44 protein-coding genes are annotated in these 49,476 nt (G+C 67.2%); 30 read left to right on the forward strand and 14 right to left on the reverse strand.

Annotated elements, in window-relative coordinates; genetic code table 11:
* Positions 1-62 precede the first annotated feature (62 nt).
* A complete protein-coding gene (locus ABE483_RS16055) occupies positions 63-500 on the reverse strand; it encodes a hypothetical protein (protein ID WP_346482022.1) in 438 nt (145 codons plus the stop codon).
* A gap of 219 nt (positions 501-719) precedes the next feature.
* Here ABE483_RS16055 and ABE483_RS16060 point away from each other — a divergent pair, with 219 nt between their 5' ends.
* Entirely contained in the window at positions 720-2,066 is a 1,347-nt protein-coding gene (locus tag ABE483_RS16060) for a diguanylate cyclase (RefSeq protein WP_313217783.1), read from the forward strand.
* 70 nt (positions 2,067-2,136) lie between these two features.
* Positions 2,137-2,598 (forward strand): bacteriohemerythrin, encoded by a 462-nt coding sequence (locus ABE483_RS16065; RefSeq protein ID WP_313211262.1) that lies wholly within the window; start codon positions 2,137-2,139, stop codon positions 2,596-2,598.
* Here ABE483_RS16065 and ABE483_RS16070 read toward each other — a convergent pair whose 3' ends face one another.
* Positions 2,599-3,876, reverse strand: a complete 1,278-nt coding sequence (locus ABE483_RS16070; protein WP_313217782.1) for an MFS transporter — start codon at positions 3,874-3,876, stop codon at positions 2,599-2,601.
* Between the two features lie 173 nt (positions 3,877-4,049).
* Here ABE483_RS16070 and ABE483_RS16075 point away from each other — a divergent pair, with 173 nt between their 5' ends.
* Positions 4,050-4,679, forward strand: coding sequence for a hypothetical protein (locus ABE483_RS16075; protein ID WP_346482023.1), 630 nt, complete (start codon positions 4,050-4,052; stop codon positions 4,677-4,679).
* 6 nt (positions 4,680-4,685) lie between these two features.
* Here the strand turns inward: ABE483_RS16075 and ABE483_RS16080 are convergent, their stop codons facing one another.
* On the reverse strand, positions 4,686-6,188 hold the full coding sequence (locus ABE483_RS16080) for an aldehyde dehydrogenase (RefSeq protein WP_346482024.1): 1,503 nt from the start codon (positions 6,186-6,188) through the stop codon (positions 4,686-4,688).
* A gap of 114 nt (positions 6,189-6,302) precedes the next feature.
* Between ABE483_RS16080 and ABE483_RS16085 the strand changes: the two genes are divergently transcribed.
* The 3 genes from ABE483_RS16085 (at position 6,303) to ABE483_RS16095 (ending at position 9,968) form a co-directional block, all read left to right on the forward strand.
* The gene (locus ABE483_RS16085) at positions 6,303-7,655 is read left to right on the forward strand and encodes an aspartate aminotransferase family protein (RefSeq protein WP_346482025.1); all 1,353 of its coding nucleotides are present in this window, start codon (positions 6,303-6,305) and stop codon (positions 7,653-7,655) included.
* 79 nt (positions 7,656-7,734) lie between these two features.
* Positions 7,735-8,610, forward strand: coding sequence for a plasmid replication/partition related protein (locus ABE483_RS16090; RefSeq protein WP_346482026.1), 876 nt, complete (start codon positions 7,735-7,737; stop codon positions 8,608-8,610).
* A gap of 65 nt (positions 8,611-8,675) precedes the next feature.
* Positions 8,676-9,968 (forward strand): DUF445 family protein, encoded by a 1,293-nt coding sequence (locus ABE483_RS16095; protein ID WP_346482027.1) that lies wholly within the window; start codon positions 8,676-8,678, stop codon positions 9,966-9,968.
* A 63-nt stretch (positions 9,969-10,031) separates the two neighbouring features.
* Here the strand turns inward: ABE483_RS16095 and ABE483_RS16100 are convergent, their stop codons facing one another.
* Positions 10,032-11,327, reverse strand: coding sequence for an aminotransferase class V-fold PLP-dependent enzyme (locus ABE483_RS16100; protein ID WP_313217777.1), 1,296 nt, complete (start codon positions 11,325-11,327; stop codon positions 10,032-10,034).
* Positions 11,327-13,687, reverse strand: coding sequence for a TonB-dependent receptor (locus tag ABE483_RS16105; RefSeq protein ID WP_083279878.1), 2,361 nt, complete (start codon positions 13,685-13,687; stop codon positions 11,327-11,329). Before ABE483_RS16105 ends, ABE483_RS16100 begins: the two co-directional genes overlap by 1 nt.
* Before the next feature lie 386 nt (positions 13,688-14,073).
* On the opposite strand from ABE483_RS16105, the gene ABE483_RS16110 reads away from it, so the two are divergent.
* From ABE483_RS16110 to ABE483_RS16125, 4 genes are all read left to right on the forward strand, one after another.
* A complete protein-coding gene (locus ABE483_RS16110; protein ID WP_346482028.1) occupies positions 14,074-16,305 on the forward strand; it encodes a TonB-dependent siderophore receptor in 2,232 nt (743 codons plus the stop codon).
* Between the two features lie 83 nt (positions 16,306-16,388).
* Positions 16,389-16,748: a DUF3649 domain-containing protein gene (locus ABE483_RS16115; protein WP_237393520.1), complete on the forward strand. Its 360-nt coding sequence runs from the start codon at positions 16,389-16,391 to the stop codon at positions 16,746-16,748.
* On the forward strand, positions 16,745-18,361 hold the full coding sequence (locus ABE483_RS16120; protein WP_313211710.1) for a PepSY-associated TM helix domain-containing protein: 1,617 nt from the start codon (positions 16,745-16,747) through the stop codon (positions 18,359-18,361). The genes ABE483_RS16115 and ABE483_RS16120 overlap by 4 nt, the downstream gene beginning before the upstream one ends.
* On the forward strand, positions 18,358-18,693 hold the full coding sequence (locus ABE483_RS16125) for a DUF3325 domain-containing protein (protein ID WP_346482029.1): 336 nt from the start codon (positions 18,358-18,360) through the stop codon (positions 18,691-18,693). The genes ABE483_RS16120 and ABE483_RS16125 overlap by 4 nt, the downstream gene beginning before the upstream one ends.
* 95 nt (positions 18,694-18,788) lie before the next feature.
* Here the strand turns inward: ABE483_RS16125 and ABE483_RS16130 are convergent, their stop codons facing one another.
* The 3 genes from ABE483_RS16130 to ABE483_RS16140 all read right to left on the reverse strand — a co-directional run bounded on the left by ABE483_RS16130 (position 18,789) and on the right by ABE483_RS16140 (position 22,121).
* Positions 18,789-19,325 carry a GNAT family N-acetyltransferase gene (locus ABE483_RS16130; RefSeq protein WP_346482030.1) on the reverse strand — a complete coding sequence of 179 codons (537 nt, stop codon included), beginning with the start codon at positions 19,323-19,325 and terminating at the stop codon, positions 18,789-18,791.
* 15 nt (positions 19,326-19,340) lie between these two features.
* Positions 19,341-21,485, reverse strand: a complete 2,145-nt coding sequence (gene rlmKL / locus ABE483_RS16135) for a bifunctional 23S rRNA (guanine(2069)-N(7))-methyltransferase RlmK/23S rRNA (guanine(2445)-N(2))-methyltransferase RlmL (RefSeq protein ID WP_346482031.1) — start codon at positions 21,483-21,485, stop codon at positions 19,341-19,343.
* A gap of 108 nt (positions 21,486-21,593) precedes the next feature.
* Positions 21,594-22,121, reverse strand: a complete 528-nt coding sequence (locus ABE483_RS16140) for a hypothetical protein (protein WP_346482032.1) — start codon at positions 22,119-22,121, stop codon at positions 21,594-21,596.
* Between the two features lie 57 nt (positions 22,122-22,178).
* Here ABE483_RS16140 and ABE483_RS16145 point away from each other — a divergent pair, with 57 nt between their 5' ends.
* A complete protein-coding gene (locus tag ABE483_RS16145) occupies positions 22,179-22,748 on the forward strand; it encodes an N-acetylmuramoyl-L-alanine amidase (RefSeq protein WP_070426972.1) in 570 nt (189 codons plus the stop codon).
* A 3-nt stretch (positions 22,749-22,751) separates the two neighbouring features.
* On the opposite strand, the gene ABE483_RS16150 is transcribed toward ABE483_RS16145, so the two are convergent.
* From ABE483_RS16150 to ABE483_RS16160, 3 genes are all read right to left on the reverse strand, one after another.
* Positions 22,752-23,642, reverse strand: coding sequence for a sulfurtransferase (locus ABE483_RS16150; RefSeq protein ID WP_346482033.1), 891 nt, complete (start codon positions 23,640-23,642; stop codon positions 22,752-22,754).
* Entirely contained in the window at positions 23,639-24,442 is an 804-nt protein-coding gene (locus ABE483_RS16155; protein ID WP_070426970.1) for a CoA pyrophosphatase, read from the reverse strand. Before ABE483_RS16155 ends, ABE483_RS16150 begins: the two co-directional genes overlap by 4 nt.
* Positions 24,443-24,529: 87 nt before the next feature.
* Positions 24,530-25,231: an FKBP-type peptidyl-prolyl cis-trans isomerase gene (locus ABE483_RS16160; protein WP_019185884.1), complete on the reverse strand. Its 702-nt coding sequence runs from the start codon at positions 25,229-25,231 to the stop codon at positions 24,530-24,532.
* Between the two features lie 167 nt (positions 25,232-25,398).
* On the opposite strand from ABE483_RS16160, the gene ABE483_RS16165 reads away from it, so the two are divergent.
* The 16 genes from ABE483_RS16165 (at position 25,399) to rnt (ending at position 39,110) form a co-directional block, all read left to right on the forward strand.
* Complete coding sequence (locus ABE483_RS16165) at positions 25,399-26,181, forward strand: enoyl-CoA hydratase-related protein (protein WP_346482034.1); 783 nt, start codon at positions 25,399-25,401, stop codon at positions 26,179-26,181.
* Between the two features lie 3 nt (positions 26,182-26,184).
* Positions 26,185-26,547, forward strand: coding sequence for a hypothetical protein (locus ABE483_RS16170; protein WP_313217762.1), 363 nt, complete (start codon positions 26,185-26,187; stop codon positions 26,545-26,547).
* Positions 26,547-27,221, forward strand: a complete 675-nt coding sequence (nth, locus tag ABE483_RS16175; protein ID WP_313217761.1) for an endonuclease III — start codon at positions 26,547-26,549, stop codon at positions 27,219-27,221. Before ABE483_RS16170 ends, nth begins: the two co-directional genes overlap by 1 nt.
* 180 nt (positions 27,222-27,401) lie before the next feature.
* Entirely contained in the window at positions 27,402-28,613 is a 1,212-nt protein-coding gene (locus ABE483_RS16180) for an OprO/OprP family phosphate-selective porin (protein WP_313211697.1), read from the forward strand.
* Positions 28,614-28,716: 103 nt separating this feature from the next.
* Complete coding sequence (locus tag ABE483_RS16185; RefSeq protein ID WP_346482035.1) at positions 28,717-29,496, forward strand: hypothetical protein; 780 nt, start codon at positions 28,717-28,719, stop codon at positions 29,494-29,496.
* A gap of 123 nt (positions 29,497-29,619) precedes the next feature.
* Positions 29,620-30,639 carry a phosphate ABC transporter substrate-binding protein PstS gene (gene pstS / locus ABE483_RS16190; RefSeq protein WP_070471808.1) on the forward strand — a complete coding sequence of 340 codons (1,020 nt, stop codon included), beginning with the start codon at positions 29,620-29,622 and terminating at the stop codon, positions 30,637-30,639.
* A 302-nt stretch (positions 30,640-30,941) separates the two neighbouring features.
* The gene (pstS, locus tag ABE483_RS16195) at positions 30,942-32,033 is read left to right on the forward strand and encodes a phosphate ABC transporter substrate-binding protein PstS (RefSeq protein ID WP_313211694.1); all 1,092 of its coding nucleotides are present in this window, start codon (positions 30,942-30,944) and stop codon (positions 32,031-32,033) included.
* 109 nt (positions 32,034-32,142) lie between these two features.
* Positions 32,143-33,111, forward strand: coding sequence for a phosphate ABC transporter permease subunit PstC (gene pstC / locus ABE483_RS16200; RefSeq protein ID WP_313211692.1), 969 nt, complete (start codon positions 32,143-32,145; stop codon positions 33,109-33,111).
* Positions 33,111-33,977 (forward strand): phosphate ABC transporter permease PstA, encoded by an 867-nt coding sequence (gene pstA, locus ABE483_RS16205; protein ID WP_313211691.1) that lies wholly within the window; start codon positions 33,111-33,113, stop codon positions 33,975-33,977. Before pstC ends, pstA begins: the two co-directional genes overlap by 1 nt.
* A gap of 19 nt (positions 33,978-33,996) precedes the next feature.
* The gene (pstB, locus tag ABE483_RS16210; protein WP_346482041.1) at positions 33,997-34,827 is read left to right on the forward strand and encodes a phosphate ABC transporter ATP-binding protein PstB; all 831 of its coding nucleotides are present in this window, start codon (positions 33,997-33,999) and stop codon (positions 34,825-34,827) included.
* 65 nt (positions 34,828-34,892) lie between these two features.
* Positions 34,893-35,600, forward strand: coding sequence for a phosphate signaling complex protein PhoU (phoU, locus tag ABE483_RS16215; RefSeq protein WP_152151802.1), 708 nt, complete (start codon positions 34,893-34,895; stop codon positions 35,598-35,600).
* A gap of 295 nt (positions 35,601-35,895) precedes the next feature.
* Entirely contained in the window at positions 35,896-36,270 is a 375-nt protein-coding gene (locus ABE483_RS16220; RefSeq protein ID WP_346482036.1) for a hypothetical protein, read from the forward strand.
* Entirely contained in the window at positions 36,257-37,129 is an 873-nt protein-coding gene (locus ABE483_RS16225) for a DUF692 domain-containing protein (protein ID WP_346482037.1), read from the forward strand. The genes ABE483_RS16220 and ABE483_RS16225 overlap by 14 nt, the downstream gene beginning before the upstream one ends.
* Positions 37,122-37,877, forward strand: coding sequence for a putative DNA-binding domain-containing protein (locus tag ABE483_RS16230; protein WP_313211688.1), 756 nt, complete (start codon positions 37,122-37,124; stop codon positions 37,875-37,877). The genes ABE483_RS16225 and ABE483_RS16230 overlap by 8 nt, the downstream gene beginning before the upstream one ends.
* 24 nt (positions 37,878-37,901) lie before the next feature.
* Positions 37,902-38,411: a DoxX family protein gene (locus tag ABE483_RS16235; protein ID WP_346482038.1), complete on the forward strand. Its 510-nt coding sequence runs from the start codon at positions 37,902-37,904 to the stop codon at positions 38,409-38,411.
* Between the two features lie 111 nt (positions 38,412-38,522).
* On the forward strand, positions 38,523-39,110 hold the full coding sequence (gene rnt, locus ABE483_RS16240; protein ID WP_088433103.1) for a ribonuclease T: 588 nt from the start codon (positions 38,523-38,525) through the stop codon (positions 39,108-39,110).
* Positions 39,111-39,116: 6 nt separating this feature from the next.
* Here the strand turns inward: rnt and ABE483_RS16245 are convergent, their stop codons facing one another.
* The 3 genes from ABE483_RS16245 to ABE483_RS16255 all read right to left on the reverse strand — a co-directional run bounded on the left by ABE483_RS16245 (position 39,117) and on the right by ABE483_RS16255 (position 44,441).
* Positions 39,117-42,089 (reverse strand): two-component regulator propeller domain-containing protein, encoded by a 2,973-nt coding sequence (locus ABE483_RS16245; RefSeq protein ID WP_313211686.1) that lies wholly within the window; start codon positions 42,087-42,089, stop codon positions 39,117-39,119.
* 208 nt (positions 42,090-42,297) lie between these two features.
* Complete coding sequence (locus ABE483_RS16250) at positions 42,298-43,716, reverse strand: ATP-binding protein (RefSeq protein ID WP_313211684.1); 1,419 nt, start codon at positions 43,714-43,716, stop codon at positions 42,298-42,300.
* Positions 43,713-44,441, reverse strand: a complete 729-nt coding sequence (locus ABE483_RS16255) for a response regulator transcription factor (RefSeq protein ID WP_121041545.1) — start codon at positions 44,439-44,441, stop codon at positions 43,713-43,715. The genes ABE483_RS16250 and ABE483_RS16255 overlap by 4 nt, the downstream gene beginning before the upstream one ends.
* 172 nt (positions 44,442-44,613) lie before the next feature.
* Here ABE483_RS16255 and ABE483_RS16260 point away from each other — a divergent pair, with 172 nt between their 5' ends.
* Genes ABE483_RS16260 through ABE483_RS16270 form a run of 3 tightly spaced genes read left to right on the forward strand, consistent with a single transcriptional unit; the run spans position 44,614 to position 49,282 of the window.
* Complete coding sequence (locus ABE483_RS16260; protein WP_346482039.1) at positions 44,614-45,879, forward strand: efflux RND transporter periplasmic adaptor subunit; 1,266 nt, start codon at positions 44,614-44,616, stop codon at positions 45,877-45,879.
* A complete protein-coding gene (locus tag ABE483_RS16265) occupies positions 45,876-47,846 on the forward strand; it encodes a MacB family efflux pump subunit (protein ID WP_313211681.1) in 1,971 nt (656 codons plus the stop codon). Before ABE483_RS16260 ends, ABE483_RS16265 begins: the two co-directional genes overlap by 4 nt.
* Positions 47,843-49,282 carry a TolC family protein gene (locus ABE483_RS16270; RefSeq protein WP_346482040.1) on the forward strand — a complete coding sequence of 480 codons (1,440 nt, stop codon included), beginning with the start codon at positions 47,843-47,845 and terminating at the stop codon, positions 49,280-49,282. The genes ABE483_RS16265 and ABE483_RS16270 overlap by 4 nt, the downstream gene beginning before the upstream one ends.
* Positions 49,283-49,476: the final 194 nt, after the last annotated feature.

Here is a 49,476-nt window from a genome sequence, read left to right on the forward strand (position 1 = left end):
TGGTGGGCGGGGCCCCCCACCCCTCGCCGGCAGCACGTCAACGCTGGCTATCTATCAGAATCCTAAGGCTGCTGACCTGCGACCTCAACGGACCACACAGCATCATTGCCATGTCCGTAGAGAACCAGCGAGAAGCGGGAACCTCTATAAATTTCGGCCCTCGCTGCGTTTGCCGGCGGCCGTACGCGCTGCCGTGGCAACGACACACTCGCCGAGCTTTCGCCAGCGGGCAGGGTCCAGAACGCATCATCTACATTTCCGATGATCACTTGAACGCGCCCCACGAAATCATTTACCTGGAAATAAGAGATTCCATCGCGCGTGAACCCATACACGTGCCACTGCGGATCCAAACTCAGATCGACCGCGATCGGCTGCGCCCTGCCCAGTCCACTTTTTGCCAGAGGAGTTCCGTGTCCATCTGACTGCGCCATTCCAACCATCGGAACCGACGCGAGAATAACGACACCCACAACACCAACAATCCTTGGAATGCGCACATTTACCTCCTGATTAAAACGTTGAGGGGAACTTCAGCGATAGTAACCGTAAGCGGACATCCATCGATAAGCCGGGGCCGCCTGAGCGGCCAGCACAGGACGACGACCCACCCGGCAACCAGACGGAGGCTGCGACATTTCGCGGCACCCCTCTCCCTAAAGTTACGCGTGAAACCGCCGCTACCAGTCCCGACCCACTCGGAACCGAGCGTACGCCTCATGCCGGCACTGTTGCAGGGCGCTGTTCTCAGCGACCCCGGTGATGCCCTGCCCCAGCGGATCCTGCTGGTGGAAAACTCGCGCACGTTCACCAGCATGCTGCGTGAGGCGATCGAGCAGCGGCTGGAGCTGCCGGTTTCGGTGGCGACCAGCCTGGCCGAGGCCGGGCGGCTGCTGGATGAGGAACAGGGTTGGTTCCTGGTCCTGACCGGGCTGGTGCTGGCCGACGGCGACCGCGATACCGTCGTGGACTACTTCCTGTCGCGCGGGCTGCCCACCGTGGTCGTCAGCGGCGTGTATGACGAGGATCTGCGCAAGCGCGTGCTGCAGCAGCAGATCATCGATTACGTGCTCAAGAACACCCCGGGCAGCATCGATTATCTGGTGTGGCTCGTGCAACGACTGGAGCGCAACCGGCGCATCGCCGCGCTGGTGGTGGATGACTCGATGTCGGCGCGGATGTACGCCGCCTCCTTGCTGCGTATGTATGGGCACGATGTCTACGAGGCCGCTGACGGCGCCGAGGGACTGAAGGCCATCGAGGCGCACCCGGCGATCCGGCTGGCGGTGGTCGATCAGGAGATGCCAGGCATGGAGGGCGTGGAATTCACCCGCCGCCTGCGCACGATGCGCTCGCGCGACAAGCTGGCCGTGATCGGGATTTCCGGCAATACCGATCCCTCGCTGATTCCGCGCTTCCTCAAGAACGGCGCCAACGATTTCCTGCGCAAGCCCTTCTCGCGCGAGGAGTTCTTCTGCCGCGTCTCGCAGAACGTGGACCAGCTCGAGCTGATCGGCACCCTGCAGGACCTGGCTACCCGCGATTTTCTGACCGGGCTGCCGAATCGTCGCTGCTTCCTGGAGCAGAGTCAGCGTCAGCTGCCGCAGCTGCACCTGGACGGCGAACAGGTGGCTGTCGCGATGATCGACATCGACCACTTCAAGCACATCAACGATACCCATGGCCACGAGGCCGGCGACGATGCGCTGCGCGCGGTGGCCGCAGCGGTCGCCCAGCATGCGCGCCAGGACGATCTGATCGCACGCTTCGGCGGCGAGGAGTTCTGCCTGCTGGTACCGGGCATGGATGAAGAGCAGGCCGTGCACTACTTCGACGAACTGCGCCAGCGCATCGCCGCGCTGGAGGTCGACCTGGGCCACACCACCCTGCGCATGACGGTCAGCATCGGGCTGTGCTGCCTGCGGCCACAGCGCGATTCACTGCACCGGCTGATTTCCGAGGCCGATCGGCAGCTGTACCTGGCCAAGGCCGGCGGCCGCAATCGCGTCCATTGCGCCACCGTGGCGACCGGCCCACGCCAGCGCGAGCCTGCCCTGGCGCCTTGATCGAGATCAACGCGGCCCCGGCCGCGACTGCCTAGAGTCGCCCCCAGTTGAACAGCGCGGGGAACGCACCATGGCACTTCTGGTCTGGCAGGACGATCTGAACATCGGTATCGATGTCATCGATCACCAGCACATGCGCATCGTGGAGATGCTCAACCACCTGCACGTCGCCCAGAAGAGCCTGGAGCGGCTGGCCGTGGCCGAGGTCATCGACGAACTGGTGGACTACACGATGTCCCACTTCGCCTTCGAAGAAGAGCTGATGGAGGAAGCCGGCTACCCGTTCTGCGCGGCGCACAAGCGCGTGCACGAAATCTTCGGCAAGCGCGTGGGCGAGTACCGGCTGCGTTTCCAGGCCGGTGAGGACATCACCGACGAGCTGCGCACGATGCTGTCGCGCTGGCTGTTCAACCATATCCGTGGCGATGACAAGGCGTACGCGCCGCAGGTCAAACAACACCTCAACCAGTTCGCGCGCGACCACCAGCAGGGCAGCTGGCTGGGCCGCACGCTCAAGCGCTTCTTCCGCTGATCAGCGCCCGCGCCGCCCCATCGCCAGCAAGGCGACGATGGTGATCAATGCGGTCACGCACAGGTAATAGCCCACCGCGACCAGGCCATAGCGCTCGGCCAGCCACGTCGCCACATACGGCGCCGGTGCGGCACCGAGAATGCCGGCCAGGTTGAACGACAAGGAGGCGCCGGTATAGCGCACCTGCACCGGGTAGATCTCGGCCAGGAAGGTGCCGCACGGGCCGTAGGTCAGGCCCATCAGGAACAGGCCCAGCGCCAGGAACCCCAGCACCAGCCACGGGCTGCCGGCCTGGAACAGCGGCGCGAACACCACGCCGAAGGCGAGGATCAGGCCGCTGGCCACGATCATCGTGCGGCGCGTGCCCCAGCGGTCGCCGTACAACGCGGAAATGGGAATGCCGGCGGCGAAGAACAGGATGCCGACCATCTGCAGCAGCAGGAACTGCTCACGCGAGTAGCCCAGCACGGTGGTGCCGTGGCCGAGGGTGAACACCGTCATCAGGTAGAACAGCACGAAGGTGGCGAACGCCCCCAGGGTGCCCAGCACCAGCGTCAGCGGATGTTCGCGCAGCACCGTCCACATCGGCAGCTTGACCCGCTCGTTGCGGTCCAGCGCGGCCTGGAATTGCGGGGTCTCGTGGATGTTCAGGCGTACCCACAGGCCGATGCCGACCAGCAGCGAACTGGCCAGGAACGGCACGCGCCAGCCCCATTGCAGGAAATCGGCCTCGCTCATCGCGCGGCCCAGCAGCAGGAAGATACCGGCCGAAAGCAGGAAGCCCAGCGGTGCGCCCAGCTGCGGGAACATGCCGTACCAGGCGCGTTTGCCGGGCGGCGCATTCTCGGTGGCCAGCAGCACGGCGCCACCCCACTCTCCCCCCAGCCCCAGGCCCTGCCCGAAGCGGCACAGCGCGAGCAGTGCCGGCGCGACCAGCCCGATGCTGGCATGCGTGGGCAGCAGGCCGATCGCCACGGTGGAGATGCCCATCGTGAGCAGCGCAGCGACCAGCGTCGCCTTGCGCCCGATGCGGTCACCGTAGTGACCGAACACCGCCGAGCCGACCGGCCGCGCGATGAAGGCCACCGCGAAGGTCGCCAGCGACTGCAGCATCGCCGCCCCATCGCTGCTTTCGGGGAAAAACAGGTGCGGGAACACCAGCACCGCGGCGGTGGCGTAGATGTAGAAATCGAAGAACTCGATGGTGGTGCCGATCAGGCTCGCCAGCAGAATGCGGCGGGGAGAGTTCACGACAGGGGCGACAGCAGGTGTGGACATCGGGCACGCAGAAAAAGGCAGCTGCCGGATTCTGCCACGGCCTTCCGCTGGCTGCCGCAATGGTTGCAGACGAGACTGTCAGCCTGTGACCGCCTCGGCGACCTGCGCATCCGGCAGGAACTTCCCCGGCACCGCAGGGTCTCAACGCGGTCACCCCGCCAGGACGGTCCCGGATGTCAGCCTCACGGAAGAGTGCCGCCCCCTTGCGCTGGGCGCAGCCGGTCGCCATCGCGGTGGTGATCGTTGTGCACGGGCTGATGCTGGGCGTGCTGCTGCGGTCTCCGGCCCCCAGTGGCGCTGCGGAGGAGGCCCGCCTGGCGGTGTACTGGCTGCCGCGGCCGTTGCCTGCACCAGTTCCCCTACCCTCGCCCGCCCCGCCGCCAGCACAGCAGCCGCCTGCGTCGCGGCGCCTGGCTGCACCTCTCGTGGCCACGTCCAGCACCGCATCGCCGGCTGCGGTGGTGGATCCGCCAGCACCACCGGCCGTACTGGAGCTGCGCGTGCCTGCCTCGCTGACGGGCAGCGGTATCGATGCCGCCTCGCTGGCGCCACGCGTGCTGGGGGATCGGGATGTGCACCTGGCATTCCAGCCCAAGCGCAAGCGCTTCCGTATGAAGGTCGGGATGACCCCGGAGCAGATCGTGCACGGCATCTTCCAGCTGATCGGCGCGTGGCCCCCGGGTTACACGGTGGACCCGTGCCGCCTGACGCGGCAGCAGATCGACTACCTGCGAAACGCCGTGGATGAAATGGATCGCGACCTGCTGCGCGAGTCGCTGATCCGCCACAGCCAGGACTGCTGAGCGGCGTCAGCCGCCCAGGTGGATCCAGGTCGCCTTGAGCTCGGTGTACTTGTCGAAGGCGTGCAGGGATTTGTCGCGGCCGATGCCGGACTGCTTGTAGCCACCGAATGGGGCGGTCATGTCGCCACCATCCCATTGATTGACCCACACACTGCCCGCACGCAGCCCGCGTGCCACCCGATGTGCGCGGCCCAGGTCGCGCGTCCATACGCCAGCGGCCAGCCCGTAGATTGAATCATTGGCCATGCGCAGCGCGTCCGCCTCGTGATCGAAGGTGAGCACCGCCAGCACCGGGCCGAAGATCTCCTCGCGGGCGATCGTGTGCTGCGGATCGACCTCGTCGAACACGGTCGGCTCGACATAGCTGCCACCCGGCACCACCTCCAGCCGCTTGCCCCCCAGCAGCAGGCGTGCGCCCTCGGCCTCGCCGCGTGCTACGTACTCCAGCACGTGGCCTGCATGCGCCTCATCGACCAGTGCGCCCATCGCGGCATCCGGCTCGAAGGGATGCTGCGGCTGCATATGCCGGCCATGCGCCAGTACGCGGGCCACGAAGGCATCCTTGATCGAGCGCTGGACAAGGAGGCGCGAGCCGGCGGTGCACACCTCGCCCTGGTTGTAGAAGATCGCGGTGGCAGCGGCCTGGGCGGCCTTGTCCAGATCGGGCGCATCAGCGAACACGAGGTTCGGGCTCTTGCCACCGCACTCCAGCCAGGTGCGCTTGAGATTCGATTTCCCGGCGCATTGCAGCAACCGCCGACCGACGGCGGTGGAGCCGGTGAACGCCAGCGCATCCACGTCCATGTGCAACGCCAACGGTTCGCCCGTCCGCTCGCCATGGCCGGGAAGCACATTGAACACGCCATCAGGCACCCCCGCCTCGGCCACCAGCGCGGCCAGGCGGATCGCGCTCAGCGGCGAGCGCTCGGAGGGCTTGAGCACCAAGGAATTGCCCGCCGCCAAGGCTGGCGCGATCTTCCACGTTGCCATCAGCAGCGGGAAGTTCCACGGCACGATCACCGCCACCACGCCCACCGGCTCACGGGTGATCAGGCCCAGCGTATCCAGCGCGGTCGGGGCAACCTCGCCGTACACCTTGTCCACCGCCTCGGCGGTCCAGCGCAGGCAGCGCACGACACCGGCCAGATCGCCCTCGCGTGCGTCGCGGACCGGCTTGCCCATGTCCAGGGTTTCCAGCAGCGCGAGCGCATCGGCGTGTTGTTCCACCAGGTCGGCCAGCCGCAGCAGCACCTGCTTGCGATGAGAGGGCGCCGCCCGCGACCAGTCGCCCGCATCGAAACTGCGCCGCGCCGCTGCGACCGCCCGATCGACGTCCGTCGTGTCGGCGTCGGCCACCTGCACCAGCACGCGGCCATCGATCGGGCTGACGCAGTCATAGCGCGCGCCACTGGCGGCGTCCACGTAGCGCCCATCGATGAAGGCCTGGCCCTGGAAGGTCAGTGCATCGGCCTGGCGTTGCCAGTCGTCACGGGTGCGTGCGGTGGTCATCAGCGTCCTCCTCGCTCACTCATTCGGGTAAGGCGGTTATACCCGTCGCCATCACGGGATGACGTGAGGCGAGTGCGATAAAGTCGTGACCATCGCGCCCTTGCGGAGTGCCGCATGCCTCGTCCCGATTCGTCGTTGTCGACCCTGGCCAGCCAGGCACCCGCAGACCTGGATGCCTACTGGATGCCATTCACCGCCAACCGCCAGTTCAAGGCGGCCCCGCGCCTGCTGGTGCGTGCGGAGGGCATGTATTACCACGACATCGACGACCGTCCGATCCTGGATGGCGCGGCCGGCCTGTGGTGCTGCAACGCAGGGCATGCGCGGCCGAGGATCGTGCAGGCGATCCAGCAGCAGGCGGCCACGCTGGATTTCGCGCCACCGTTCCAGATGGCCTCCCCCTTGCCCTTCGTGCTGGCCCAGCGGTTGGCCGCGCTGGCACCGGCCCGCTTGAACCATGTGTTCTTCACCAACTCCGGCTCCGAGGCGGTCGACACCGCGATGAAGATCGCGCTGGCCTACCATCGCCTGCGCGGCGAGGGTCACCGCACCCGCTTCATCGGCCGGGAGAAGGCCTATCACGGCGTCGGCTTCGGCGGCCTGTCGATCGGCGGCCTGCCCAACAACCGCAAGACGTTCGGGCCGTTGTTGCCCGGCAGCGATTTCCTGCGCCACACGCTCGATCTGGAGCGCAATGCCTTCAGCCCCGGCTTGCCGCGCCACGGTGCCGAACTCGCAGAAGACCTGGAACGCCTGATCGCGCTGCACGATGCATCCACGATCGCGGCGGTGTTCGTCGAGCCGATCGCCGGCTCGGCGGGGGTGATCCTGCCCGCACCGGGGTACCTGCAGCGCCTGCGCGAGATCTGCGACCAGCACGGCATCCTGCTGGTGTTCGATGAGGTGATCACCGGTTTCGGCCGGGTCGGCAACGCCTTCGCCGCGCAGCGCTTCGGGGTCACCCCGGACCTGATGACCTTGGCCAAGGGGCTGACCAACGGCGCGGTGCCGATGGGCGCGGTGCTGGCCAGCGAAGTGATCCACGACGCCTTCATGCAGGGCCCACCGGCCGCCATCGAGTTCTTCCACGGCTACACCTATTCCGGCCACCCGCTGGCCTGCGCAGCGGCCCTGGCGGCGCTGGATACCTACGCCGAAGAGCATCTGTTCGAGCGCGCCATCGAGCTGGGCGACTATTGGCAGGAGCGGCTGCACAGCCTGCGCGGGGTGCCGCATGTGGTGGACATCCGTAATTTCGGGCTCATCGGTGCTGTCGAGCTGATGCCCCGCAAGGGCGCCCCGGGCGCGCGTGGCTACGAGGTGTTCGAGCGCTGCTTCCGCGATGGCCAGTTGCTGGTGCGCTGCACCGGCGATGTGATTGCGCTGTCGCCCCCGCTGATCCTGGAGCGCAGCCACATCGACCGGATCGTGGACGTGCTGGGCGAGATGATCCGCGCCACCGGCTGAGCCTGAATCCAGCGGCGACGACGGCGACCGCCGCGATCCTTACAATGGTCGGTCACGTTTCGCTCGCGTACCGGATTGCATGGACATTGTCGTCAAAGAAGAACTCAAGGCCTACATCGACCCGCTGACGCAGGACGAGCACGACGCGCTGGAGCGCAGCATCCTCGCAGAGGGCTGCCGCGATGCGCTGGTGCTGTGGGGCGAGGTGCTGGTGGACGGCCACAACCGCTACGGCATCTGCCAGAAGCACGGCCTGCCGTTCCAGACGATCCAGAACACCCGCTTCCAGTCGATGGACGACGTCCACCTGTGGATGATCGAACAGCACCTGGGGCGCCGCAGCGTCTCCGATTTCCAGCGTGGCGTGCTGGCGCTGCGCAAGCGCGACATCCTGGCCGAGCGCCACCGCGCCGATCAGGCCCAGCTGCAGAAGGAAAGCGATGGCGAGATCAGCGGCCCGGCCGATGCTGGTGACGAGGACAGCCCGCCGTGGGCGGCCGCGCCGAAGGTCAGCCGCGCCGACATGGCCCGCGAAGCGCGCCTGAGCAGCAGCCAGGTGACGATGATCGAGCGCATCCACAAGCAGGCCGCACCGGAGCTGGTGGAAGCGGTCAAGACCGGGGTGATCTCGATCAGCGCCGCGGCCGCCGTGGCCGACCTGCCCGAAGACGAACAACGCGCCGCGGCCGCCGCCGGCAAGGACGAGCTCAAGCAGGCCGCCAAGCGCGTGCGCGAGTCCAAGCGCAAGCCGCGCAAGCCGGTCCAGGAGGTGCTGCACAGTGCCGACGGCGACGCCGAAGTCGACCCCAGCCGTGCCGCCGAGATCGCCGATGCGCTCAACGCACTGGGCGAAGGCCCTGCCGAGCTGCGCCAGCGCATCATCGCGCTGACCCTGGAAAACGACACCCTGCGCCAACAGCTGGCCGCGCTGCGCAAGCAGGTGGCGGACATCTGAGGCCTGGTTGCCGGCCAGCGGCCGGCACTACCTGTTGCTCATGCCGGGGTCGTTAAACTGCCGCCATGACGCCCACCTCCCCTCCCGACCCGCGCCGCGCCCAGCTGCGTCGGCTCAAACTGATCGCCCTGGCCATGCTGGTGGCGATGCTGGCCGGCTTCGCGGTCAGCCACTGGCACGGCGAACGCGGCATCTGGGCCTGGGTCTCGGCGTTCTGCGAGGCTGCCGCGGTCGGCGCGCTGGCCGACTGGTTCGCGGTGGTGGCGCTGTTCCGGCGCCCGCTCGGCCTGCCCATCCCGCATACCGCCATCATCCCGCGCAGCAAGGACCGGATCGCCGACAGCCTGGCGCTGTTCGTGCGCGACCAGTTCCTGGAACCGCAGGCCCTGCTGGCCCGGCTGCAGGTGTTCGATCCGGCCAGCCGCCTGGGCAGCTGGCTGGCCGAGCCGGCGCGGGCCCGCATGCTGGCCGACATGGCGCGCGGCTGGGCGCTGCAGGCGCTGGACTTCCTTGATGAGGCCGCCGTGCGGCGGAGCATCCAGGGCTTTGTGATCCAGCAGCTGCGGCAATGGAACGCGGCCGCCACCGCGGGAGAACTGCTCGGCCTGCTCACCGCCGACAACCGCCACCAGCGCGTGCTGGACGAAGGCCTGACCCGGATCAGCGACTGGCTGGGCAACGAGAAGGTCAGAGACCGCGCGTCCACATTGATCGTGGGCTACATCCAGCGCGAGTGGCCCAAGCTGGCCAGCACCGTCAACTGGGTCAAGCCGATCGACGAGATCGGTGACACCCTCGCCGAGCGCCTGGCGCATGCGGTGCTGGAGGAACTGCAGCAGATCCTGGCCCAGCCCGAGCATCCGCTGCGTCGCGATTACGAGACCTGGCTGAGCGACTACATCCAGCGGCTGCGCGAAGACCCGGCCCTGGCCGAGAAGGTGGAACAGCTCAAACAGCAGGTGATCGACCACCCGGCCGTGCAGGAGTACGTGCAGGGCCTGTGGGCGCGCATCCATGCCAGCCTGCGCGCCGACCTGGCCAGCGCGGATTCCGCACTGGCCGGCCATCTGCGCCGCAGCCTGGCCTCCGTAGGCGAGGCGCTGCAGGCCGACCCGTCACTGCGCGAAGCGTTGAACCAGCACCTGATGGACGGTGCCGAGCGCCTGACCACGCGGCTGCGCAGCGGCGTGACCGAGCACATCGCACAGACCGTCAAAAGCTGGGACGAACGCCATCTGGTCGAGCAGCTGGAACTGAGTGTCGGCCGCGACCTGCAGTTCATCCGCTTCAACGGCACCCTGGTGGGTGGCCTGATCGGCGTGATCCTGCATGCGCTGACGGTGTGGTTCCACTGGTAACGCGATGACCGCTGACGTCGGCTGGCGACGCTGGCGGAAACACCGCCCGCGTCGTTGGGTGCCTCAAGCAGCGACCGCGCGTACCGCCGCCACCAGTGCGTCCATCTGCGCCGGCGTGCTGAAGATGCCCGGCGTGACCCGCAGGCAGGCGCCCGAAGCCAGCCCTTCGCGCGGCACCACGAACACGCCGGACTGCTTCACCATCCGCTGCGAGGTGGCCGTGTTGTCGCGCATCGTGGTCTGCCCGCGCAGCCGGAACGAGGTGATCGCACTGGACAGGCGCGGATCGTCCGAGCCCAGCAGCTGGAGGCGTTCGTCGCCGCGCAACGCGTCCATCCACTGATTGCGCAGGCGCAGCAGCCGCGCCCGCTTGTTGGCCACACCGATGCGCTCGTGCAGATCCAGCGCGACCGGCAACGCCATGTAGGCGGCGAAGTTGACCGTCCCGGTGTGCACACGGGTACGGATGTCGTCGTGGTCCTGCTCGCCCATGTACGGATCCAGATCGCGCACCCGCCCGCGGCGGACATACACCGCGCCGACGCCGACCGGCGCGCCGATCCACTTGTGCAGGTTGATCCCGATGAAATCCACGCCCAGCGCGCGTAGCGGCGTATCCACCTGGCCGATGCCGTGCGCCGCATCGAGCACCACCTCCACGCCCGCCGCCCTGGCCAGCGCGGCGATCTCGGCCACCGGCAGCAGCATGCCGTTGCGGTGGTTGACGTGGGTCAGCAGGAGCAGGCGCACGCGCGGGTTGGCGGCCAGCGCGCGGCGGTACGTCTCCACGATGCTGTCATGGTCGAATGGCTCAGGCAGCGTGATCGCCACCGGCTGCACACCGCGCCGCGCCTGCAGCCACTGCATCGCGCTGATCATGCTGTCGTAGTCGGTATCGGCATACATCACCGCATCACCCGGCGACAGCCCGCGGTAGCTGCCGATCAGCACCTGCATCGCTTCAGTGGCGCCCCGGGTGAGCACGATTTCGTCGGTCTCCACGCCCAGCACCTGCGCCAGACGCACGCGGGCCTGCTCAAACAGCGGTGGAAACGCCAAGCGCCCGAACCAGGCGTTGCCGGCATTCACCGTGGCGGTGGCCTGCTGGTAGGCCTGCAGCACCGGGCGCGCCATCGCGCCCCAGTAGCCGTTGTCCAGCATCACGACCTCGTCGGTGAGGTCGTACAGCGCGCGCACCTGGGCCCACCAGGTTTCGTCGGCGGCCAGCTCGGCCGGCGTGCGCGCGCCCACTGCCGGCAGCGCCAGCGGCTCAGCGTCCATGGCGTTCGCACCGGAGAGTGCCGCAGCGACTGGCAGGGCCAGTGCGCCACGCAGCAGAGCACGTCGTTGCCGGTCCATCAGTAGCGGATCCGGTATTCGGCATAGAGGTTGCGGCCGTCGGTGTCATACGGCGCGTTCCGCGAGTAGATCAAGCCACGGCTGGCCTGGAAGCTGGCCTCGTCCGGGTAGCGGTTGAACAGGTTGTCCGCGCCGATCCGCAGCGTCTGCTGCTCGGTGACATTCCAGCTCACGGCCAGATCGACGAAGCTCATCGCTCCGAAGCGCTGGAAGATGTCGCCGGTGGCATTGCCCGAAGAGTCCGTCCATGCCCCGTAGTATCGCAGCTTGCCGAGCACGCTGAAGCGGCCCCACGCATACGTGCTGCTGAGCGTGGCCTTCTGCCGCGGCAGGCGCTCTTCGAAAATGCGGCGCTGGCTTTCATTGGTGGCCACGCCGGTGGCACCGCTGTCCACCTGGGTCTGGTTGTAGTTGTAGCCCAGCGTGGTGCTCAGCCGGCCCGCCCCGAGTGCGGTGGTGTGGCTGGCCACCACATCGACACCGCGGGTGGTGGTGTCGAAATCGTTGGTGTAGAAGCTCACCGAGGTATACGCCAGCGGATTGGGCACGCCGGCGGGCACCGCGAACGAGGCCGACTGGCTGAAACGGTCGGTGACCTTGATGTCGTACAGGTCCACCGAGCCGGAGAAGCCCAGGTCGTTCTTCCAGGTCAGCCCGAGCGAGGCGGTGCGCGATTGTTCCGGCTTGAGCGGTTGGGCGCCGAGCTGGATCGCCAGCGGATCGCTGGGCGACAGGCGACCGGTGGTGAACACCTGCAAGGTCACGGTATCCAGTCCCTGCTGGGTGCTCTGCGTGTACAGCTGGCCCGGCGTGGGCGCGCGGAAGCCGGTGGAGACCGAACCGCGCACGGCCAGGTCCGGGGTGAACTCGAAGCGGCTGGAAAGCTTGCCGTCCACGCTCTCACCGAAGGCCGAGAAGTGCTCGTAGCGGGTGGCTGCGCCGACCGTCCAGCGCGCGGTCAACGGCGCTTCGACATCGATGTAGGCCGCGCGGCTGCGCTGGCTCCAGCGCCCGGCATTGGCCGCACTGAAACCCGGCGCACCGTTGGCGCCACCGGCCAGGCCGGTGACCGCCCCCGGCCCGATCGCATACGACGCCGGATCACCGGCATCCACCCCGTAGGTTTCCTCGCGCGTCTCCGCGCCGAAGGCGATGTTGATCGGTGCGGCCAGCGCGCTGACCGGCAGCGAATAGACGATATCGGCGTTGAGGTTCTTCTCCTCCTGCGAGAGGCGGCCGAGGTAGAACGAGGTGGGGCTGTCCGGGCCGAGCGAGGCATTGATCGAATGGCCCAGCGTGTAGTCGATGCGGTTGCGCCCGTAGGAGCCGCTCACATCCCAGCGCCAGCGCTCGCCCCAGTAACCGCGCAGACCGAGCACGCCCTGCAGGTCGTCCTGCTCGTTGCCGTACTTCGGGCTGAAGCCGGTCGGGTACAGGCTGCGCGCGTCCCAGCCGGGGAACACACGGCTGCGGTTATAGACCGAGGCGGTGCCATCGGGATTGCGCCAGTTGAAATCACTGACGCCTTCGCTGTGGCCGTACAGACCGAAACCGTAGAGGTCGACGCTGTCGTTCAAGGCGAGGTTGAGGTTGAAGCCGAAATGGCGGTTTTCCAGGTCCGGCTGGCCCCAGCGCTGCACCGGATCGGGCACGACCAGATCCGGGTGGGCGTTCTGGAAGGCGATCGCATCGGCGCGCTGGCGGCTGCGCGAGGTCGCGTCGGATTTGTCCCAGTCGGCGAACAGCGACAGGCTGCCCTTGTCACCCAGCGCGAAGCCGTGCCGGCCGCCGATCTTGCGACCGGTCCCATCGCCTTCGCTGTATTCGGACAGGCCCAGCGACAGTTCCCCGCCGACGCGGTCATCCAGGATGATGTTGATCACCCCGGCGATGGCGTCCGAGCCGTACTGCGCCGACGCGCCATCACGCAGCACTTCGATGCGCTGGATCGCATGCACCGGAATCTGCGCCAGGTCCGGCCCCTGCGCGCCGCGTGCGCCCAGCAGCGCCGAACGGTGGAAGCGGCGGCCGTTGACCAGCACCAGGGTCTGGTCCGGCGAGAGACCCCGCAGCGTGGCCGGCCGCACGAACACCAGGCCATCGTTCATCGGCATGCGCTGGACCACGAAGGAAGGCACCAGCTGGGCCAGCACGTCGTTGAGGTCGGACGACTCGATCGCCTGGATCTCTTCCTGCGAGAACACGTCCACCGGGGCCAGCGTGTCGAACTGGGTGCGGTTGCTGCCGCGCGTGCCGGTGACGATCATCGTGTCCAGGGTGGCGGGGGCCGCGGCAGTCCCTGCCGGGGCGGCCTCGGCACGCGCATCGGCGGCCGTGGCAAAGGTAAGGACGGACAACACCGCTACAGCAAGCACACAACGATTCACTGACGACTCCGCGGACGAACAGAGGGGGGATGCCGTAACGGCGTGTCACGACATCCTCACAGTCTGTTGACGCGATATTGCCCGGCAATGACACGCAGGCGACGTTCTTGCAGCCCGCCACACATACGCCAGCGCACGGCTTTCCCCGCTCTCGACACCGCCATGACGCTTGTCTAACGAAATGATAATGACTATCATTCACTGATCGGCTGTACGCCTAGCCAACCGGCGCCCGGAAGCATCACGCCCTCCCCGCGCAACGCCCCGTGTACACCCCCTGATCCGCTGCCCTGCCTGCCCTGCCGCCTCTGGCAGCGTCGCTGTGCGTGCTGCCGTTTTCTCACACTGGAAGTGTTGCCATGTCCCGTTCGTCCGCGTCACCGTTGTCCCGGCCATCGTTGTTGGCCATCGCGCTGGTTGCTGCCCTCGCCGGGCCTGCACTGCCCGCCTTCGCCGAGGCCGGGCCGAATGATGCGACCACGCTGGACACGATCAAGGTGACCGCCGACGGCGAGATTCCCAATTCCTACACAGTCAAGCAGGCCAGCACCGCCACCAAGTTGAACCTGTCGCTGCGCCACACCCCGCAGTCGGTCACCGTGCTGACCCGCCAGCGCCTGGACGACATGGGCCTGTACGCGCTGTCCGACGTGATGGGCCAGGTCACCGGCGTGCATGTATCGGTCACCGATTCGGAGCGCATCAACTACATCTCGCGTGGCTACAGCATCACCAATTTCCAGATCGACGGGATGCTCAACACGTTTGGTGGCTCGCTCAAGACCAACACCGACAGCGCGATCTACGAGCGCATCGAAGTGGTCCGCGGCGCGACCGGCCTCACCACCGGTGCCGGTGATCCGTCGGGCACCATCAACATGGTCCGCAAGCGCCCGACCCAGGAGATGGCGATGAGCGCCGGCCTGACCCTGGGCCGCTGGGGCAACCAGCGCCTGGAAGCGGACATCGGCGGCCCGGTCGCGCTGGACGGCCGCGTGCGTGCGCGTTTTGTCGCCGCCAAGCAGCAGAGCGATTCCTTCCGCGATGTGTACCGTCTCGACAAGGACGTGTTCTACGGCATCGTCCAGGCCGACCTGACCGACAGCACCCTGTTCGAAGTCGGCTATGACTACCAGTCGCCGGAAACCAAGGGCGTGACCTGGGGCGTGGTGCCGTACTGGGGCCCGGACGGAAAGCCGGCCAACCTGCCGCGCTCGACCAACCTGTCGGCAAGCTGGAGCAGCTGGCCGATCGTGGAAAAGACCACCTTCATGCGCCTGGAGCAGCAGCTCGGCAACGGCTGGTCGCTCAAGGCCAGCGCGACCCAGGCCAAGCGCAACACCGATGGCGACGTCTGGTACGGCGCGCAGGGCTATCCCGCGCCGGATGGTACCGGTGTGCGCGCCTACCTTTCGCATTTCGCCGAACGCAGCGAAATGAACGTGTTCGACCTCAACGCCAGCGGCCCGTTCCAGCTGTTCGGCCGCGAGCATGAACTGGTGTTCGGCGTCGGCCAGTCCGTTCGCAAGGGCGAATCGCCTGCCTCGGAGTTCGTGCAGCCGCCGGGCTACGACGTGGTACCGGACTGGCGCACCTGGACCGGCGACGTTGCCCCGTTGCCGCTCACCCGGCATGACTGGCTGGCCTCGGAGAACGAGCTGACGCAGAAGGCCGCCTACGTGGCCGCCCGCCTGCAGCTGGCCGATCCGTTGCTGGCCGTGCTCGGCGCGCGCTATGGCAGCTGGGAGACCCGCAGCTGGCGCTATACCAACGATGCGGCCGGCAACCGCACCGGTACCACCCGCGGCGGCTACAAGCCGGACGATTCGCTGACCCCTTATTTCGGCCTGGTCTACGATTTCAGCAGGCAGTTCAGCGCCTACGCCAGCTACACCGACATCTTCCAGCCGCAGGACTACCGCGACAAGAACAACGATTACCTGGAGCCGGTGGTCGGCGACATGTGGGAGGCCGGTCTGAAGGGTGAATTCTTCGGTGGCCGCCTGAACACCTCCGCCGCGGTGTTCAAGGGCGAGAAGGACAATGTCGCCGAGCTCGATGATTCGGTACCGGCCGCCTCGCTGCCCGATGGCAGCAGCGCCTACCGTTCCACCGGCAAGGGCAACAAGGTCAAGGGCTGGGAACTGGAAGCCCAGGGCAGCCTGACCGAGAACTGGAACGTCTCGGCCGGTTTCGCGCACACCACCATCCGCAACCAGGCGGGCGTGGCGCAGAACACCACCAACCCGGTGGACACCTTCCGGCTCAACACCAGCTGGCGCCCGAGTGGTGAGTGGAACCGCCTCTCGCTGGGGGGCGGCGTGACCTGGCAGAGTCGTATCTACCGCGCCAGCACCAAGCCGCGTGCCGATTACGCGACCAGTGGCCGCACCGAATCGGCGTTCATCACCCAGGATGCGTTCTACCTGGTGAATGTGTTCGCCGCCTACCGCTTCAATGACAATTTCTCCGCGCAGCTCAACGTCAACAACCTGCTCGACAAGAAGTACTACAGCAACGTCGGTTTCTACAACGGCGTGTACTGGGGCGAACCGCGCAACGTGATGTTGAACCTGCGCTGGAAGCTCTGACACCGGCTCCAAGGGACCACTGCGACGCGCAGTGAACACGGCCAGGGATGGCCACTATCATTCATCACCGGCTGCGGCCGGTGATGCCCGTTTCCCCGATCGATCAGCAGGTTTCCGTGGACAGCACGCCGCACGCCAGCGCCAGGTTCAACCGTCTTGGTTCCTTCTTCGCCCGCCCATGGCTGGGTGTCCTGTCACGTTCGCTCGCCGCGATCTTCGGCGGCTACGCGCTGGCCGCGACCTGCTCGATGTTCTTTGCGGTCGCGCTGCCGATCGCACGCGGGCAAGCGGTGCTGACCGGCATGCTGGTGGCGATCGTGCTGTGCGCCTGCGCGGCACTGTGGGCGTTCGCTACCCGTACCGCGCTGCGCGCGTGGGTCGGCATCCTGATCCCGACGGCGCTGTTCTGGCTCGGCACCCGCCTGCTGCAGGGGGCCGCATGAAGAACGGATTCCGCCAGTCGATGGCCTGGCTGCACACCTGGACCGGCCTGCTGGTCGGCTGGCTGCTGCTGCTGATTTTCATGGCCGGCACGGCCAGCTATTACCGCGAGGAAATCAGCCGCTGGATGCGCCCGGAGCTGCCGCGCAGCAGCGTGAGTGCCGATGTGGCCGCCGAGCGTGCTCTCACCTTCCTGCAGCACAAGGCGCCGCAGGCCGAGAGCTGGAATGTCACCCTGCCCGACCCGCGCAACCCGGCGATGCGCATGTTCTGGCGCAACCCCGAATCGATGGTCAAGCCGCCGGTGGAAGGCGAGCGCCGCCGGCGCGGCGGAGGCCGCTTCGGCGATGCCACCGTCGATCCGAACACCGGCGAAGAGATCGCCGCGCGCGAAACCCGCGGCGGTGACTTCTTCTACCGCCTGCATTTCGACCTGCACTACATCCCCGTTTACTGGGCCCGCTACCTGGTCGGCTTCTGTGCGATGTTCATGCTGGTGGCGATCATCACCGGCGTGATCACGCACAAGAAGATCTTCAAGGACTTCTTCACCTTCCGCCCGGAAAAGGGCCTGCGGTCGTGGCTGGATTTCCACAACGTCAGCGCGGTGATGGCGCTGCCGTACCACGCGATGATCACCTACACCGGCATCGTCACGTTGATGTTCATGTACCTGCCGTGGGGCGTGAGCGTGGCCTATCCCAAGGATGAGGAAGCGTTCTTCAGCGAGGCCTTCGCGCGTCTGGCCGAGATCGAGACCCCGGCCGAAGGACGCGCCACGCCACTGCCCATCCAGCAGTTGCTGGACAGCGCGCGCGCCGAATGGAAGGGCGCGGATGTGGCCGGCTTCACCCTCTACCACCCGGGCGCGGCGAATGCGATCGTGGATATCACCCAGCGCGATGGAAAGCGCCTGTCGGTGGATACCCCGTCGCTGCGCTTCAACGCGATCACCGGCCAGTTGCTCGAGGCCAGCCCGGCCTCGGGCGGTGCCACCCAGACCCGTGGCGTGATGTACGGCCTGCACCTGGCGCGCTTCGCCGACTGGGGCCTGCGTGCCCTGTTCTTCCTGTCCGGGCTGATCGGTTGCCTGATGGTCGCCAGCGGCGTGGTGCTATGGGCGGTGAAGGAACGACCCAAGCACGCCAAGTCCGGCAAGACCGGGTTCGGCCTGCGCCTGGTCGACGCGCTCAATATCGGTGCGGTGGCCGGCCTGCCGATCGCTTTCGCCACCTATTTCCTGGCCAATCGTCTGCTGCCGGTCCAGATGGCCGAGCGTGCCAACGCCGAGGTCAATGCGTTCTTCTATGCATGGGCCGCCGCATTGCTGGCCGGTTTCCTCTGGCCCAAGCGGAGGATGTGGACCTGGCAGCTGTACCTGGGTGGCGTGCTGTTCGCCCTGATTCCGGTGGTCAACGCATTCACCACGCATGCGCATCTGGGCGTCACCCTGCGCACCGGTGACTGGGTGCTCGCCGGGTTCGATCTGACCATGCTCGCCTTCGGCGCGATGCTGGCCTACTGCGGTCATCGCATGCAGCGCTGGCAGCCACCGCTGAGTGCGGCCGAGAAGAAACGCCGTCAGCAGGCCGCTGCTGCGGGGGCGACGGCATGATGCTGCTCGCAATCACGCTGAGCTTCTCGGCGTTCACGGCGTTGTCGCTGGCCATGGACAAGCACCAGCTGGACCTGCACGGCAAAGCCGGCGCCAGCGCATCGCGCATGCGGGTGTGGCGCTGGGTGGGCTGGACGTTGCTGACCGTCGCATTCGCACTGTGCGTGCTGGACCACGGCTGGGCGATCGGTCCGGTGCTGTGGCTGGGTGCGCTGACGATCAGCGGGGTGGTGATTGCGTTCGGGCTGTACCCGTACCGCCCCCGGTGGATCGCGCCGCTGGCCTGGGCGTTGCCGGTGGTGGGGCTGGCGGTGGCGCTGGTCGCGCGTTGAGGGAGCAGCCACGCATGGCGTGGCTCTACCTTCAGATCGATCCCTGCGGTGCACCCGCCGCACCCTCACGGGCGTCGCCGCATCGCGATCGCCGGTCAGGGCACCAGTGAAAACATGTGCGCCGCGACCGGACGGCCGTCGATGACCAGACGGTTGCGCGCCACGCCTTCGCGCAGGGCGCCGGCCTTCACCGACACCCGTTCGCTGGCGAGATTGTCTACCGCAACGACGATCTCCACCCGATGCAGGCCCAGCGGCCCGAACGCCTGGGCCGCCAGCGCCTGCACGACGCGGGGCGCCACGCCCTGGCCACGGCACGACTGCCGCACCCAGTAGCCCAGGTTGCAGAAACGGGGATCGTGCTGGATCTTGTTCAATCCCGCGCCGCCGACGAAGGCGGCCGTGTCCTGGTCGAAGATTCCGTATTCGCAGGCCGTCCCTGCCGCCCAGCCGTCCCGGCAGGCCTGGAACCATTGCAGCGCCTGCTCGACGCGGTAGTCGACCGAGCTCCACGGCATCCAGCGCCGCATGCCCTCGGCCGACTCACGCACCGCCGCTGCGAACGCAGCGGCGTCGGCATCCTCGAACGGTCGCAGCAGCAGCCCGTCGGCGTGGAGCTGACTGTCGTCCATGTCAGCCCGTTCCCGTCAGGCGCCGTAGCGGCGCAGTTCCCACGCGCGGTGGATGCGCGGGTTGCGCTCGAAGTCCGCCCCGATGGTCTCGGGCGAAATCTCCTTGCACTCCGCGAATTCCTTGATCGCTTCATCGTCCAGCTTGAAGCGGCGGAAGTTGTTGGAGAAATACAGCACGCCTTCCGGGCTCAAGCGCGCCACGGCCGCGCGCAGCAGGCGCACGTGTTCGCGCTGGATATCAAAGTCATCGGCGCGGGCGGAGTTGGAGAACGTCGGCGGATCGCAGAAGATCACGTCGAAGCGGTGACGTTCGGCTTCCAGCCACGCCAGCGCATCGGCCTGGATCAGCTGGTGCTGGCTGCCGCCCTTGCCGTTCAACGCGAGATTGTCGGCGCACCACTGCAGGTACGTACCGGACAGATCCACGCTGGTGGTGGTCGCGGCACCGGCCACGGCGGCCTGCACCGAGGCGACACCGGTGTAGCAGAACAGGTTGAGGAAGCGCTTGCCCTGGGCTTCCTGCGCCATGTGCCAGCGCAGTGGACGGTGGTCCAGGAACAGGCCGGTGTCCAGATAATCGAACAGGTTCACGCGCAGCAGCGCATCGTTCTCGCGCACCAGCACGAACTCGCCGCGCTGCTCGAAACGACCGTATTTGCTGCCGCCCTTGCCACGCTCGCGTGACTTCAGCGCGACCTGCTCGGCCGGCACCTGGAAGACCTCGCGCGCGGCCGAGAGCAGCTCGTTGCGGCGGCGACGCACATCCACATCCGGAATGGTCGCCGGGGCCGCGTATTCCTGCACATGCAGGAAGGTCCGGCGGGCACCACCGTCTTCTTCATAGACATCGATGGCGGCCGCGTACTCGGGCAGATCGGCATCGTAAACGCGGTAGCAGGTGATGCTCTCGCGCGTCCGCCACGTCTTGAACTTCTTGATGTTCTTGCGCAGGCGGTTGGCCACCATCTGCGCGCCTTCGCTGAGCTCGCGCGGCTGGCCGGTGTTCTCGCGCTGCGGTACCGCGATCGGGTCGCAGACGATCAGCGCGCACTCGATGGCGCCGTTGAACAGCTGGTACTTCTTGTTGGCGCGCAGGCCGGTGGCGAAGGCCAGGTCGGCGCTGCCGCACAACAGGCTGGCGCGCCACTGCGGCACCGCGCGCTTGAGCGCGTCGCCGAGTTGGCGGTACAGCACCGCGTCGGCGGCCAGGCGCTCGTCATAGGGCGGGTTGCAGACCACGCAGCCGGTCTCCTGCGGCGGAACCTGCACATCGGTGATGTCGCGCACGCCGAACCAGATGGCATGGCCCACACCGGCCGTTTCGGCGTTCTGCTTGGCCGCATAGATGGCGTGCGGATCCACGTCGCTGCCGTGGATCACCTGCTTGAGTGCGCTGCGGCCGGCGGTTTCGCGGGCGCGCGCTTCTTCCATCAGGCTGTTCCAGGCGTCGCGGTCGAAGCCCAGCCAGCGGCTCGGCGGAATGCTGCCGTGGCGCTGCAGGCCCGGGGCCACGTCGGCGGCCATCAAGGCGCCTTCGATCAGCAGCGTGCCGCTGCCGCACATCGGGTCGAGCAGGCCACCGCCTTCGCTGTGGATCTTCGGCCAGTTGGCGCGCAGCAGCACCGCGGCGGCCAGGTTTTCTTTCAGCGGCGCATCGTTCTGCGCCATGCGCCAGCCGCGGCGGTGCATCGGGCCACCGCCCAGGTCGATCGAGATCGTGGCCCGGCCCTTGCGCAGCGACAGGTTGATGCGCACGTCCGGGAAGTCGGTGTTGACCGACGGCCGCTCCAGGCCCTGCGACCGCAGGCTGTCGACCACACCGTCCTTGACCCGCTGCGCGGCGAAGCGCGCATGGGTGATCTCGGTGCCGGACACATGCGCGTCCACCGACAGGGTCAGCTCGGGGCTGATGTGCTGCTCCCACGCCATCGCCGACACGCCCTGGTAGAGCGAGCCTTCGTCGGGGCAGTCGAACTCGGTCAGCGGCCACAGCACCCGGCTGGCCAGGCGCGACCACAGCACCACGCGCTGCGCCTGCGCCAGCTCGCCCTCGGCGTTGACGCCGGAAATGGTGGCGGTGGCCTTTTCCAGGCCGAGCGCCAACAGTTCGTCGGCGAGCAGATACTCCAGGCCCTTGGCGCAGGAAACAAAGAATTTCACGGAATCGGTATCGCAGGTCAGCGGAGAGGGGGTGCCCACGGGCACGGCAAGCAGCCGGGCACGGGTGTCCGGGGGGCCATTGTACGTGAGGCGGGCTGGAACGCCCGGTTACAGCGTGGCCAGCAGTTCCTCGAAGGCCCGGCTCGAGGCCTCGACGTGATCGGTCAGGCGGTGGCCGTCGTCCACCATCAGCAGGCGGGCCGAGCGGGCCTGGGCCCAGGCGATCACCTCCACCGGCGGGATCAGCTCGTCGTGCCAGGCGTGGACCACGCTGGTCGGCACGCGGGCGGCATCCAGCGCCGGCATCGGCCCCATCCGGGTGGGCGGCACCATCAGGAACAGGCCCTGGACCGGCACCTGCAGCGAGGCGATGGCCGAAATGTACGAACCCAGGCTGGAGCCGGCCAGCACCACCGGGCCCTGGACGACACGGGCGGTGGCCAGGGTGACCAGGCGCTGCAGGCGGGCGCGCACATCGCCCAGGCTGCTGACCTCGCGCTGGGCGTCCAGATCGGTGTAGTCCGGGCGCTCGTGGGTCCAGCCCAGGCGCTCGGCGACGTCGGCCAGGGCGGTCACCTTGATGGCGTCCGGGCCGCTTTCAAAGCCATGGGAGAGGATGCAGTGGCCGCGGCTCATGCGCACACCGCGCGGGAATCGATAGGAGCGTTCATGCCTGAATGCTAGCATCGCCGCATGCCCGACCGCGCCCCGCCCGCCATCGATGCACAGCCCCTGCCCTACCAGGACAGGCTGCTGCCCCGCACGCACGACGAGATCGATCTGGTGGTCATCCACTGCACCGAACTGCCGGACCTGGCGATGGCACGCGAGTACGGCGAACGCGTGCTGTATGACAGCGGCACCGGCAACAGTGGCCACTATTACATCGACCGCGATGGGCGCATCGTCCAATACGTGTCATTGGACCGTGTCGCGCATCAGGTCAGTGGCTATAACCCGCGCTCGATCGGGATCGAACTGGTCAACACCGGGCGCTACCCACACTGGTGGGATTCCCGCCACCAGGCGATGGACGAGCCCTACCCGGATGCGCAGATCGCGGCGCTGATCGACCTGCTGCAACACCTGTGCGGGACGCTGCCCGCGTTGGCCCATATCGCCGGGCATGAGTGGCTGGATACGCGCGAGGAAGTGGCCAGCGACGATCCGGAACGGCGGGTGCCGCGCAAGCGCGATCCGGGTCCGATGTTCCCGTGGCCACGCGTGCTGGCGGCGGTGCCGCTGCAGGAACTGCGTGGGTGATGATCAGCCGGTGGCGACGGGACGCGACGGGTCGCTGACCCAGCCACTCCACGAATCCGCATAGATCCGCGCACCTTCCAGGCCCGCGGCGTCCATCGCCAGCAGCAGGTGGCAGGCGGTCACGCCCGAGCCGCACATCAGCACGACCTCGTCCGGTGCGTGCATGCCGATCAGCGGCTGCAGCGCGGCGCGCAGATCCTCCGCAGGGCGCAGCCGTCCCTCATGCACGTTCAACGCGAACGGACGATTCACCGCGCCGGGCACGTGGCCGGCGACCGGATCCAAGGGCTCCACTTCGCCCCGGAAACGCTCGCCCGCCCGCGCATCGATCAGCCAGCCCGGCGCGTGCTTGAGACGCGCCTGCACCTCCTCCACCGAGGCGATCTGGCGGCGGTCGAACTGCCCCGGGTACGGCGGCAACGGCGTCACCTGCGGCAGCGCTGCGGTGACCGGCAGACCGGCGGCCTGCCATGCAGCAAATCCGCCGTCGAGAACGCGTACCTGTGCATGCCCGATCAGCCGCAGCAGCCACCACAACCGCGCGGCCGCCATGCTGCCGTCGCCGGCGTCGTAGACCACGACCTCGGTTTCCGGCCCGATGCCCCACGCGCCCAGGCGCGCGGCGAACGCATCGCTGTCCGGCAGCGGATGACGGCCATGGCCGGTGCGGCCAGGATCGGACAGGTCCCGGTTGAGATCGGCGTACAGCGCGCCGGGCAGATGGCCCTGTGCATACAACGCCGCACCGGACTGCGGATCGGCCAACGAGAACCGCGCATCCACTACCCGAAGCGTGGGGGCGGCACTGGCCGTCGCACGTGCATCCATAAGGCGCGTGGCGCCGTCGTCCAACGCCTGTGCGAGGGCGGTGACATCGATCAATGGCGTGGTCATGCGGTCTGCTCCAGGCGGCGACGCAGGTTGTAGAGAATGGCGGCGGTCGCACCCCAGATCCGCTGCCCGGGCCAGCCGTATTCGAGCACGTGGCGGATGCGACCGCGGTGGTCGATCTCCACGTGGTGCAGGTTGGCCGGATCCATCAGGTAGGACAGCGGCACTTCGAACACTTCCGCGACCTCGCCCGGTTCGGGCACGGCCACGAAGGCAGGATCGATCACGGCCACCACCGGCATGACCCGGTAGCCGGTAATCGTCACGAACGGATCCAGATACCCAAGCACCTGCACCTGATCGTGCTTGAGTGCGATTTCCTCGTCACTCTCGCGGATCGCGGCGGCGACGGCATCGCGGTCCTCCGGCTCCATGCGGCCACCGGGAAAACCGACCTGGCCCCCGTGATGGCGCAGCGTGTCGGTGCGCCGGGTCAGCAGCACCTGCGCGCCGCCCTCGCGCGGAATGATGCCGGCCAGCACGGCCGCTTCAACGGGCGGGCCGGGCGGTAACAGATCGATCAGTTCGCTGCGGTTCCAGCCATCGCCGGACGGCGGCCGGTCCAGCGGATGCAGCGCGCGCAGCAGGCGCTCGTGTTCGGCCAGCGAACCGCGCAGCGATTGCCGCAGTTGTTCGCGCAGGGGCAGCGTGTGCTGCATGACGTGATGCTGTTCGGGTCGGCTCATGGTTCGCCAGCGGGTGATTTCATCCACGGTGCGCAGGCAGCCCGTGCAGACACCGGCGCGATCCAGCGCGCAGATTCCGATGCAGGGAGTGGGCACGGCATGCGGGGATTCTTCCATCGATTGCACCGGTCAACAGTACCGCGATTGCACGGAAACAAAAAACGCGCCGGTGTTTCCACCGGCGCGTTCTTGATGTTGCGAAAATTACTTGACGCTGACGAGCTTGATTTCGAACTGCACCGCGACGTTCGGCGGGAACGGCGTGCGCGGATCGGCACCATAGGCCTGATCCGGCGGCAGCGTCACTTCCCACTTGGAGCCAGCCGGCATCTGCAGCAGGGCTTCACGCATGGCCTTCATTTCAACTTCGCTGACCTTGATGCCCGGGATCTGCTGGGCCGGACGCGCTTCGGCCGGACGGGTGCCGAACGGATACGGACCGGCCACTTCCAGCTGCACGGTGCTGGCCTGGGTCGGCTTGGCACCCTTGCCGGCTTCGATCACGCGGTACTGCACGCCGCTCGGAAGCGACTGCACGCCGGCCTTGGCCTTGTTGGCGGCCAGGAACTGGGTGCTCTTGGTCTTGTTCTCGGCGGCAGCCTTGTCGTACTCGGCCTTGGCGGCCTGCGCACGACCCTGCTCACGCTTCTGGAAGGCTTCGACGGCGGGCTTCAACTGCTCGGCCGTGATCGACGGCTGCTTCTTGGCGTAGGCATCCTGCAGGCCCTTCACCACCGAGTTGATGTCCAGCTGCTCGCCGCGTGCGGTGAGTTCAGCCAGGTTGTTACCGTAGTCGTAACCGAAGTAATAGCTCAGCTTGCCCTTTTCGGACGAGGTGTCCTGGGCGAAGGCATTGCCCGTCAGGGCCAGGGCCGCGACGGCGACCGCGATAGAACGCAACTTCATCAAACTTTTCTCCAGGGGTGGTAACTCAGGACGCGTTGGGCCGCCCTGAGGCGACGGGTTAGGATAGCCGCCGCAACGTTGAACCGCCACTAACGACGCAGGCTCTGACCTGACTTCGTTTCAAGAGTTCAACATCACTTTTTTTTAACGTTTTCAGGAGTCCTGCCGTGGCCGACGCCCTTATCGCGATTATGGACGATGGTGCCGTACGCACTGTGACGGTCAACCGCCCGGACAAACTCAACGCCCTGAACCGGGCGACCCTGGAAGCCCTTGATACGGCCTTCGCCGAGGCCGCTGCCGCCCCTGGGGTGCGGGTGGTGGTGCTGACCGGCGCCGGTCCCAAGGCGTTCGTCGCCGGTGCGGACATTGCCGAAATGAATGGCCTGAGCGCGGTTCAGGGTCGTGATTTCTCACTGCTCGGCCAAGGGTTGATGCGCCGCATCGAGCGCATGCCCAAGCCCGTGATCGGCAAGATCAACGGATTTGCGCTGGGCGGCGGCCTGGAACTGGCCATGGCCTGCCACCTCCGGGTGGCCGCGGAGACCGCCAAGGTCGGTCAGCCAGAGATCCATCTGGGCCTGATCCCCGGCTTCGGTGGCAGCCAGCGGCTGCTGCGCCTGTGCGGCCGCGCCGCCGCACTGGAGCTGTGCCTGCTGGGCACCCCGATCACCGCCGCGCGTGCCGCGCAACTGGGCATCGTCAATGAGGTGATCCCGGCTGCGGAGCTGGATGCCCGCGTCCAGGCTCTGGCGTCGCAATTGGCCTCGGCCGCGCCTCTCGCGCTGCGCGGCATCCTCGATGCGATCCATATCGGCGGCGAATGTTCGCTCGGCGAGGGGCTGGAGTACGAGAGCGTGCAGTTCGGCCTGATGTTCGCCACCGAGGACATGCGCGAAGGCACCAGCGCGTTCCTGGCGCGGCGGCCGCCGGTGTTCCAGAACCGCTGAGCCATGTCGCCTTCCGATACCGCTTCGCCGGCGCAGCTGCTGGCACTCGTCCTCGACGATCAATGGGATGCCGCGCTGGCGGCCGGGTTGATGGACTACGTCCCGCAGCCGGGCGACGAAGCGCTGCGGCCCGATCATCCCGATCTTCCACAGCGGCTGCAGCACGCACAGCAGCAATTGCAACGTGCCTGGGCCGCACGCGAGCGCTACCGCCAGCGCCAGCAGCGACTCGCGCGCCGTGCTGCCGAGCGCGATGCACGCCGTGCACCGCCCCCTACACCCGAGATCCAGAAACCCGCCCTGCCCTCGGCCGCTGCCGCGATTCTCGCGCGCGCCAAGGCCAAGGCCGCGGGCCGCACCTCCTGATGGCCACGATGAAGAAAACCGTCGCACGCACCGCGCGCATGCCCAAGGCCGACGTGATCGAAATGTTCACGCGCCTGCGCGAGCTCAACCCGCACCCCAGGACCGAACTGGAGTACAGCTCGCCGTTCGAACTGCTGGTGGCGGTCACGTTGTCGGCGCAGGCCACCGATGTCGGCGTCAACAAGGCCACGCGCAAACTGTTCCCGGTCGCCAATACCCCGCAGGCGATCCTCGCTCTCGGTGAGGACGGCTTGAAGAAGTACATCGCCACCATCGGCCTGTACAACGCGAAAGCGAAGAACGTGATTGCCGCGTGCGCCATGTTGGTCGAACAGCACGGCGGCGAGGTGCCGCGTGATCGTGCTGCACTCGAGGCGCTTCCCGGTGTCGGTCGCAAGACCGCCAATGTCGTGCTCAACACGGCCTTCGGCGAACCGGTGATGGCAGTGGACACGCACATCTTCCGCGTCTCCAACCGCACCGGGCTGGCGCCGGGCAAGGACGTGCGTGCGGTGGAGGATCTGCTGGTCAAGGTGATCCCGGCCGAGTTCCTGCTCGATGCGCATCACTGGCTGATCCTGCATGGCCGTTACGTGTGCAAGGCACGCAAGCCGGACTGCCCGCAATGCGTGATCCGCGACCTGTGCCGTTTCAAGGAAAAGACGGCTGCCTGAACGGGGGCGACGACTGCCATATGGGCGCAACCCGGCGGTCATCTCCAGACGGCATCAATAGCAGCCCCTGACGCCGCTTGGGATACGGGCGATGACGGTTTGTCCGAAACTGTCACATTTACGCAATCTTCACTAATTAGCCTGCGCAGCATCTTCCCACCTGCCTGCAAGGCTCCTTCCATGAAACTGCATCGCCAACTTCTTACTGCGGCCGTGGCGGCTGCGCTGTTCGTTCCGGCCGCTCACGCTGAAGTGGCCATCGATGTGATCGGCGGTTCGGAAATCACGTTCGAGGGCCTGGTCCAGGCCGACGGCAACTGGTTCGACAACGATGTGACCGACCTCAACGGCGGTGATGCCGGCAACGGCAAGAACAGCGAATTCGAGCTGCGCCGCGCCGAGCTGGTGCTCAAGGGCAAGGGCCCGGGCAACGTGGAATGGGTGGTGGGCTACGACGCCAAGGCCGACAAGTTCCTGGACACCAACCTGAAGTACAAGCTGGCCGGCAACGCCAACCACTTCGTGCAGTTCGGCCAGTTCAAGCAGCCCAACAGCCTGGAAGAACTCTCCAGCACCAAGAACAACGACTTCATCTCCAAGGCCGCGGTCACCAATACCTACGCCGTGGCCCGCCGCCTCGGTGGCGCCTACAGCATCGGTGACAACAACTGGTCCGTCACCGCCAGCGGCTTCGGCCGCGAACTGACCCGCAACCTCGCGCACGGCAGCGGCTACGGCGCCCGTGGCACCTGGGCCCCGATCAATGAGAAGGGCCAGGTCCTGCACTTCGGCCTGAGCTATGTGGACTACGACACCGACGCCGACACCCTGCGCGTGCGTGCCCGTCCCAACGCCGACCTGGCCACCGCGCGCCTGGTCGACAGCGGCAACATGGTGGACACCGACCGCGTGAGCACGATCGGCGCCGAAGCGATGTACATCGGCGGCCCGTTCAAGGCCCAGGCCGAGTACTACACCAGCAAGGCCAAGCGGTACTCGCATGACAACTACAGCAGCGACGGTTACTACGTCAGCGGCCTGTGGAACATCAGCGGCGAGACCTGGGGTTACAAGGGCGGCACCCCGACCACCGGCCTGCCGGATGAGCCGGGCCGCGGGATGTGGCAGCTGGGTGCGCGTTACGACCACATGGACCTCAACGACGGCAATCTGTCGGCGAACCCGGTGGCCGGTCGCCCGCCGATCGTCGATGGCGTGCTGGGCGGCAAGATGGACATCTGGACCGTGGGCGTGAACTACTACTGGCGCTCCAACACCAAGTTCGCGCTGAACTACGTGATGGTGGACAGCAAGAAGTACAGCTCGACCGCGCGCACGTTCGTCAACGACGATCCGAACATCCTCGAAGCGCGCCTGCAGTTCTTCTGGTAAGCCCTGCAGTACGCGTGTGACACAAAGGCGCAGCTTCGGCTGCGCCTTTTTTCGTGTTCGTCCGCGGGTATGCTGTGCGCCCCTCGCCCCATGGATGGACCCGATGCGTATCGCACTCTCGCTGTTGCTGGCCGCCGCGTGCAGTGCCGCCGCCCTGCCCGCCCAAGCCCAGGACTGCCATGACGCCCAGGCGGCAGCGCAGGAGGCCTACACGGTCCGAGCACCCAACGTGCTGCCCGACCGCGCCGGCTACACACGCGACATCGCCGCCAGCGTCTGCCGCCGATGGCCGGCACGCCCGGAGCTGACCTTGGTGGCCACGCCGGTCTGGCGCGACGGCGGCAACAACGACTCCCGCGATGGCGATGTGGAGGTACTGGTGATCGATACCGACACCCTTGCCACGCGCGCATGGGCGGTGCTGCTCGGCGCACTCGACAGCGATGCGATCTTCTTCGATGGCATGCACATTGATACCGCGCGCTACCAGCTTGCGCCGGACACCCTCGCCTTCGGCCTGCGCGTGAAGCGGCGCAATGGCTCCGGGCCCAATCCGTTCAGCGAAGAACAGGTGCATCTGCTGGCGGTGCAGGCAGACACGCTGCGCACGCTCGGCCCAGCGATGGTGCTGCGTCGCTTCCAGGCCGAGTGGGATACCCGCTGCGCCGGCGACTCCATCGACGTGACGCGCACCGTGGCCGTTGGGCCCAAAGGCAGACACGGCTTGGCCGACCTCATCCTGCGCGAGCGACGGGTCACCACGCACAGCTGGATGGACGGTGACAGCTGCCGCGACCAGGACACGTCGGTGGAAGGCGAGCGCCACGTGCTGCGCTTCGACGGCCGCCGCTACGCGGTCCCGGAGGCGCTGCAGCCGTTGTGACACCCCTTCCAGAAGGCGTGTCACGAGGTGGTCATATGACAGACGCTGCGCTGTCATCGAACCGTTATGGAATGAGCACCGGGCGGGACACCCCGCACCTTCATCCATCCCAGGAGCCACCCCGTGATCCACGCCTTCAAGTCGCGCGCCGCTGTTGCCGTCCTCGCCGCGTCGTCCGTGTTCGCCGCCAACGCCGCCGATGTGACCGGCGCGGGCGCCTCGTTCATCTACCCGGTCATGTCCAAGTGGTCGGCCGACTACAGCACCGCGACCGGCAAGAAGGTCAACTACCAGTCCATCGGTTCCGGTGGTGGTATCGCCCAGATCAAGGCGGCGACCGTTGATTTCGGCTCCTCCGATGCCCCGCTGAAGCCGGAAGAACTGGCGGCGGCCGGCCTGGCCCAGTTCCCGTCGGTGATCGGCGGCGTGGTCCCGGTGATCAACGTGGCCGGCATTGCCCCGGGCGCGCTGAAGCTCGATGGCCCGACCCTGGGCAACATCTTCCTGGGCAAGATCAAGACCTGGAACGACCCGGCGATCGCCGCGCTGAACCCGGGCGTGAAGCTGCCCGACGGCAAGATCACCGTCGTGCACCGCTCGGACGGTTCGGGCACCACCTTCAACTTCGTCAACTACCTTTCCAAGGTCAACCCGGAGTGGAAGACCAAGGTCGGTGAAGGCACCTCCGTCCAGTGGCCGGTCGGCATCGGTGGCAAGGGCAACGAAGGCGTTGCCGCCTACGTGAAGCAGATCAAGGGCGGCATCGGCTACGTCGAACTGTCCTACGCGCTGCAGAACAAGATGTCCTACGCTGCGATGAAGAACGCCTCGGGCAAGATCGTGCTGCCGAGCGACACCTCCTTCGCCGCCGCTGCTGCCAGCGCCGACTGGGCCAGCGCGAAGGACTTCTACCTGGTCATGACCAACGCCCCGGGCGCCGATGCGTGGCCGATCACCGCCACCAACTTCATCCTGGTCCGCAAGCAGCCCAAGAACGTCGCCAACGCCAAGGCCACCCAGGAATTCTTCCGCTGGATCTACAAGAGCGGCGATGCGCAGGCCAAGCAGCTCGACTACGTCCCGCTGCCGGACACCCTGGTCAAGCAGATCGAGACCTACTGGTCGCAGAACCTGAAGTATTGAGGAAGTCACCACCCACGGTGGTGACCTGCCGGTAGGTGCCGACCGTTGGTCGGTACGCGTCGCCCCCGACGCAACCCACCGGACAGAGCAATGGCGCCGGAGGGACCTCTCTCCCCTTCCGGCGCCATCGGGCGCGGACCGCAAGGTTCCGCGCCTTTTTGTTGCCTGCCGCAAAATGCCCGACCCTTGTGCCGCAAGGCTTTGCGTGCGCTCGGTCACGGCGTCATCAAGCTGTAACAAAAACATCATTTCATAGTCGCGTCGCCGGAAAGACCGGCCCTTATCCCGCTATGGAGTGACGCATGAAACTGCACACGGCCAGCATCGCCGCCCTTTCCCTGGCCATCGCGCTGGGTCTTTCCGCCTGCAAGCCGGGCGCTGAAGGCCAAGCCGCCGCGCCGGCCACCGATGCGCCCGCTGCCGCTCCGGCCGCTGGCGATCGCCTGACCGCCGAGATTTCCGGCGCCGGTGCCTCCTTCATTTTCCCGCTGGTGTCCAAGTGGTCGGCCGACTACAACACCGCCACCGGCGCCAAGATCAACTACCAGTCGATCGGTTCCGGTGGCGGCATCGCCCAGATCAAGGCCGGCACCGTTGATTTTGGTTCCTCCGACAAGCCGCTGAGCAGCGAAGAGCTGGCCCAGGCCGGCCTCGGCCAGTTCCCGTCGGCGATCGGTGGCGTGGTGCCGGTGGTCAACATCGACGGCCTGGAAGCCGGCAAGCTGCGCCTGAGCGGCGCCCTGCTGGCCGATATCTTCCTGGGCAAGGTCAAGACCTGGAACGACCCGGCCATCGTCGCCGCCAACCCGGGCGTCAAACTGCCCGACGGCAAGATCACCCTGGTCCACCGTTCGGACGGCTCGGGCACCACCTTCAACTTCTCCAACTACCTGTCCAAGGTCAGCCCGGACTGGAAGAGCAAGGTCGGCGAAGGCACCTCGGTGCAGTGGCCGGACGGCGTGGGTGGCAAGGGCAACGAAGGCGTGGCGTCGTACGTGAAGCAGATCAAGGGCTCGATCGGCTACGTCGAACTGGCCTACGCGCTGCAGAACGGCATGCCGTACGCCTCGATGCAGAACGCCGCCGGCAACTGGGTGCAGCCGAGCGCGGAAACCTTCGCCGCGGCAGCCGCCAGCGCCGACTGGGCCAGCGCCAAGGACTTCAACCTGGTCATCACCAATGCCCCGGGCGACCAGGCATGGCCGATCACCGCCACCAACTTCATGCTGATGCACAAGCAGCCCAAGGATGCCCAGCGCAGCAAGGACACCCTGGCGTTCTTCAAGTGGGCCTTCGAGAAGGGCCAGACCCAGGCCAACGAACTGCACTACGTGCCGCTGCCGGCCGAGCTGGTCACGCAGATCGAAGGGTACTGGGCGGCTGAATTCAAGTGATCCAGACCGGACCCGCGCATTGCGCGGGTCCGGAGTGTGGCGCCATGACACCGTTCTGCCAGGCATGGCCTGGCACTACCCCACCTAATTTTGGGCCCCCGCCTTTCCCATGAATGCCATCGCCCAGCCTGTTCCCGCACCGTCCACCCGCGACCTGCGTGACGCCCGCAATGACAAACTGTTCCGGTGGGTCCTGATCGCCACCGTCATCCTGGTGCTGGTCGCCCTGGCCTGCGCCGCGCTCTCGATGCTGTGGGGCGGCCGCCATGCCCTGCAGGAGCAGGGCCTGAGCTTCTTCTATTCGTCCGAATGGAATCCGGTCGAAAACAAATTCGGCGCCCTCGCGCCCATCTACGGCACCCTGGTCACGGCTCTGATCGCGATGGTCATCGCGGTGCCGGTGAGCTTCGGTATCGCCTTCTTCCTGACCGAGGTCGCCCCGCGCTGGCTGCGTGGCCCGGTCGGTACCGCCATCGAACTGCTGGCCGGTATCCCCTCGATCATCTACGGCATGTGGGGCCTGTTCGTGCTGGTCCCGGTGATGACCGAGTACGTCACCCCGTTCCTCAATGATCACCTGGGCACGCTGCCGATCATCGGCCCGCTGTTCCAGGGTCCGCCGCTGGGCATCGGCGTGCTCACCGCCGGCTTCGTGCTGGCGATCATGGTGATCCCCTTCATCTCCTCGGTGATGCGCGAAGTGTTCCTGACCGTGCCGACCCGCCTGAAGGAATCGGCCTATGCGCTGGGCTCCACCAAGTGGGAAGTGAGCTGGGACATCGTGCTGCCCTACACCCGCTCGGCGGTGATCGGCGGCATCTTCCTCGGCCTCGGCCGTGCCCTGGGTGAAACCATGGCGGTGGCCTTCGTGATCGGCAACAGCGTGCGCCTGTCGCCGTCGCTGCTCGAACCGGGCACCACCATCGCCGCGCTGATCGCCAACGATTTCGGCGAAGCCACCGAGACCTACCGTTCGGCACTGCTGCTGCTCGGCTTCGTGCTGTTCCTGGTGACCTTCGTGGTGCTGGCGATCGCCCGCCTGATGCTGATGCGCCTGGCCCGCAAGGAGGGCAACTGATGTCCACCGCCAACGCCCAACCGCTATACCTGCGCCGCCGCATCGTCAACGTGGTCGCGCTGCTGATGTCCTGCCTGACCGCACTGTTCGGCCTGTTCTTCCTCGGCTGGATCCTGTGGACGCTGGCCTCCAAGGGCCTGGCCGGCATCAACCTGGATCTGTTCACCAAGATGACCCCACCGCCGATGCAGGAAGGCGGCCTGGCCAATGCCTTCTTCGGCAGCGCGGTGATGTGCGGCCTGGCCATCGCCATCGGCACGCCGCTCGGCGTGCTGGCCGGCACCTGGCTGGCCGAGTACGGCAACTTCCGCAAGACCGGCACGGTGGTCCGCTTCGTCAACGACATCCTGCTCTCGGCGCCGTCGATCGTGCTGGGCCTGTTCGTCTACACCCTGTACGTGATGCAGACCGGCGGCCAGTTCTCGGCCTTCGCCGGTGCGCTCTCGCTGGCCTTCATCGTGCTGCCGGTGGTGGTGCGGACCACGGATGAAATGCTGCGCCTGGTGCCCTCGCAGATGCGCGAAGCGGCGCTGTCGCTGGGCATCCCGCAGTGGAAGGTGACGGTGCAGGTGCTGTACCGCAGCGCCGCCGCCGGCATCGTGACCGGCATCCTGCTGGCGCTGGCCCGCATCTCCGGTGAAACCGCCCCGCTGCTGTTCACCGCCTTCGGCAACCAGTACTGGAACAGCAACGTGTTCCAGCCGATGGCCTCGGTGCCGGTGGTGATGAACCAGTTTGCCGGCAGCCCCTACGAATCCTGGCAGGTGCTGGCCTGGGCCGGCGCGCTGGTGCTGACCGTGTTCGTGCTGCTGGTCAGCCTTTCCGCGCGCGGCATCCTGCTGCGCAACCGTATCTCCCATGACTGACCTTTCCACGGACATCGCCATGAACGATCTCTCCAACGCCGTGCCGATGCAGCGCATCGTGGTCCCGGCTTCGCATGAAAGCCTGCACACCCCGGCGCCGATCAAGCTGGCCGCACGCGGGCTGGATTTCTACTACGACAAGTTCCATGCGCTGAAGGGCATCGACCTGGAGATTCCGGAAAAGCGCGTCACCGCGCTGATCGGTCCCTCCGGCTGCGGCAAGTCCACCCTGCTGCGCATCTTCAACCGTATCTACGCGCTGTACCCCAAGCTGGAAGCGCGGGGTGAATTGATGCTGGACGGGGAGAACATCCTCTCGCCGAAGTACCCGATGAACCGCCTCCGCAGCAAGGTCGGCATGGTGTTCCAGAAGCCGGTGCCGTTCCCGATGACCATCTTCGAGAACGTGGCCTACGGCATCCGCCACCACGAGAAGCTTTCCAAGTCGGAGATGACCGATCGCGTCGAGCAGGCCCTGCGCCAGGGCGCACTGTGGGACGAGGTGAAGGACAAGCTCAACCAGAGCGCGCTGGGCCTGTCCGGTGGCCAGCAGCAGCGTCTGTGCATCGCCCGCGCCGTGGCCCTGCGCCCGGACGTGCTGCTGCTCGACGAGCCGACCTCCGCGCTGGACCCGATCTCCACCAGCCGCATCGAGCAGCTGGTCGAAGAGCTCAAGCACGATTACACGATCGTGATCGTGACCCACAACATGCAGCAGGCCGCGCGCGTGTCCGATTACACCGCCTTCATGTACCTGGGCGACCTGATCGAGCACGACCGCACCGAAGTGATCTTCTCGCAGCCCAACAAGCAGCAGACCGAGGATTACATCACCGGTCGTTTCGGTTGATCGGTGCTGTTCCCTCACCAAATGTCCCAGCCAGGCACGGCCTGGCTCTACCCGGATTGCAGACCATGAATCTTCCCAACGACCACATCGTCAAGAGCTACGACGAAGAGCAGCAGCGCCTGGTGGCCGAGATCGTGCGGATGGGCGAGATGGCCGTCGCGCAGCTGGAGGCGTCCATGGACGTCATCGAGAAGCGCGACGAGAACGCCGCCCAGCGCATCATCGCCAACGATGAAGCCATCGACCAGCTTGAGCAGCACATCAGCCACGACGTGATGCGCCTGGCGCTGCGCGGGCCGATGGCACGCGACCTGCGCGAGATCCTGGCCGGCCTGCGCATTCCGGCCGACATCGAACGCATCGGCGATTACGCCGCCAACGTGGCCAAGCGCTCGATCGCCCTGAGCAAGGTGCCACCGCTGCCGCAGATCCAGGGGCTGCGCGCCCTGGGCCGACTGGCCGCACAGCAGGTGCGCCGCGCGATCGAGGCCTACCGCGACAACGACGCCGCCGCGGCGCTGGAACTGCGCGACGATGACGCCCGCCTGGACGCGCAGTACACCGCGCTGTTCCGCGAGCTGCTGACGTACATGATGGAAGACCCGCGCAACATCACCCCGTGCACCCACCTGCTGTTCATGGCCAAGAACCTGGAGCGCGTGGGCGACCATGCCACCAACATCGCCGAGAACGTGTGGTTCCTGGTGCATGGCGAGCAGGCGCTGCCGCCGCGCGAGAAGCGCGACGAGACCAGCAGTACCGATCACGTCTGAGCGCGTGCTTCCGAAGTGGAACGCAAAAGCCGCTGCCTTCGGGTGGCGGCTTTTTTTGTGACTGGAAAGTCCTGGCTCGGTGAGGGCGCTGCAGGTGTCTCCGTTCGAGCCTTGACGCGAGCGTCAGGGCCCCGAAGCGGCCGACCCACTTGCCGCTGAGGAATGCGGCACTGCACTTCACGAAACGTTGAATCCTGTGTGAGGATTCGATGAGCCGGGCCGGGCCACCATGGCCGCACCTGCTGCCCCCACGCAGCCATCCCGGGCCCCGGCCCATTCCAAGGAGCGTTACCCGATGAGCACACCCACCCGTTCGCTGTCCCTGCTGGCGGCCACTGCGCTGGCCGCAGGCCTGGGCGTCACCGCCTCGGCATCCGCCTTGAGCATGACCGAGCTGGCCCAAGGCTACCTGGTGGCTGGCCAGGCAGCGACCAAGGCCGGCGAAGGCAAGTGTGGCGAAGGCAAGTGCGGTGCGCATGGCGACAAGGCCGGCACCAAGGCAGGCGACAAGGCCGCGACCACCGGTGCCAAGGCCGCCGAAGGCAAGTGCGGGGAAGGCAAGTGCGGCGCCGACAAGGGCAAGGCTGCCGGCGCCAAGGCAACGACCGCTGGCGACAAGAAGACGGCGGAAGGCAAGTGCGGCGAAGGCAAGTGCGGTGCCAAGCACTGACGCCTTCGCCACTGGCCTGGCCCGGTCGCCGCTGCCTGCGGCGGCGACCGGACTGGGTTTGCGCCGCGCCCTGCTGCAGGACCTGCGTGACGCGCCCGCCGGCGATATCGACTTCCTCGAATGCGCGCCGGAAAACTGGATCGGTATCGGTGGGCCGGCCGGCGACGCACTCGCCGAACTGGCCACGCGCCACCCGCTGACCTGCCATGGGCTGTCGCTCTCGCTGGGCAGCACCGCGCCGCTGGATACCGTGCTGCTGGACCAGGTAGGACGCTTCCTGGCGCGGCACAACGTGCCGCTGTACAGCGAACACCTGAGCTACTGCAGTGATGAAGGTCACCTCTACGATCTCCTGCCGATCCCCTTCACCGACGAGGCCGTACGCCACACTGCATCACGCATCGCCCGCGTGCAGGACCTGCTGGGCCGGCGCATTGCCGTGGAGAACGTGTCCTACTACCTCGCCCCGGAACCGGCCATGGACGAACTGGCCTTCACCAATGCCGTGCTGGCCGAGGCCGATTGCGATCTGCTGCTGGACGTCAACAACGTCTACGTCAACGCCTGCAACCACGGCTACGACGCCGATGCGTTCATCGCCGGGCTGCCGGCCGCCCGCATCGTGTGCCTGCATGTCGCCGGCCATCTGGACGAGGCGCCCGATCTGAAGATCGACACCCATGCCAGCGCGGTGATCGATCCGGTCTGGGACCTGCTCGCCCGCACCTATGCGCGCATCGGTGCACGCCCGACGCTGCTGGAACGTGATTTCAATTTCCCGCCGTATGCCGAACTACGCGGCGAACTGCAGCACATCCGCCAGCTGATGGCCGCCCATGCCGGGAACGGACATGACTGACGCCCCCGCGCGCCTGCACGCACAGCAGAGAGCGTTCACCGCGCATCTGCGCGACCCGGACCATATCGCCGCACCCGAGGGCATGGACCCGCGCCGGCTGGCCATCTACCAGCGGTTGGTCTTCAACACTGTACTGGGGCTGCTCGGCAACGGTTTCCCGGTATGCGTCCAGCTGCTGGGTGACACGGCGTGGGCCACCCTGGTCCGGCGCTTCCTTGCCGGCCACCCGGCGCAGACGCCGTTGTTCACCGAACTGGCCGCCGAGTTCGTGCAGTGGCTGCACCATCAAGCCGCGCTGCCGCACCCGGCGTTGGCCGAACTGGCCCATTACGAGTGGGTGGAAACGGCCCTCTACCAGTTGGACGCGCAGCCCCTGCCGCCCTCACCGGGCATGGACCCCATGCACGCGTCGCTGCAGCGCTCGCCGCTGGCCTGGCCACTGCTCTATCAGTGGCCGGTGCATCGGCTCGGCGCCGATGACGCGCCTTCCCAGCCGGCCCCCGAGCCGACCGGGCTGCTGGTCCGGCGCGACCCTGATGGCCAGGTCCGCTTCGCCGTGGTCAGCCCCATGGCCGCACGGTTGCTGGAGCAGATCGGCCAGCACCCCGGCAGCACAGGGGCCACTTACCTGCAGCAGCTCGCGCAGACGCACGGCATGGCGGCCGATGCCTTGCGCCTGCCCGGCGCCGCCCTGCTGCGCCAATTCCACGACAACGGCGTGATCGGGCCCGCTGCGCCCGCCACCTGACCCTTCCACACAGGAATCGCATCGATGAAGTCACCGCCCCTGGTCGCCCTGCGCGACCGGCTGGATCGCCTCGGCCCGTGGTTGGCCCCGCTCGGCCTGCGCCTGCTGATGGGCTGGGAGTATTTCGAGTCCGGCCGTGAAAAACTGCGTGGGCAGAACTGGTTCGTGGACCTGCAGCAGGCCTTCCCGTTTCCGTTCGATCAGCTGCCGGCCACCCTCAACTGGCAGCTGGCCACCTGGTTCGAGCTGGTTGGCGCAGTCTGCCTGCTGCTCGGGCTGGGGACCCGCCTGGCCGCCAGCTGCCTGCTCGTGCTGACCGTGGTCGCCACCGCCGCCGTGCACTGGCCGATGCACTGGGATGGACTGGCCGAGCTGGCGATGGGCTATGTCATCACCGATCAGGGCTTTGGCAACTTCAAACTGCCGCTGCTGTTCCTGGCCATGCTGCTGCCTCTGGCCGTGCAGGGCGCGGGCCCGTTGAGCCTGGATCACCTGCTGCGCCGCGGCCGCGGGCGTCCCCCTGCCCTGGCCTGAGCGCAGGGGGGGTACAGGCCGCTCTGCTAAACTGGTGCGATGACTGACGACCTCCCCCGCTCCGACGCGCCGGCTGCTGCCGACGCACTGCCCGCTGCTGCCCAGCGCTTGATGGCAACCCGCTTCCGCGGCTTCCTGCCGGTGGCGGTGGACGTGGAGACCGGTGGATTCGATTCTGATCGCCACGCCCTGCTGGAGATCGCCGCCGTTCCGATCGAGATGGACGAGAACGGCCTGCTCTATCCCGGCCAGACCGCCAGCGCCCACGTGGTGCCGGCCGAAGGCCTGGAGATCGATCCCAAATCGCTGGAAATCACCGGGATCATCCTGGATCACCCGTTCCGGCTGGCCAAGGTCGAGCGCGATGCGCTGGACCACATCTTTGCCCCGATCCGGGCGGCGATGAAAAAGTACGGTTGCCAGCGCGCGATCCTGGTCGGGCACAACGCCCACTTCGATCTGGGCTTCGTCAATGCGGCCGTCAATCGTACCGGCCACAAGCGCAACCCGTTCCATCCCTTCAGCGTGTTCGACACCGTCACCCTCGGCGGCATCGCCTACGGGCAGACCGTACTGGCACGCGCCGCCACCGCCGCCGGGCTGGGCTGGGATGCCGATGAAGCGCACAGCGCGGTGTACGACACCGAGCAGACCGCCAAACTGTTCTGCAAGGTCGCCAACAGCTGGCCGCGCCCCTGAGCAGCATCACCCGATAGCGGTCCTGTCGCGCCCTTCGCTCTTGGCGCGGTACAGCGCGCGATCGGCGCGCTGGTAGAGCAGCATCGGCGTGCGGTCGGCAGCGTCCAGTTCGACCAGACCGGCGCTGAAGGTGACGTTCAGGCCCGGAATACCGGCCCAGTCGGGATGATCATGGAACAACCCACGCAGGCGCGCGCAGACCTGGGCCGCCTCATCCAGGCGGGTGTCGTTGAGCAGCAGCGCGAATTCCTCGCCACCGGTCCGCGCCGGCATGTCCGAATCGCGGCAGGCCGAGGCCAACAGACGCGCCACTTCCACCAGCACCACGTCGCCCACCGAATGGCTGTGCCGGTCGTTCACTTCCTTGAAGTGATCGATGTCCAGCACCACCAGGCACAACGGGTGGCGGCTGCGCTGCGAACGGGCGAAATCGCGCGCCAGTGCTTCATCGAATGCACGCCGGTTCGGTAGACCGGTCAGCGCATCCTCACGGGCCTGCCGCTCGAACGCCTCGGCCTGCACCGCCAGGCGGTCGGCCAGTTCTGTCTTTTCCTGATTGAGTGCCTGCAGGTTGACCGTCTGGGTCTGCAGATCCAGCGTGGCTTCCTGCACCATCCGCGCCAGCCGCACGTTGCTGGCCTTGTAGCGGTTGATCAGATACCGGTACAGCGCCACCAGCCCAGCCAGCAACAACAGCGCGGCGATCAACTGCACGCTGTGGCGCTGCCACAGGAACGGCTCCACCGTGAATTCCCAGACCGCTTCGCTGTCGCTCCAGACACCACCTGGATGCGCGGCGGAAACGTGCAGCGTGTAGTCGCCCGGCGGCAGGCCGATGAATTCCACGCTGCGCTGCTGGCCACGCTCGACCCAGCCCTTGTCCAGTCCTTCCAGGCGGGTGCGGTAGCGGATGCGCTCGGAAAGCAGGTAACTCAGCCCCACATAGCTCACGCTCAGGCGTCGCCCGCCCGGGATCGTGTTGTGGTCGCTGCCCTGCCAGTGCAGCGGCACGCCATCGACAAGCACGGTCTCGATCACCGCCGGTGGCGCCAGGCGCTCACGGAAACGCTGCAGGCGCAGTGGATCGACGGTGCTCAGCCCGCCGGCCGTGACCACCCAGAAGGTGCCGTCCTGGCGCAGGATTGCCGAGGGGCCGGAACTGCCGTTGGCCTGTGAGTTGGCCATGCCGTCGATCTCGTTGTAATGCTCGACCTCGACCCGTGCGGCACGCCCATCGGCAACGGCGTTGAGCATGGCCATGTCGGTCCGCAGTACGCCGCGGTTGCTGCTGATCCAGACGTTGCCCACGCGATCGGGAATCAGCTGGAAGACCGTATCCACCGGCATGCCCTGCTCCAGGCCGACCCGTGCCAGCTTGCCTTCCTGGTAGCGGTACAGGCCGCGATCGGTGCTGACCCACATCGCATCGCCGATCTGCTGGAAGCCGAACACGCTGCGGCCACCACCCAGTGCCTCCAGATCGATCACCTGCACGCGGTTGCCGCGCAACACGCGGATGCCCTCGATGGTGCCGATCCACAGGGCGCCTTCGGCATCGTGCGCCAGCGCGGTGGTCAGCCCGGTGGGCATGCCGGGAAAGGCCACCGGCTCGGCCTTGTCGGCGACGATGCGGACCACGCCTTTCTGGGTGCCGGCCCAGATCACCCCGTCACGGTCGATGCTGATCGCGCGGATGTTGCCCCCCAACAGGCCGTCGGCGCTGCCGTACGTCCGCCGCGGTTGCCCGTTCTCGCCGACCCGGAAGATGCCATCGCCGAAGGTCCCCACCCACAGATCACCGTCACGGTCCTGGGCCAGGCTCAGCACCGAGGGGCTCTTGCCGACGTTGTTGCGCAGCGGCACCGGACTGAAGTTTCCCTGGGCATCGCGGCGATCAAGCCCGCGCGCACTGCCGATCCAGAGCTGCCGTTGGCGATCCTCGAAGACGGTGCGGACGTAATCACCACTGAGCCCGTCGCGTTCGGTGTAGCTGCTGAACAGGGTTTCGCGCAGGCGATACAGGCCACCGTTGGCGCCTACCCAGATGCTGCCTTCGGCGTCTTCTCGCAGGCTGACCACGCGCCCGCCGGGCAAGGACAGCCCGGCCGGCAACCGCTCCAGCCCGTGCCGGGACAGCCGCAGCAGGCCCTGGTTTTCGGTCCCCAGCCACAGGTCGCCGTGGCGGTCCTGCAGCATGGCCGTGATGTGGGTCGCGCCGGGCAGGCGATGCTGCAGCAAAGGCACGCCATCCTGCATGCGGTAGATGCGCTCGCTGGCCACCACCCACATCACGCCATCCGGCGCACGATAGGGCCAGACCAGCCCACGGCCCAGACCGAAGCTCTCCGGTGCCCGGCGCAGGACCCCGTCGTTGTCGCGCACCACCAGGCCATCCAGGGTGCCGACCCAGACCCGGTCCTGGGCATCCACGACCAGCTTGGTGAAGCTCATCGCCAACGGAACGTCGGCCGGTGGCGCCTGGTAATCGAAGGTACCGTCAGGGCCCAGACTCGCAATCCCCTTGCCTTCGTACAGCAGCCACAGGCGCCCATGGCTGTCCATCTGCATGGCCTGGATCAGCACCTGCGGTGTGTCGGCGCGGTGTTCCCACACCTGCCAGCGGCCATCCGCCCCCCGGCGGGTCACGTTGCCGCGCGAATCACTGATCCACAAGCCGCCACTGCGGTCCACCAGCAACGCCCCGACCCCGTTGTCGCGCAGGCCCGGGGTGGTGCTGCGGTCGAACACGGTGAAGTCCAGGCCGTTGTACCGGACCAGTCCCTCCCAGGTCGCAAACCACAGGTGCCCTTCGGGCGTCTGCGCGATATCACGCAGGGAGTTGTGCGGCAGCCCGTTGCGCGAGGTCCAGACGTCGATGGCGTAATCGCGCAGCGGCGGCGGCCCATCCTGCGCCGACAGCGACCATGGCAGCGCGCACAGCAGCAACAGCCACAGCGCTGCCGCCTGCAGCGTTGGCATGCCCAAGAACTTCACGTGTGCCGGCCGCCACCGGATCCTGCCCCCCCGATCGCTCATCCGTATGGATCAACCTTGGGCAGGCGCCGTGTGCATGGGGGGAACGGCCGTGCACCAGCGCGATGGCTGGCAGAGTCGTACGCTCTCATGGGGGAGACGCTGGAAAGAGATGCCCATAGTAGGCAAATCCTTTCGGTTTGGGGGACCAGCGTCAGCCCCCGCGTGGCCCCGCCGCCGCCCGCGCCGGCGCGGCCCAGCGGACGATCGCTTCCAGCCCGCCCTGCGGATGGTTGCGCAGGTGCAGCGTCGCGCCGTCCTTTTCGGCCAATGCCCGGGCGATGGTCAGCCCCAGCCCGGCACCACCGGTCTGGCGCGAGCGCGAGGTCTCCAGCCGCACGAACGGGTCGAACACCGCTTCCAGTTCGTCCTCGGCCAGGCCGGGGCCGCTGTCGCGGATGCGCACCTCCACGTCCTGCCCGGCCTGCTCCACCCGCACGCGTGCGCTCTGGCCATACATCACCGCGTTGTCGACCAGGTTGGAGAACAGGCGGTGCATCGCCAAGGGGCGCAGCATCAGCACCGCCCCGCTGGGCTGCTCGAAATGGACATCGGCGCCGGCTTCGGCGGCATCTTCGACGATGCTCTCCAGCAGCGAATCCAGGTCCAGCGCGGCACGTTGTTCAGCGCTCTCGGCGCTGCGGGCCAGCTCCAGACCTTCACGGATCAGCGCCTGCATCGCGCCGAGATCGGCGATCAGGCGTTCACGCAAGGTCTCATCGGTGACGTTCTCCAGCCGCAGCCGCAAGCGCGTCACCGGTGTCTGCAGATCATGGGTGATCGCCGCCAGCATCTGGGTGCGCTCACCAAGGTGGCGCTGCAGCCGCTTCTGCATGGCGTTGAACGCCTCCGCGGCCCGGCGGACCTCGAACGGACCGGTCACGGGCATCGGGGCGCCCTGCAGGTCATCGCCCAGCGCGGCGGCGGCATCGGCCAACCGCTGCAGCGGGGCGCTGGCCATCCGCGCCACGATGTAGGCCAGGATCGCGATCGCCACGACCAGCAAGGTCAGGAACAACGGGTCCACGGCGAGCACACCGTTGTGCGCGACGGCGGGGGAATCCAGCGCCAGCCGCAGCGGTGTGCCATCGGTCAGCTGCAGCGTGACCACGCGGCACTTGGGTGGGATGAAGGCCGGGTCGCGCTCACGCGGCGGGTGCCGCATCTTTTCTTTGTCGCGCGGTGGCGGCGGCAGCAGCTCCGGCAGCCGCGGCAGGCAGGAGCGGAAGGAGGTGAAAGCCACCTGGCTGCTCGCCACCGGGCCGGGCCGGTCATCAAGGATCTCCATCAGCGCGGCATCGGGTCGGCCGATGCGTGCCCCCTCCGGCAGCTGCCGCACACTCGGCCCGCCACTGGTGAGCAGCCGCTGGCGCAGCTCCGGATTGCCGTCCAGCAGATTCACGAACCCCTGCAGGCGGTCGGCGATGCGGTTGAGGTTCTGCCGCTCGAACTCCTGCTGGCGCTTGGTACTGGCCAGCATGGTCGCGCCGATCGCGGCCACGCTCATGCCCAGCAGCAGGATGACGAACAGTCGCCCCACCATCGAGGAAAAGAAGTGGCGCAGGCGTTTCATTCCAGGGTGACAGCCGCCGCAAGCACATAGCCTTCGTTGCGCACGGTCTTGATCAGGCCATCGCTGCCGCCATCATCGGCCAGCTTGTTGCGCAGGCGGCTGACCTGCAGATCGATGGCGCGATCCTGCGATTCGTAGTTGCGGCCGCTGCTCAGCGAGACCAGCTGTTCGCGCGACAGCACCTTGTTGGCATGCCCGACGAACACCCGCAGCAGCCGGAATTCGGCGCCGGACAAGACCACCACGCGCCCATCGGGATCGACCAGATGGCGGTGTTCGAGATCGAATATCCAACTGGAGAAGCGCGCACGGCGGATCGCCAGCGGCTCCAGGTTGGCTGGCAACGCCTCGGTACGGCGCAGCACGTTGCGGATGCGGGCGAGGAGCTCGCGCGGTTCGAACGGCTTGGCCAGATAGTCGTCGGCGCCCATCTCCAGGCCGAGCACGCGATCGATCGGCTCGCTGCGCGCGGTCAACATGATCACCGGTGTGCTCGAGCGCGCACGAAGATCGCGGCACAGGGTCAGGCCGTCTTCACGCGGCAGGTTGAGGTCGAGCACGATCAGGTCGACGTGTTCGCGCTCCAACAGCTGGCGCATGCCCTGGCCATCGCTGGCGGTGCTCACCAGGTAGCCGGCGCGGCCAAGCTGCTCGGCGAGCAGCTGGCGGATATCGTTGTCGTCATCGACGATCAGCAGTCTGTGCATGCTGTTGGCAGTCTCCATGCGGTGATCATCCCCTGTCGGGAGCTGAACCGCATCTCCTGGTTTGCGTACGTCTGTTTCAAAGGGTGATGCAGATACACAACGAAACGTGTTGAGCACCGCAGGGATACATCTTGGTACACGGCGAGCATTGAGCCGGCAATGAACGATCTTCACAATGCTGACAACGCCGATGCACCGGCCTGCCGAGTTGACGATCATCGTGAAGCCCCGTTTGCCCAGAACCCGCCGTGCTCGCCTCCTGCTGCTGCTCGTGGTGCTCGTCCTGATCGCCGCGATTGTGGCATGGATGCTGCGCAAGCCGGCCGCACCCACCCTGGCGACCTCGCCGGTCAGCCGTGGCGATATCGAACAGACGGTGGAAGCCACCGGTGTTATCGATGCCTACAAGCTGGTCAGCGTGGGTGCGCAGGCCTCCGGTCAGATCAAATCGCTGAAGGTCCAGCTCGGCGATAGCGTCAAGGAAGGCGACCTGATCGCCGAGATCGACGCCACCACCCAGCAGAACCAGGTGCTCAACGCCCAGGCCTCGCTGGACCAGGTCAAGGCGCAGCGCGCGGTGCAGCAGGCCAGCCTGCGTGAAGCCGAGCTCGAGTTCGCGCGCCAGCAGCAGATGCTCGCCGCCGAGGCCACCTCGCGCGCCGAGTTCGATGCGGCCGATGCCAAGCTCAAGACCGCGCGCGCCCAGATCCAGTCCTTCGATGCACAGATCACCGGCCGCGAAACCGAACTGGGCACCGCCCGCGCCAACCTGGCCTACACCCGCATCACCGCGCCGATGGACGGCACCGTGGTGGCGGTGGTCGCCGAAGAGGGCCGTACCGTCAACGCCAACCAGACCGCACCGACCATCGTGATGCTGGCCCGTCTGGACCTGGTCACGGTCAATGCGGAAGTTTCCGAAGCGGACGTGGTCAAGATCAAGGCCGGCATGCCGGTGTACTTCACCACGCTGGGCGAGCCGGACCGCAAGTTCCACGCCACGCTGCGCCAGATCAACCCGGCACCGGCCTCGATCGCCAATGACAGCTCGAGCAGCTCCAGCTCGTCCAGCTCCAGCTCCAGCACCGCGGTCTACTACAACGCGCTGTTCGACGTGGAAAACCCGGACGGCACGCTGCGCATCGACATGACCGCGCAGGTCTCGGTGATGCTCAAGCAGGCCAAGGACGTGCTGATCATCCCGGCCGTTGCGCTCGGCCCGAAGACCCGTGACGGGCAGTACATGGTGCGCGTGGCCGATGCCGATGGCATGCCCACGCCGCGCAAGGTCAAGATCGGCATCAACAACGGCGCCACTGCCGAAGTGCTGTCCGGCCTGGCAGAAGGCGACAAGGTCATCGTGGGCGAAGGCGGCGGCGCGCAGGGCGCCGGCGGCGGCAACCGCGGCGGCGGCGTGCGGATCAGCGGCCCCGGCATGGGTGGGCCGCGCCGATGAGCAGCGCCTCGACGGGCACGCCGCTGCTGCGGCTGCGCGACCTGCGCCGGGAGTTCCCGGCAGGCGATGAAACGATCGCTGTGCTGCGCGACGTCAATCTGGACATCGCGGCCGGCGAGATGGTCGCCATCGTTGGCCAGTCCGGCTCGGGCAAGTCCACGCTGATGAACATCCTCGGCTGCCTGGACCGGCCGACGCGCGGCAGTTACCAGGTGGCCGGCCGCGAGACCGGCCGCATGGAGCCGGACGAACTGGCCGAGCTGCGCCGCGAACACTTCGGCTTCATTTTCCAGCGCTACCACCTGCTCGGCGATCTGGATGCGCGCGGCAACGTGGCCGTACCGGCGGTGTATGCGGGCAGCCCCGGCCCGGTGCGTACCGCGCGGGCCGAACAGCTGCTGCAGCGGCTCGGCCTGGGCGACCGCATGAACCACAAACCTGGCCAGCTCTCCGGTGGCCAGCAGCAGCGCGTGTCCATTGCGCGGGCGCTGATGAACGGTGGCGAGGTGATCCTTGCCGATGAGCCGACCGGCGCACTGGACACCAAATCCGGCGAAGAGGTGATGGGCATCCTCGGCGAGCTGCATGCCGAGGGCCACACCATCATCATCGTCACCCACGACATGAGCGTGGCCGAACACGCCCAGCGCATCATCGAGATCCGCGACGGTGAGATCATCGCCGACCGCATCAATCCGAAGGCGCCGAGCTACCGCGCGCAGCGCCAGCCGACCGTGGCTGCCGGCAAGGGCCACAGCTGGCGGGCCGCGCGGGATCGTTTCACCGAAGCCTTCCGCATGGCCCTGCTGGCGATGAATGCCCACCGCCTGCGCACCTTCCTGACCATGCTCGGCATCATCATCGGCATCGCCTCGGTGGTCTCGGTGGTGGCGATGGGCAATGGCTCGCAGCAGCAGATCCTGCAGAACATCAGCGCGCTGGGCACCAACACGATCGACGTGTATCCCGGCCGCGGTTTCGGCGACATGCGCTCGGCCCGGGTACAGACCCTCAAGGCCAGCGACGCCGATGCGCTGGGGCGGCAGAGCTACATCGACAGCGCCACGCCCAGCGTGTCGTCTTCGGTAACCGCGCGCTATCGCAATCAATCGGCCACCGCACAGGTCAACGGCGTGGGCGAGCAGTTCTTCCGGGTCAAGGGCGTGACCCTGATCGCCGGCAGCTTCTTCGATACCGATGCGGTGCGCAGCCTGGCCCAGGTGGCGATCATCGATGAGAACACCCGCACCCAGTTCTTTCCCAACGGCGAAGACCCGGTGGGCCAGGTGATCCTGCTCGGCAACGTGCCGGTGCGCGTGGTCGGCGTGGCCCAGCGGCAGAGCTTCGGCTTTGGTGGCAGTACCAGCTTGAGCGTGTGGGTGCCGTACACCACGGTGATGTCGCGCATGCTCGGCCAGAGCCATGTGTCCAGCATCACCGTGCGCGTGGATGACGCCACCCCGATGGATGCCGCACAGGCGGCCATCTCCAAGCTGCTGATCATGCGCCACGGCACCGAGGACTTCTTCCTCAGCAACAGTGCCGAGATCCGTCAGACCATCGAGCAGACCACCCGCACCATGACCCTGCTGATCAGCGCCATCGCCGCGATCGCGCTGCTGGTCGGCGGCATCGGCGTGATGAACATCATGCTGGTCTCGGTGACCGAGCGCACCCGCGAGATCGGCGTGCGCATGGCCGTCGGCGCGCGGCAGAGCGATATCCGCCAGCAGTTCCTGATCGAGGCGGTGCTGGTGTGTCTGCTCGGCGGCCTGCTCGGCGTCGGCCTGTCCCTGGTGGTCGGCTGGCTGTTCGGCAAATTCGCGCCGGACTTCCAGATGCTGTTCTCGACCGCATCCATCGTGGCCGCCTTTGCCTGCTCCAGCCTGATCGGCGTGGCGTTCGGCTTCCTTCCGGCGCGCAATGCCGCCCAACTTGATCCCGTGGAGGCGCTGGCGCGCGAATGAAGATTTCTCCTGCTCTGCTGCACCCCGCTTCGCTGCGTCCACTGGTCCTGGCCTGCGTGACCGCACTGGCCTTGTCGGCCTGTGTCAGCACCGGCCGCTACCCGATCGATGCACCGGCGGTCCCGGCCACCTACGGCCGTGGCGATGCCGCCTTGAACACCCCCACCGAAGCGGTGACCGAACAACCGCATGCGGCGACGGCCGATGTCCGCAGCGATGCCTGGTGGACCCAGTTTGGTGACCCCGGCCTGGACCGCGTGATTGATCGCGCCCTGGCCGCCAATACGGACCTGGCCTCGGCCGGGCTGGCCGTGCAGCGCGCGCGCCTGCAGGCCGGTCTGGCCGACAACGCGCTGTGGCCGCAGCCCTCGGGCAGCGTCAGCAGCAGCGGCAATCGCCCCATCGACCAGAGCGCGGACTGGAACCGCGGCAGCTCGGCCGGCGTGTCCCTGCAATGGGAGATCGACCTGTGGGGGCGCCTGCGCACTCAACGCGACATCGCCCAGTGGGAAGCCCAGGCCAGCCAGGAAGACCTGCAGAACACCGCGCTGCTGGTGATCAGCGACGTGGCCACGCAGTACTGGACGCTGGCCTTCCTCAACCAGTCCATTGCCGCCGGCCAGGCCAACCTGGAGCGCCTGCAGCGCACCCGCGAGCTGGTCCAGGCGCGCTTCGATGCCGGTGCGGTCTCGCGCCTGGAAGTGCGCCAGGCGGCCCAGAGCCTGGAGGCCCAGCGCGCCGCGCAGAGTGCACTGGAGCAGCAGCGCGTCGCCGCGCGCAATGCGCTGACGGTGCTGCTGGATGGGCAGCCGCTGGCACTGGCCGAGGAGCCGCAGCAGCTGCAGCGTGTGGGCAGCCCGGTGGTTGCCGAAGGCCTGCCGGCCGATCTGCTCGGCCGCCGCCCGGACCTGCGCGCCGCCGAACTGCGCCTGCGCAACAGCCTGAAGACCATCAAGGTCACCGCTACCCAGTACTACCCGGCATTGAGCCTGACCGGCAGCGTCGGTACCGGCGCCACCTCGCTCTCCGACGTGCTGAAGAACCCGGTGGCCACCCTCGGTGCCGGGCTGTCGTTGCCGTTCCTCAATGTGCGCCAGGCGCAGTTGAACACCCGGCTGGCCGGCACCGATTACCAGATCGCGGCCAACGGGTTCCGCCGCACGCTGTACACCGCGCTGTCGGAAGTGGACAACGCCCTGTCGGCACGCACGCAGTTCGCCACGCAGGTGGCGGCCTCACAGGCGTCCTACGACGAAGCGGTGGAGATCGAGCGGATGTATGAAGTGCGCTACCGGGTCGGCGCCACCGACCTGCGCACCTGGCTGGAAGCGCAGCAGACCCGGCGCGATGCCGAGCTGTCACTGGCCTCCGTGCGCCAGCGGCAGTTGATCAACGATGTGACATTGTTCAAGGCGCTGGGGGGAAGCGCGGGCTGATGCACCACGTAGAGCCGACCGTTGGTCGGCTATCGATGCACCACGTAGAGCCGACCGTTGGTCGGCTATCGATGCACCACGTAGAGCCGACCGTTGGTCGGCTGCCGATGCACCACGTAGAGCCGACCGTTGGTCGGCTGCCGATGCACCACGTAGAGCCGACCGTTGGTCGGCTGCCGTTCGCCGCCTGGAGC

Origin of the sequence: Stenotrophomonas sp. TWI602, assembly GCF_039674045.1 — a bacterium.
Lineage (GTDB): Bacteria > Pseudomonadota > Gammaproteobacteria > Xanthomonadales > Xanthomonadaceae > Stenotrophomonas.

What these genes read in the sequence shown, in the direction of transcription:
- ABE483_RS16120 (WP_313211710.1), top strand. Translation starts at nt 16,745, where the DNA reads ATGAAGAACGGATTCCGCCAGTCGATGGCCTGGCTGCACACCTGGACC.
- ABE483_RS16115 (WP_237393520.1), top strand. Translation starts at nt 16,389, where the DNA reads ATGCCCGTTTCCCCGATCGATCAGCAGGTTTCCGTGGACAGCACGCCG.
- ABE483_RS16245 (WP_313211686.1), bottom strand. Translation starts at nt 42,089, where the DNA reads ATGCCAACGCTGCAGGCGGCAGCGCTGTGGCTGTTGCTGCTGTGCGCG.
- ABE483_RS16085 (WP_346482025.1), top strand. Translation starts at nt 6,303, where the DNA reads ATGCCTCGTCCCGATTCGTCGTTGTCGACCCTGGCCAGCCAGGCACCC.
- pstB (WP_346482041.1), top strand. Translation starts at nt 33,997, where the DNA reads ATGAACGATCTCTCCAACGCCGTGCCGATGCAGCGCATCGTGGTCCCG.
- ABE483_RS16270 (WP_346482040.1), top strand. Translation starts at nt 47,843, where the DNA reads ATGAAGATTTCTCCTGCTCTGCTGCACCCCGCTTCGCTGCGTCCACTG.
- nth (WP_313217761.1), top strand. Translation starts at nt 26,547, where the DNA reads ATGGCCACGATGAAGAAAACCGTCGCACGCACCGCGCGCATGCCCAAG.
- phoU (WP_152151802.1), top strand. Translation starts at nt 34,893, where the DNA reads ATGAATCTTCCCAACGACCACATCGTCAAGAGCTACGACGAAGAGCAG.
- ABE483_RS16065 (WP_313211262.1), top strand. Translation starts at nt 2,137, where the DNA reads ATGGCACTTCTGGTCTGGCAGGACGATCTGAACATCGGTATCGATGTC.
- ABE483_RS16235 (WP_346482038.1), top strand. Translation starts at nt 37,902, where the DNA reads ATGAAGTCACCGCCCCTGGTCGCCCTGCGCGACCGGCTGGATCGCCTC.
- ABE483_RS16080 (WP_346482024.1), bottom strand. Translation starts at nt 6,188, where the DNA reads ATGACCACCGCACGCACCCGTGACGACTGGCAACGCCAGGCCGATGCA.
- pstC (WP_313211692.1), top strand. Translation starts at nt 32,143, where the DNA reads ATGAATGCCATCGCCCAGCCTGTTCCCGCACCGTCCACCCGCGACCTG.
- ABE483_RS16230 (WP_313211688.1), top strand. Translation starts at nt 37,122, where the DNA reads ATGACTGACGCCCCCGCGCGCCTGCACGCACAGCAGAGAGCGTTCACC.
- ABE483_RS16095 (WP_346482027.1), top strand. Translation starts at nt 8,676, where the DNA reads ATGACGCCCACCTCCCCTCCCGACCCGCGCCGCGCCCAGCTGCGTCGG.
- ABE483_RS16255 (WP_121041545.1), bottom strand. Translation starts at nt 44,441, where the DNA reads ATGGAGACTGCCAACAGCATGCACAGACTGCTGATCGTCGATGACGAC.
- ABE483_RS16220 (WP_346482036.1), top strand. Translation starts at nt 35,896, where the DNA reads ATGAGCACACCCACCCGTTCGCTGTCCCTGCTGGCGGCCACTGCGCTG.
- ABE483_RS16075 (WP_346482023.1), top strand. Translation starts at nt 4,050, where the DNA reads ATGTCAGCCTCACGGAAGAGTGCCGCCCCCTTGCGCTGGGCGCAGCCG.
- ABE483_RS16180 (WP_313211697.1), top strand. Translation starts at nt 27,402, where the DNA reads ATGAAACTGCATCGCCAACTTCTTACTGCGGCCGTGGCGGCTGCGCTG.
- ABE483_RS16260 (WP_346482039.1), top strand. Translation starts at nt 44,614, where the DNA reads ATGCACCGGCCTGCCGAGTTGACGATCATCGTGAAGCCCCGTTTGCCC.
- ABE483_RS16100 (WP_313217777.1), bottom strand. Translation starts at nt 11,327, where the DNA reads ATGGACCGGCAACGACGTGCTCTGCTGCGTGGCGCACTGGCCCTGCCA.
- ABE483_RS16150 (WP_346482033.1), bottom strand. Translation starts at nt 23,642, where the DNA reads ATGACCACGCCATTGATCGATGTCACCGCCCTCGCACAGGCGTTGGAC.
- ABE483_RS16130 (WP_346482030.1), bottom strand. Translation starts at nt 19,325, where the DNA reads ATGGACGACAGTCAGCTCCACGCCGACGGGCTGCTGCTGCGACCGTTC.
- ABE483_RS16170 (WP_313217762.1), top strand. Translation starts at nt 26,185, where the DNA reads ATGTCGCCTTCCGATACCGCTTCGCCGGCGCAGCTGCTGGCACTCGTC.
- ABE483_RS16185 (WP_346482035.1), top strand. Translation starts at nt 28,717, where the DNA reads ATGCGTATCGCACTCTCGCTGTTGCTGGCCGCCGCGTGCAGTGCCGCC.
- ABE483_RS16155 (WP_070426970.1), bottom strand. Translation starts at nt 24,442, where the DNA reads ATGGAAGAATCCCCGCATGCCGTGCCCACTCCCTGCATCGGAATCTGC.
- pstA (WP_313211691.1), top strand. Translation starts at nt 33,111, where the DNA reads ATGTCCACCGCCAACGCCCAACCGCTATACCTGCGCCGCCGCATCGTC.
- ABE483_RS16140 (WP_346482032.1), bottom strand. Translation starts at nt 22,121, where the DNA reads ATGAGCCGCGGCCACTGCATCCTCTCCCATGGCTTTGAAAGCGGCCCG.
- ABE483_RS16090 (WP_346482026.1), top strand. Translation starts at nt 7,735, where the DNA reads ATGGACATTGTCGTCAAAGAAGAACTCAAGGCCTACATCGACCCGCTG.
- ABE483_RS16070 (WP_313217782.1), bottom strand. Translation starts at nt 3,876, where the DNA reads ATGTCCACACCTGCTGTCGCCCCTGTCGTGAACTCTCCCCGCCGCATT.
- ABE483_RS16265 (WP_313211681.1), top strand. Translation starts at nt 45,876, where the DNA reads ATGAGCAGCGCCTCGACGGGCACGCCGCTGCTGCGGCTGCGCGACCTG.
- ABE483_RS16060 (WP_313217783.1), top strand. Translation starts at nt 720, where the DNA reads ATGCCGGCACTGTTGCAGGGCGCTGTTCTCAGCGACCCCGGTGATGCC.
- pstS (WP_313211694.1), top strand. Translation starts at nt 30,942, where the DNA reads ATGAAACTGCACACGGCCAGCATCGCCGCCCTTTCCCTGGCCATCGCG.
- ABE483_RS16125 (WP_346482029.1), top strand. Translation starts at nt 18,358, where the DNA reads ATGATGCTGCTCGCAATCACGCTGAGCTTCTCGGCGTTCACGGCGTTG.
- ABE483_RS16250 (WP_313211684.1), bottom strand. Translation starts at nt 43,716, where the DNA reads ATGAAACGCCTGCGCCACTTCTTTTCCTCGATGGTGGGGCGACTGTTC.
- rnt (WP_088433103.1), top strand. Translation starts at nt 38,523, where the DNA reads ATGGCAACCCGCTTCCGCGGCTTCCTGCCGGTGGCGGTGGACGTGGAG.
- ABE483_RS16160 (WP_019185884.1), bottom strand. Translation starts at nt 25,231, where the DNA reads ATGAAGTTGCGTTCTATCGCGGTCGCCGTCGCGGCCCTGGCCCTGACG.
- ABE483_RS16110 (WP_346482028.1), top strand. Translation starts at nt 14,074, where the DNA reads ATGTCCCGTTCGTCCGCGTCACCGTTGTCCCGGCCATCGTTGTTGGCC.
- ABE483_RS16145 (WP_070426972.1), top strand. Translation starts at nt 22,179, where the DNA reads ATGCCCGACCGCGCCCCGCCCGCCATCGATGCACAGCCCCTGCCCTAC.